At 46.9% G+C, this 57,671-nt stretch carries 52 protein-coding genes and 1 pseudogene (1 of these 53 cut by a window edge); 34 read left to right on the forward strand and 19 right to left on the reverse strand.

Annotated features, from left to right (window positions below):
- Positions 1 to 320 (reverse strand): annotated as a pseudogene (locus tag L865_RS0102945) (multiheme c-type cytochrome); the annotation flags it as partial.
- An 846-nt stretch (positions 321 to 1,166) separates the two neighbouring features.
- Here L865_RS0102945 and menD point away from each other — a divergent pair.
- The 4 genes from menD to menE are packed head-to-tail and all read left to right on the forward strand — an operon-like array spanning position 1,167 to position 6,134.
- Entirely contained in the window at positions 1,167 to 2,867 is a 1,701-nt protein-coding gene (menD, locus tag L865_RS0102950) for a 2-succinyl-5-enolpyruvyl-6-hydroxy-3-cyclohexene-1-carboxylic-acid synthase (protein WP_028771862.1), read from the forward strand.
- Entirely contained in the window at positions 2,867 to 3,643 is a 777-nt protein-coding gene (gene menH / locus L865_RS0102955) for a 2-succinyl-6-hydroxy-2,4-cyclohexadiene-1-carboxylate synthase (RefSeq protein WP_028771863.1), read from the forward strand. The genes menD and menH overlap by 1 nt, the downstream gene beginning before the upstream one ends.
- Complete coding sequence (menC, locus tag L865_RS0102960; protein ID WP_028771864.1) at positions 3,643 to 4,677, forward strand: o-succinylbenzoate synthase; 1,035 nt, start codon at positions 3,643 to 3,645, stop codon at positions 4,675 to 4,677. Before menH ends, menC begins: the two co-directional genes overlap by 1 nt.
- Before the next feature lie 2 nt (positions 4,678 to 4,679).
- The gene (gene menE, locus L865_RS0102965; protein ID WP_028771865.1) at positions 4,680 to 6,134 is read left to right on the forward strand and encodes an o-succinylbenzoate--CoA ligase; all 1,455 of its coding nucleotides are present in this window, start codon (positions 4,680 to 4,682) and stop codon (positions 6,132 to 6,134) included.
- Between the two features lie 61 nt (positions 6,135 to 6,195).
- Here menE and rpoH read toward each other — a convergent pair whose 3' ends face one another.
- From rpoH to ftsY, 4 genes are all read right to left on the reverse strand, one after another.
- Entirely contained in the window at positions 6,196 to 7,053 is an 858-nt protein-coding gene (gene rpoH / locus L865_RS0102970) for an RNA polymerase sigma factor RpoH (protein ID WP_028771866.1), read from the reverse strand.
- 229 nt (positions 7,054 to 7,282) lie between these two features.
- Positions 7,283 to 8,248 (reverse strand): permease-like cell division protein FtsX, encoded by a 966-nt coding sequence (ftsX, locus tag L865_RS0102975; RefSeq protein WP_028771867.1) that lies wholly within the window; start codon positions 8,246 to 8,248, stop codon positions 7,283 to 7,285.
- A gap of 12 nt (positions 8,249 to 8,260) precedes the next feature.
- The gene (ftsE, locus tag L865_RS0102980; protein WP_028771868.1) at positions 8,261 to 8,953 is read right to left on the reverse strand and encodes a cell division ATP-binding protein FtsE; all 693 of its coding nucleotides are present in this window, start codon (positions 8,951 to 8,953) and stop codon (positions 8,261 to 8,263) included.
- 93 nt (positions 8,954 to 9,046) lie between these two features.
- Positions 9,047 to 10,645 carry a signal recognition particle-docking protein FtsY gene (ftsY, locus tag L865_RS0102985; protein WP_028771869.1) on the reverse strand — a complete coding sequence of 533 codons (1,599 nt, stop codon included), beginning with the start codon at positions 10,643 to 10,645 and terminating at the stop codon, positions 9,047 to 9,049.
- A 271-nt stretch (positions 10,646 to 10,916) separates the two neighbouring features.
- Here ftsY and rsmD point away from each other — a divergent pair, with 271 nt between their 5' ends.
- Positions 10,917 to 11,498: a 16S rRNA (guanine(966)-N(2))-methyltransferase RsmD gene (rsmD, locus tag L865_RS0102990; RefSeq protein ID WP_028771870.1), complete on the forward strand. Its 582-nt coding sequence runs from the start codon at positions 10,917 to 10,919 to the stop codon at positions 11,496 to 11,498.
- A 102-nt stretch (positions 11,499 to 11,600) separates the two neighbouring features.
- Positions 11,601 to 11,882, forward strand: coding sequence for a DUF1145 domain-containing protein (locus L865_RS0102995; protein WP_028771871.1), 282 nt, complete (start codon positions 11,601 to 11,603; stop codon positions 11,880 to 11,882).
- A gap of 1 nt (position 11,883) precedes the next feature.
- Here L865_RS0102995 and L865_RS0103000 read toward each other — a convergent pair whose 3' ends face one another.
- Together L865_RS0103000 and L865_RS0103005 are read right to left on the reverse strand one after the other, a co-directional pair.
- The gene (locus L865_RS0103000; RefSeq protein ID WP_028771872.1) at positions 11,884 to 12,351 is read right to left on the reverse strand and encodes a GNAT family N-acetyltransferase; all 468 of its coding nucleotides are present in this window, start codon (positions 12,349 to 12,351) and stop codon (positions 11,884 to 11,886) included.
- A gap of 167 nt (positions 12,352 to 12,518) precedes the next feature.
- Positions 12,519 to 13,082 (reverse strand): NapC/NirT family cytochrome c, encoded by a 564-nt coding sequence (locus L865_RS0103005; protein WP_028771873.1) that lies wholly within the window; start codon positions 13,080 to 13,082, stop codon positions 12,519 to 12,521.
- A gap of 387 nt (positions 13,083 to 13,469) precedes the next feature.
- On the opposite strand from L865_RS0103005, the gene L865_RS0103010 reads away from it, so the two are divergent.
- The 7 genes from L865_RS0103010 (at position 13,470) to L865_RS23005 (ending at position 21,776) form a co-directional block, all read left to right on the forward strand.
- The gene (locus L865_RS0103010) at positions 13,470 to 13,898 is read left to right on the forward strand and encodes a hypothetical protein (protein WP_157577411.1); all 429 of its coding nucleotides are present in this window, start codon (positions 13,470 to 13,472) and stop codon (positions 13,896 to 13,898) included.
- Positions 13,899 to 14,007: 109 nt separating this feature from the next.
- Positions 14,008 to 14,436, forward strand: coding sequence for a DUF2057 family protein (locus tag L865_RS0103015; RefSeq protein ID WP_028771875.1), 429 nt, complete (start codon positions 14,008 to 14,010; stop codon positions 14,434 to 14,436).
- Positions 14,437 to 14,549: 113 nt separating this feature from the next.
- Entirely contained in the window at positions 14,550 to 14,960 is a 411-nt protein-coding gene (locus tag L865_RS0103020; RefSeq protein WP_028771876.1) for a hypothetical protein, read from the forward strand.
- Between the two features lie 245 nt (positions 14,961 to 15,205).
- The gene (locus L865_RS0103025; protein WP_028771877.1) at positions 15,206 to 15,679 is read left to right on the forward strand and encodes a heavy metal-binding domain-containing protein; all 474 of its coding nucleotides are present in this window, start codon (positions 15,206 to 15,208) and stop codon (positions 15,677 to 15,679) included.
- Between the two features lie 24 nt (positions 15,680 to 15,703).
- A complete protein-coding gene (locus L865_RS23000) occupies positions 15,704 to 17,557 on the forward strand; it encodes an efflux RND transporter periplasmic adaptor subunit (protein WP_084632456.1) in 1,854 nt (617 codons plus the stop codon).
- A gap of 12 nt (positions 17,558 to 17,569) precedes the next feature.
- A complete protein-coding gene (locus L865_RS0103035) occupies positions 17,570 to 20,704 on the forward strand; it encodes an efflux RND transporter permease subunit (RefSeq protein ID WP_028771878.1) in 3,135 nt (1,044 codons plus the stop codon).
- 82 nt (positions 20,705 to 20,786) lie between these two features.
- A complete protein-coding gene (locus L865_RS23005; RefSeq protein ID WP_051484414.1) occupies positions 20,787 to 21,776 on the forward strand; it encodes a ribonuclease T2 family protein in 990 nt (329 codons plus the stop codon).
- On the opposite strand, the gene L865_RS0103045 is transcribed toward L865_RS23005, so the two are convergent.
- Positions 21,777 to 22,565, reverse strand: a complete 789-nt coding sequence (locus L865_RS0103045; protein WP_028771879.1) for a VOC family protein — start codon at positions 22,563 to 22,565, stop codon at positions 21,777 to 21,779. It lies immediately after the preceding gene.
- 320 nt (positions 22,566 to 22,885) lie between these two features.
- On the opposite strand from L865_RS0103045, the gene L865_RS0103050 reads away from it, so the two are divergent.
- Positions 22,886 to 24,079: a GGDEF domain-containing protein gene (locus L865_RS0103050; RefSeq protein ID WP_028771880.1), complete on the forward strand. Its 1,194-nt coding sequence runs from the start codon at positions 22,886 to 22,888 to the stop codon at positions 24,077 to 24,079.
- 41 nt (positions 24,080 to 24,120) lie between these two features.
- Here the strand turns inward: L865_RS0103050 and L865_RS0103055 are convergent, their stop codons facing one another.
- Complete coding sequence (locus tag L865_RS0103055; RefSeq protein WP_028771881.1) at positions 24,121 to 25,344, reverse strand: HlyD family secretion protein; 1,224 nt, start codon at positions 25,342 to 25,344, stop codon at positions 24,121 to 24,123.
- A gap of 3 nt (positions 25,345 to 25,347) precedes the next feature.
- Positions 25,348 to 25,674, reverse strand: coding sequence for a hypothetical protein (locus L865_RS0103060; RefSeq protein WP_028771882.1), 327 nt, complete (start codon positions 25,672 to 25,674; stop codon positions 25,348 to 25,350).
- Between the two features lie 136 nt (positions 25,675 to 25,810).
- Between L865_RS0103060 and L865_RS0103065 the strand changes: the two genes are divergently transcribed.
- Entirely contained in the window at positions 25,811 to 26,830 is a 1,020-nt protein-coding gene (locus tag L865_RS0103065) for an AraC family transcriptional regulator (protein ID WP_028771883.1), read from the forward strand.
- Between the two features lie 23 nt (positions 26,831 to 26,853).
- On the opposite strand, the gene mtr is transcribed toward L865_RS0103065, so the two are convergent.
- Both mtr and plsB read right to left on the reverse strand, forming a co-directional pair.
- Positions 26,854 to 28,110: a tryptophan permease gene (mtr, locus tag L865_RS0103070; protein ID WP_028771884.1), complete on the reverse strand. Its 1,257-nt coding sequence runs from the start codon at positions 28,108 to 28,110 to the stop codon at positions 26,854 to 26,856.
- Between the two features lie 5 nt (positions 28,111 to 28,115).
- Entirely contained in the window at positions 28,116 to 30,530 is a 2,415-nt protein-coding gene (gene plsB / locus L865_RS0103075; protein WP_028771885.1) for a glycerol-3-phosphate 1-O-acyltransferase PlsB, read from the reverse strand.
- A gap of 265 nt (positions 30,531 to 30,795) precedes the next feature.
- Between plsB and lexA the strand changes: the two genes are divergently transcribed.
- From lexA to L865_RS0103105, 6 genes are all read left to right on the forward strand, one after another.
- Positions 30,796 to 31,413, forward strand: a complete 618-nt coding sequence (gene lexA, locus L865_RS0103080) for a transcriptional repressor LexA (RefSeq protein ID WP_028771886.1) — start codon at positions 30,796 to 30,798, stop codon at positions 31,411 to 31,413.
- Positions 31,410 to 31,904, forward strand: a complete 495-nt coding sequence (locus L865_RS0103085) for a cell division inhibitor SulA (RefSeq protein WP_028771887.1) — start codon at positions 31,410 to 31,412, stop codon at positions 31,902 to 31,904. Before lexA ends, L865_RS0103085 begins: the two co-directional genes overlap by 4 nt.
- Before the next feature lie 416 nt (positions 31,905 to 32,320).
- Positions 32,321 to 33,871 (forward strand): cytochrome c oxidase subunit II, encoded by a 1,551-nt coding sequence (gene coxB / locus L865_RS0103090; protein WP_028771888.1) that lies wholly within the window; start codon positions 32,321 to 32,323, stop codon positions 33,869 to 33,871.
- 9 nt (positions 33,872 to 33,880) lie between these two features.
- Positions 33,881 to 35,485 carry a cytochrome c oxidase subunit I gene (gene ctaD, locus L865_RS0103095; RefSeq protein WP_028771889.1) on the forward strand — a complete coding sequence of 535 codons (1,605 nt, stop codon included), beginning with the start codon at positions 33,881 to 33,883 and terminating at the stop codon, positions 35,483 to 35,485.
- Positions 35,486 to 35,487: 2 nt separating this feature from the next.
- Positions 35,488 to 36,057, forward strand: coding sequence for a cytochrome c oxidase assembly protein (locus L865_RS0103100; protein ID WP_028771890.1), 570 nt, complete (start codon positions 35,488 to 35,490; stop codon positions 36,055 to 36,057).
- A complete protein-coding gene (locus L865_RS0103105; protein ID WP_028771891.1) occupies positions 36,054 to 36,929 on the forward strand; it encodes a cytochrome c oxidase subunit 3 in 876 nt (291 codons plus the stop codon). Before L865_RS0103100 ends, L865_RS0103105 begins: the two co-directional genes overlap by 4 nt.
- A gap of 20 nt (positions 36,930 to 36,949) precedes the next feature.
- Here L865_RS0103105 and L865_RS0103110 read toward each other — a convergent pair whose 3' ends face one another.
- A complete protein-coding gene (locus tag L865_RS0103110; RefSeq protein WP_028771892.1) occupies positions 36,950 to 37,168 on the reverse strand; it encodes a DUF2909 family protein in 219 nt (72 codons plus the stop codon).
- Here L865_RS0103110 and L865_RS0103115 point away from each other — a divergent pair.
- The 5 genes from L865_RS0103115 (at position 37,146) to L865_RS0103135 (ending at position 41,173) form a co-directional block, all read left to right on the forward strand.
- Positions 37,146 to 37,895 carry an SURF1 family protein gene (locus tag L865_RS0103115; RefSeq protein WP_245608379.1) on the forward strand — a complete coding sequence of 250 codons (750 nt, stop codon included), beginning with the start codon at positions 37,146 to 37,148 and terminating at the stop codon, positions 37,893 to 37,895. The two genes, L865_RS0103110 and L865_RS0103115, sit on opposite strands and share 23 nt — an antisense overlap.
- Positions 37,896 to 38,081: 186 nt before the next feature.
- On the forward strand, positions 38,082 to 38,630 hold the full coding sequence (locus tag L865_RS0103120; RefSeq protein ID WP_028771894.1) for a hypothetical protein: 549 nt from the start codon (positions 38,082 to 38,084) through the stop codon (positions 38,628 to 38,630).
- Entirely contained in the window at positions 38,630 to 39,613 is a 984-nt protein-coding gene (locus L865_RS0103125) for a COX15/CtaA family protein (protein ID WP_028771895.1), read from the forward strand. The genes L865_RS0103120 and L865_RS0103125 overlap by 1 nt, the downstream gene beginning before the upstream one ends.
- A gap of 12 nt (positions 39,614 to 39,625) precedes the next feature.
- On the forward strand, positions 39,626 to 40,537 hold the full coding sequence (cyoE, locus tag L865_RS0103130) for a heme o synthase (protein ID WP_028771896.1): 912 nt from the start codon (positions 39,626 to 39,628) through the stop codon (positions 40,535 to 40,537).
- A 3-nt stretch (positions 40,538 to 40,540) separates the two neighbouring features.
- Entirely contained in the window at positions 40,541 to 41,173 is a 633-nt protein-coding gene (locus L865_RS0103135) for an SCO family protein (protein WP_028771897.1), read from the forward strand.
- 72 nt (positions 41,174 to 41,245) lie between these two features.
- Here L865_RS0103135 and L865_RS0103140 read toward each other — a convergent pair whose 3' ends face one another.
- Complete coding sequence (locus L865_RS0103140; protein ID WP_028771898.1) at positions 41,246 to 42,292, reverse strand: polysaccharide deacetylase family protein; 1,047 nt, start codon at positions 42,290 to 42,292, stop codon at positions 41,246 to 41,248.
- 21 nt (positions 42,293 to 42,313) lie between these two features.
- On the opposite strand from L865_RS0103140, the gene L865_RS0103145 reads away from it, so the two are divergent.
- Positions 42,314 to 43,660, forward strand: coding sequence for an MATE family efflux transporter (locus tag L865_RS0103145; protein ID WP_028771899.1), 1,347 nt, complete (start codon positions 42,314 to 42,316; stop codon positions 43,658 to 43,660).
- An 87-nt stretch (positions 43,661 to 43,747) separates the two neighbouring features.
- Here L865_RS0103145 and nfuA read toward each other — a convergent pair whose 3' ends face one another.
- Entirely contained in the window at positions 43,748 to 44,323 is a 576-nt protein-coding gene (gene nfuA, locus L865_RS0103150; protein ID WP_028771900.1) for a Fe-S biogenesis protein NfuA, read from the reverse strand.
- Between the two features lie 279 nt (positions 44,324 to 44,602).
- Here nfuA and L865_RS0103155 point away from each other — a divergent pair, with 279 nt between their 5' ends.
- Positions 44,603 to 47,053, forward strand: a complete 2,451-nt coding sequence (locus L865_RS0103155; protein ID WP_342666122.1) for a M14 family zinc carboxypeptidase — start codon at positions 44,603 to 44,605, stop codon at positions 47,051 to 47,053.
- Positions 47,054 to 47,070: 17 nt separating this feature from the next.
- On the opposite strand, the gene L865_RS0103160 is transcribed toward L865_RS0103155, so the two are convergent.
- Positions 47,071 to 47,814, reverse strand: a complete 744-nt coding sequence (locus L865_RS0103160; protein WP_028771902.1) for an amidophosphoribosyltransferase — start codon at positions 47,812 to 47,814, stop codon at positions 47,071 to 47,073.
- Positions 47,815 to 47,852: 38 nt separating this feature from the next.
- Here L865_RS0103160 and bioH point away from each other — a divergent pair, with 38 nt between their 5' ends.
- Positions 47,853 to 48,626: a pimeloyl-ACP methyl ester esterase BioH gene (bioH, locus tag L865_RS0103165; RefSeq protein WP_028771903.1), complete on the forward strand. Its 774-nt coding sequence runs from the start codon at positions 47,853 to 47,855 to the stop codon at positions 48,624 to 48,626.
- Between the two features lie 60 nt (positions 48,627 to 48,686).
- Entirely contained in the window at positions 48,687 to 49,175 is a 489-nt protein-coding gene (locus tag L865_RS0103170) for a hypothetical protein (RefSeq protein WP_028771904.1), read from the forward strand.
- A 73-nt stretch (positions 49,176 to 49,248) separates the two neighbouring features.
- On the opposite strand, the gene L865_RS0103175 is transcribed toward L865_RS0103170, so the two are convergent.
- On the reverse strand, positions 49,249 to 51,576 hold the full coding sequence (locus L865_RS0103175) for a Tex family protein (RefSeq protein ID WP_028771905.1): 2,328 nt from the start codon (positions 51,574 to 51,576) through the stop codon (positions 49,249 to 49,251).
- Positions 51,577 to 51,776: 200 nt separating this feature from the next.
- Positions 51,777 to 52,253, reverse strand: a complete 477-nt coding sequence (gene greB / locus L865_RS0103180; protein WP_028771906.1) for a transcription elongation factor GreB — start codon at positions 52,251 to 52,253, stop codon at positions 51,777 to 51,779.
- 791 nt (positions 52,254 to 53,044) lie between these two features.
- On the opposite strand from greB, the gene L865_RS0103185 reads away from it, so the two are divergent.
- Positions 53,045 to 54,166 carry an MFS transporter gene (locus L865_RS0103185; protein WP_028771907.1) on the forward strand — a complete coding sequence of 374 codons (1,122 nt, stop codon included), beginning with the start codon at positions 53,045 to 53,047 and terminating at the stop codon, positions 54,164 to 54,166.
- A 27-nt stretch (positions 54,167 to 54,193) separates the two neighbouring features.
- On the opposite strand, the gene L865_RS0103190 is transcribed toward L865_RS0103185, so the two are convergent.
- Positions 54,194 to 54,880 (reverse strand): hypothetical protein, encoded by a 687-nt coding sequence (locus L865_RS0103190; protein ID WP_028771908.1) that lies wholly within the window; start codon positions 54,878 to 54,880, stop codon positions 54,194 to 54,196.
- A 109-nt stretch (positions 54,881 to 54,989) separates the two neighbouring features.
- On the opposite strand from L865_RS0103190, the gene L865_RS0103195 reads away from it, so the two are divergent.
- From L865_RS0103195 to L865_RS23010, 3 genes are all read left to right on the forward strand, one after another.
- The gene (locus L865_RS0103195) at positions 54,990 to 55,862 is read left to right on the forward strand and encodes a LysR family transcriptional regulator (RefSeq protein ID WP_028771909.1); all 873 of its coding nucleotides are present in this window, start codon (positions 54,990 to 54,992) and stop codon (positions 55,860 to 55,862) included.
- Between the two features lie 150 nt (positions 55,863 to 56,012).
- Entirely contained in the window at positions 56,013 to 57,143 is a 1,131-nt protein-coding gene (locus L865_RS0103200; protein WP_169732686.1) for an efflux RND transporter periplasmic adaptor subunit, read from the forward strand.
- Positions 57,144 to 57,147: 4 nt separating this feature from the next.
- A protein-coding gene (locus tag L865_RS23010) for an efflux RND transporter permease subunit (protein ID WP_051484416.1) crosses the window boundary here: on the forward strand, positions 57,148 to 57,671 show its 5' end (the start). Its footprint extends 2,608 nt past the window's final position; 524 of the gene's 3,132 nt are visible here — the first part of the coding sequence; its start codon is at positions 57,148 to 57,150; the stop codon falls past the right edge of the window.

Genomic DNA, 57,671 nt, shown 5'->3' on the forward strand with positions numbered 1-57,671 from the left:
GGCTCCTTGCCGCCTTTGTTATGATTGCCTTGCGGGCCATGACAGGCTTCGCATTGCAGGCCAGCCATCGGCGATTCACTGCTGTTACCTTGACCGTGTACCCCATCAAAAATCGCCATCACTTGGTCACTTTTGCGGTGACACATCAAACACGAGTCTGCGCCTTTAGGTGAGTACTCACCTGCGGCAAATTTCTCCACCAAGGTAGCTTCTAATTGATCACTGCTGAGGTCGTCCCATGGGGTAGCTTGGGCGCTAGATATCAATCCCAAACTGAGGAGGGTGCTTAATACGGCTATATAACATCGATACCATTTCATAAATACACCTTAAATGTATATAGATTGCATGTTTAATAAGGGGAGTCGTTTGCTTTAATAAAGTGATATGAAAATCGTAAAATATGACCGCAACACTCAGTTCATGCGAAATGCAACAAGTGAATTAGATCAACATTAAAAACCCGACACTAAAACATCGAAAAAGCAAAATAACTCGAGAGCAATGCTAATGTATTTATCAAGGGAATTTCAGATTGTTAAAATGCAAATTAAGCAAATGTCTTGCGGTACAAAAAAACTAAATAAAAGTGATAGGCAGCACATGATGATTGATAATGATTAGCATTAGCGCTCAACTGACGAAGAACAACAAATAGCAATAAAACATAACCTTACGCATAGCATTAGTTTTTCTTATGCCAGCATTGGTTAATTCTGCTATATACAATTGTTAAAATAAAATTATTTAAGCGCTTAATAATATAAGATCGAGTTCATGTTTATCGAAGAATTTTACATGCTGAAATATATTAATAATGCCAAGTTTAGAAACTTCAACATTAGATATAATTACAGTAACAGAGTTAATATTGGGCAATTTTAAATTATTGGCCAATTCAGACTTATAGGTATAATTTAAATACACCTTTAACAATGGATAACTAAGGCAGAAAGCTAACTTTTAATGTCGATAAAATCGACAACAACAAATAGATTGTATTCTATGTGGTCATAGTAAAAACTGCTTTGATTAACCAAATCCTCATTGCTACAGCAACGGTCGCTAACGTCCCTTATCCACTCGCACAGTAAAAACACGCTTAGGCATACTCCTAGAGCCAAAATCACGTTAAACTTACTAGGTCAATAAGTTAGGTAAATACTATGCAGATCAATAAGACCGCTGAGCTCAACCTATTGTGGGGCACGCTAATTTTAGAAGAGTTGGCTCGTTTGGGCGCCAAACATGTATGCCTTGCACCCGGCTCACGTTCAACGCCGCTCACGCTCGCGGCAGCGAAACAAACCAAACTAAAACAACACCTGCATTTTGATGAGCGCGGTTTGGGCTTCTTAGCACTCGGTTTGGCGAAAGCCAGCAAAGCACCAGTTGCGATTATCACCACCTCAGGTACTGCGGTGGCTAACCTTTATCCGGCTATTGTTGAGGCCTGGCTCACTAAAGTGCCTTTGATTGTCCTTTCAGGAGATAGGCCTCCAGAGCTAATTAATTGCGGTGCCAATCAAGCAATCAATCAAACAGGAATTTTTGCCGACTATGCAGTGCAGCTCAACCTCCCCACCGCAGAGTTAAGTATCGCCCCGCAAGTATTATTGACCAGTGTAGACAATGCGCTCGCGAGCACATCAGGACCTGTACATATTAACTGTATGTATCGAGAGCCGTTGTATCCGAGTCAAATGAGCAATGACTTCACTGACTACCTTGCCAGTTTAGGCAATTGGCAACATGGTCATGCGCCCTACAGTCAATATGTCACGCAGCCAACACAAGCCACTCCTGCCAATGATATGCTAGCGCGATTTGTTCACGCTAAAGGCGTGATTGTGGCTGGCACCTTAGCGCCGGAAAGTGACCCTGAACAATTGGTCTTGCTGGCGCAAAAACTGGGGTGGCCGATTGTGGCCGATGCCCAATCACAACTGCGGCAGCATCCAGCAGTGATCGGTCACATTGATCAATTACTGCACCAGCCCAAAGCGACCGCACTGCTGCGCCAAGCAGAAAAAGTATTGGTTTTCGGTGGTCGTTTACTGTCTAAACGCCTAATGAGCTTTATTGATGAGCAGAAATGGAAAGAATACTGGCAAGTATTACCTCATCAACAACGTTTAGATCCGCACCATAATACCAAGCAAGTTTGGCTATCTGAGTTAGCCCATTTCTGCCAACTGCCTTGGCCACGTTCATCACAAGCTCAGTGGGCGCTTAGTCTTACCCAGCTCAATCAAACTATGGAGCAGTTATTTGAGCAACAGATCGATCACGGTGAGCTTGGTGAAGCAGCGGTAGTACGTCATATCAGTCAGCACTGTGAACAACTATTTATTGGCAATAGTTTACCCGTGCGGCTGTATGATATGTTTGCGCCGATAAGTCCGGCTTGGCCCAAGGTATACACCAACCGTGGCGCCAGCGGTATTGACGGTTTGCTGGCAACAGCCTGTGGTATTAGTCAGCACCAAGATCAGGCCACTACACTGATTATTGGTGATATTTCACAGCTACACGACCTCAACTCATTGGCGATTGCTAAGCAATGCCAGGGCCCCTTCATTGTGGTAATACTCAACAATGACGGCGGCAATATCTTTAATTTGCTGCCCGTTCCGGACGAAAAGCTGCGCAGTGACTACTACCGCTTAGCCCACGGGCTAGAGTTTGGCTATGCGGCAGCCATGTTTGGTTTGCCCTACAACCAAGTCGATGACATTGACACCTTCAAAGCGGTATATCGCGAAGCCAGTTGCTATCAAGGCACCTCCGTCATTGAAGTCAGCGTCAGCCAACATCAGGCCAGTGAGCAAATTGCCCGCCTTGCTAGCTGGATAAAACAACACTAATGGCAGCTCATATAAACTGCTTTGGCCAACGCCAACAGCCCGCCCTTGTCATGTTGCATGGTTTTCTGGGTAGTCAGCTGGACTGGCAAGCAACAGTGGCGGCGTTAAGCGAGCAGTTTTACTGTATTTGTATCGACCTGCCTGGTCATGGTCATCACCCACCACGCAACATTGATAGCTTTGATGATGTGGTCAGCGCCCTTTTGGCTGATTTACACGCACTCGGGGTTAGCCAGTTTCATTTACTTGGTTATTCACTCGGAGGCCGCATCGCTTTGGACATTGCCAAGCGCGCACCGCAGCAGATCTTAAGTTTACATTTAGAGTCGTGTCATCCAGGGTTAATTCACCAGCAGGATAGACAGGCACGAGCGCAATCAGATGCATTATGGGCGCAAAAACTCGCCACCCTGCCGATAGCTGAATTTCTACAGCTTTGGTATCAACAGGGCGTGTTTGCCGAGCTCAGTGAGCAACAACGTCGCGACTTAGTGACTCGCCGCAGCGCGAATAACCCAAATGCACTAGCACAAATGTATCGCGCCACCTCATTAGCTAATCAACAAGATTTAATGGCTGTTGTTGACTTAATTATCGGAACTAGCCATTTCTATGTGGGCGATCAAGATGCTAAGTTTCTTGCCCTAGGGCAACGCTGGCAGCAGCAAACCCAACTGCACATGCACATAATTAATGCGGCGGGCCACAATGCCCACCTTGCCCAGCCAACCTTGTTTAACCAAACATTGTTAGCTCAGTTACTTAAGGACGCCTGATGACTTCTCTGACGCTGCACCTAGCTCGCTATCATGTGCCATTGTCGCGCGACTTACCTGTTGCTGCACAACGTATCAACGAGCGCCACGGCTTAGTTTTAGCCGCAGATTATCAACAGCAGCGCCACTATGTCGAAATTGCACCGTTATCAGGTGTCGATATTGATGGCCAGCCAATAAAGGACTTTAGCCAAGAAAACCTCACCGAGGTGGAACAGCAGCTGCTGCATCTGTTGCCGCAACTGGCCGAACAAGGTGTCGAAGGGCTACAATCCGCTGCGGCAGCAACTAAGTTGCCTTCGTTAGCCTATGGGTTAAGTATGCTGCATGCTAAGCTCACTAATCAGTTACCCAAAGCCCGACAAACACCCATTGCTATCCCACTGCTTTACCAAGCCAATGATGAATCGCTTACTGCGCTGCAAGAGAGAGTTCGCCAGCTCCCAGATGACATCACTCGTGTAAAAGTTAAAGTGGCTCAAATGGCAATGACAGATGAAATCACCATGATTCATGGCATTTTGGCCGTCAGACCCGATCTGCGCTTACGACTCGATGCCAATCAAGGCTTTGCTCTTAACGATGCCATCGATTTCATCGCCTGCTTACCGCTAGCCGCAATTGAATATATTGAAGAACCTTGCGCCTGCATCGAAGATAATATTGCCCTATACCAAGCGGTCGATGTGCCGTTTGCACTCGATGAAACCCTCAATAGTGCTGATTACCAATTTGCCGCCTTAAACGGACTAGCTGCTGTTGTCATTAAACCTATGTTACTTGGGGATATTACAGCAATACAGCAATGGACCTCTGTGGCCTATGAACATGGCGTCAACGTCATCCTCAGCTCCAGTTTAGAATCAAGCCTCGGAATAGACATGCTCAAAGATTTAAGCGTGCAATTAAGCCCAGACCAAGCCCCGGGCATCGATACTTTGGCGCCATTTAGCCAAGATATTATTATCGCCACTGGCAACAAACCCTGTTTAGGCTTTGAAGAGCTCACCCCTTTGGCAAGTACAGGCGCTTAAAGATGAGCTGCGCAATATCGCCACTGCATCAAGCTGCAAAGCGATGGCCACACCAAGTTGCAGTGCAATATTGGGATGCGGCTAGCGCGAGCTATCAACCGATAAGTTATCAGCAATTAAGCCAACAAGTGCTCAGTGTCGCGCAGCAATTGAGTCAGCAAGGGTTAACGCTAAATAGCCGCCTCATGGTGACAGATGACAACTCCCTAGAACAAATCATCTTGTATTGGGCCTGTGTTGAGATAGGCGTACTGTTTTGCCCTATTTCGGCCAAGTTCCCAGCACAACAAGTCACTGACTTAGCCAACATATATCACTATCAATATTGCTGGACCAGTCTGAAGTATCAGTCACTGCGGCCTAAAAATAGCACTGCAGTCGACATCGACTTATCTGCCGACAACGGTTCAGCGGCCAACGACGCTGGCCAGTTTGACTGGCAACGTGGTAGCAATGTGATCCTAACCTCTGGTTCAAGCGGCACGCCTAAAGGTGTGGTGCACTGCATGGATAATCATGTCGCCAGTGCGCGTGGCTCGGCGCAGCTCATTGACCTGAGTATCGGCGATGCTTGGCTGCTGTCATTGCCGCTGTTTCATATCGGTGGGCTAGCGATTGTGAATCGCTGCGCCGTAGCGGGAGCGGCTGTAGTGTTGCCGATCCCGACAGCCAGCCTCGCCGAGCAGCTACAAGCGGTTTCCCTATCGCATTTGTCATTGGTGGCCGCGCAGCTCATTAAGTTATTAGCCGACAATCCACAACAGGTTAAATCGCTAAAAGCGCTGCCACTCGGTGGCGGAGCGGTAGCAACAAGCTTAACCCAGCAATTAAAACAACTAGGCTGTAGCGCCTATACCAGTTACGGTATGACAGAGATGAGCTCGCAAATTACCACTGGCGATGCCAACCTTCACGGCAGTGGTGAGCTACTGAGCTATCGGCAACTCAAACTGGTTGAGCAACGCATTTACGTGAAAGGTGAAACCCTGTTTAAAGGCTATCTGTATCCGCAAGGCAATGCTGAAGGTCACCAAGGCTGGTACTGCCCTGTCGATACCGAAGGTTGGTTTGATACCCAAGACCGTGGCGAGTGGCTTAATAATGGCCAACTGCATATTTTAGGTCGGAGCGACAATATGTTTATCTGTGGTGGCGAGAACATTCAACCTGAAGAGATTGAACAGGCGCTATGTTGTCACCCATTGATTGATGACGCCATTGTCTATCCAATTGAAGATGACCGATTTGGCTGGTTACCAGCCGCCATAGTAAAAGGCCCCATTGCAGCCTCAGGTATTGAGCAATCTCAATTGGATCAATTTCTGCAAGCCAAAATAGCCCGCTTTAAGCGCCCACGACATTACTCGCCTTGGCCTAATGTGCCGCAAACAGGGTTAAAGATATCGCGTAAAGCGATAATCGCTGCCGTATTAGCCTCACCACCAGCAGCCAAATAGCAAAAAACCTGCCAGTGGCAGGTTTTTTAGATTCAGTACTTAGGCGCAAAATATAGCTTAATTAGGCTTCCATTCGCCCTTTCAGCTTATTCATGGCATTTTTTTCAAGTTGCCTGATACGCTCAGCAGACACTTGATAGGTTTCAGCCAATTCTTGCAATGTGGTCTTTTCATCATTTAACCAGCGAGCTTGCAAAATATGTTGGCTACGCTCATCTAATGTCTTAATCGCAGACAATAATCGCGCTTGGTTATTGGCTTCTAGGTTATCGTTTTCAACCTGAGCAGCAAGATCTGATGAATGGTCTTCCAAGTAATGCATGGGAGCATAGTCTTGGTCGTCATCATTGTCACTGGCTAAATCAAATGCTGGATCTTGGGCCGCCATGCGCGACTCCATCTCAGTCACATCAGACTTAGATACGCCTAAGCTTTCAGCAACCATACCCACTTCAGCATCACTAAACCAACCTAGACGCTTTTTCGCCTTACGAAGGTTAAAGAACAATTTACGCTGGGCTTTAGTGGTAGCCACCTTAACAATACGCCAGTTTTTCAATACGTATTCGTGAATTTCAGCTTTAATCCAGTGCACAGCAAATGAAACCAAACGCACCCCAACATCTGGGTCAAAGCGTTTAACAGCTTTCATCAAGCCGATATTACCTTCTTGGATTAAATCCGCCTGCGGCAGACCATATCCCGAATAACCTTTCGCCACATGAACGACAAACCGTAAGTGAGACATAATCAACTGCTTCGCAGCCTGCAGGTCACCGGTCTCTTGCAAACGTTTTGCAAGCTCATACTCCTGCTCCGCCTCCAACATAGTGATGTTGTGAGCAGAATGGATATACGCCTCTAAGCTGCTAGAGCTTTGGGGTACCATCAGTGCCATTGATTGCGTTTGACTTGTCATTAACGCTCCTACTTTCATTTTACTACTGGGTTAAACTTAGCTTAGTCACATGAAGTGTTGATGACACCCATGCTGTGTGGCTCAAAATAATCATTTCAATGGAGCCAAGCTGATGAACTATCGGCGATCTCATCGGTGATGTCAACCGTCGGCGATATCACAAATTAGATTTTGCGCAATTTAATAGACTTTGCAAATGAAAAATAGTTCATCTAAGGGCAAATTAACCCTACGAAGGCTCGATGGCTCTAAGGTGTTGGCGGACCGAAAGGTAGGAGCCCAACCAACCTAAAAACGATGCTAAAGCAACCAATTGCCCAAGCTCGGTAAAGGTTAATGCCTGCATTTGCAACTGGCTACCATATAAGCCAAGTAATTCAGCCAATGCCCCATCGAGGTACCACACAAGTAGATTAATAATCATCCAAGCCAATATGCCGCCAATCACGCCATACCAAATACCTGTGTATAAAAAAGGACGCTGAATAAACGCTTCAGTGGCGCCCACCAGCTTCATGACCTCAATCTCAGTGCGGCGATTCATGATAGCTAAACGAATGGTATTCCCAATCACCAGCACCACTGCGAGCACCAACAATGCCGCAATGGCCAACACCGTGCGCTCTAATAGCTTAACAACCGCTTGCAATCTTTCCAGCCACTCAATATCTAAGCGACCAAAACTCACTTCAGCTTCTTGCTCAAGCTTGCCCAGCAGCTGTCTAGCACCAGCCGGACTGGAATATTTCAAACTCGGCGTCACAGTCACGACTGCCGGCAATGGGTTTTCATCTAGGTAAGCCAATGCCTCACCAAACCCAGATAAGCTTTGGAACTCTTCCAGTGCTTGATCACGGTTGATGTAGTTAACGTCACTGACTTCTGGATAGGTTTCGATTCGGGTGATTAAACTCTGGATAGTTCGCTCACTGCGGCCTTCATTAATAAACAGCGAAATCTCTGCCGCGCTGTTCCACGAAGCCGTCACTGTCTCGGCATTTTTTACCAACACTTGCAGTGCAGCAGGCAAACTGAGACTCACCCCTAGCACTGCCATGGTCATTAACGACGACAACGGGTTACGCCATAACTCACCCATGCTCGCCATGGCATGTTGAATATGGCGAATAAAGAACATCACTATTCGCCCAGATAGGGGGAGCTTGCTGCGGTTTAGTTGAGGCTGCTGAGTCATAAACTATTTACCTCACTGTGCCGGCACGTTGACGTGACTGCTGAGCTCTTCTCCACCCAGCACCCGTCCCTGTTTTAGGGTTAACGTGCGGTACTTCATTCGCGCTATCAGCCCTAAATCATGGGTGGCAATCAACACTGTGGTACCCGCGTCGTTAAAGGTTTCGAACAAGCGGAGAATGTCCATCGATAACTTAGGATCTAAGTTACCGGTAGGCTCATCGGCTAATAGCAATGGTGGCTTATTCACAATCGCTCGGGCAATCCCCACCCGCTGCTGTTCACCACCAGATAGCATGATTGGGTTGTGGCGTTCTTTGCCATACAAGCCCACCATATCCAATGACGCCAGCACCCGCTTTTTAATTTCGTTATGGGAAAAACCTTCGATAACCAGCGGTAAGGCCACGTTATCAAACACGCTGCGATCCATGAGCAGATGGTGGTTCTGGAAAATCATGCCAATATCACGGCGTAGAAAGGGCACATCACTGCGTTTAATTTTGGCAATGTCATGACCATTAATCGATACGCGACCCGCATTGGCACGTTCAATCACAGTGATCAATTTGAGCAAGGTACTTTTACCCGCACCAGAATGGCCGGTTAAAAACGCCATTTCACCACGCTGTAAATGAAAACTCACGTCTGAGAGCGCTTTTTGTCCACCGGGATAGACTTTGCTTACTTGCTCAAATCGAATCATGATTACCCAATATTATAGATTTTGTATTATGTCGCTCCTGCAACTTAACGTGAACGACCTAGCTTTGCAAAAAACAACCTAAATCTTATCACCTTAGGCAGACTTGTCTTCTTCTGCTTGGCTAAATAACGCATCAACAAAATCTTTGGCATTAAAGGTGCGTAAATCGTCAATTTGCTCGCCAACACCAATGTGACGGATTGGAATACCAAATTTATCGGCAATCGCAAAAATCACCCCGCCCTTCGCCGTACCATCTAGTTTACTTATGGTAATACCGGTCACGCCCACCGCTTCTTTGAACAACTGCGCTTGGCTAATGGCATTTTGACCTGTGCTTGCATCTAAGGTCAGCATGACTTCATGGGGGGCCGACTCATCTTGTTTCTTCATCACCCGCACCACTTTCTTAAGCTCATCCATTAAGTGGGCTTTATTTTGCAGGCGACCGGCGGTATCGGCGATCAAGATATCAATATTCCGAGCTCTAGCCGCTTGCAGTGCATCAAACAATACCGAGGCACTGTCTGCACCAGTATGCTGGGCGACAACAGGGATATCATTACGCTGACCCCATACTTGCAGTTGCTCTACCGCTGCAGCACGGAAAGTATCCCCTGCCGCTAACATCACCGACTTACCTTGTGATTGATATTGCTTAGCCAACTTACCAATGGTGGTGGTTTTACCCACGCCATTGACACCCACCATCAAGATCACAAATGGGCCGTCTTTATTTTCAGGCACCAATGGCACATCAACCGGTGCTAGAGTATTTTGCATCTCTTCACGCATCAGCTCATACAGTGCTTCACCGTCTTTTAGCTGTTTGCGGCTGGCTTGCTCGGTCAAGCTATCAATGAGTTTGGTTGTGGTTTCAACCCCAACATCGGCGATCAGTAACTGCTCTTCGAGCTCCTCAAAAAGGTCGTCATCGATCTTTTTGCCTTTAAATAGACCAATAAAGCCGCTACCAATGTTTTCACTGGTACGCTTCAAACCACGCTTAAGGCGCGCAAAAAAGCCTTCTTTACTAGGTTTAGCCTGTGGCTCTGGCTGTACTTGTGCCGCCTGTTCAGCGTCAAGGCGCTCTTGCTCAAGACGCTCCGCTTCTGCTTGTTCTTCCGCTAGACGAGCCTGTTCAGCTTGCTCGGCAGCAACACGTTCAGCTTCGACACGTTCCTGTTCAAGGCGCTCTTGTTCAAGACGTTCGGCCTCCGCTCGCTCAGCGGCTAAACGCGCTTGTTCTGCCTGCTCAGCAGCAAGACGTTCAGCTTCAACACGTGCTTGCTCAACACGTTCCTGTTCAAGGCGTTCGGCCTCTGCTCGCTCAGCCGCTAAACGCGCTTGTTCTGCCTGCTCAGCAGCAACACGTTCAGCTTCAACACGTGCTTGCTCAACACGCTCCTGTTCAAGGCGTTCGGCCTCTGCTCGCTCAGCCGCTAAACGCGCTTGTTCTGCCTGCTCGGCAGCGACACGTTCAGCTTCAACACGTGCTTGCTCAATACGCTCCTGTTCAAGGCGTTCGGTTTCTGCTTGCTCTGCCTGCTGGGCAGCAACACCTTCTACTTCAGCTGGATTATCTGCTGATTGGTCAGCTTCTACTGGTGTGGTGCTCTCAGCCTCTGCTGCCTTAACTTCCTCTTTCGACTTATCTTTGCGAAACCAGGAAAAAAAACCTTTTTTTGCCATGTGTAATACCAGTACTCAACTAACTGACTTGAAAAATGCTCTCCCACGGGAAATGAAGTGGGCACTTATGTGGGGGGCATTATACCCAATCGTCACAAAAATTAACCTGTCACAGCGAGGAAAATGCCATAAAACTGCTCGCCGCACATCAATAACACACAGCGGTTCACTATTTGCTGTGGCTTTGGGGTAAAATAGCGAGCTAAATTTAGCAAAACAGTCTAGCACTTTCAGTAGCCGGACAACATCTAAGCAATGGCGGTGTACATCTATGGCAAAAAACCGACCTTCGAGCGGACAAGTACGGATCATTTCAGGACAGTGGCGTTCGCGACGACTCCCCATCCATGATTTAGAGGGCTTGCGCCCAACGACAGACCGTGTTCGAGAAACCTTGTTTAATTGGTTAGCTGGCGACGTAACTGGCGCCCGCGTGTTGGATTGCTATGGTGGCAGTGGCGCGTTATTTTTCGAGTCACTATCGCGCTATGCTAAGTTTGCTAAAGTTATTGAACTACAAAAAAGTGCCGCTAAGCAGTTACAAGATAATTTAACCACCCTTAAATGTGATGCCGCTATGGCTGAGGTTATACAAGGCGACACCCTTAAAGTACTTGAGCAGCCGCCGGAACAAGGATTTGATATCGTTTATATCGACCCACCCTTTCGCAAAGGCTTAGCAGAGCAAACCATAGATCGACTGCGTCAACATCAATGGCTCAATAACAACGCACAAATCTATGTTGAAACTGAAAGTGAACTGCAATCACTTGAGGTACCCAGCGATTGGGTGATGCTGAAAGAAAAGCAAGCCGGCCAGGTGATATATCGCTTATATCAATACCAAGCGTAACAATATAAACCCCATGGTAGATGATGTTGCCCCTGACATAGTGATTTAACTTAATGGCGGCTAACAGTGCAATTATTACAATGCAGTAGATAGATAGGCTATATGAAATTGGTAATCATGATCGGTAAAATGTTGACCTTAGGGGCATGGCTATTAATGGCCATTAATCTCATTCAGCCTTTTGAAGGGGAGATCGGCACCATATTAAACATTTTGCTGGCAGCCACCGCATTGATGCACCTGTTTCAGGTAGCCATTTTTCATAGCCTTTTTAAGTCCTACTTAACTCTCAAAGCCGCTGACTATCTGCAGGTTTTTGCTTTTGGCGCATTTGCTTTAATTGGCTACCGCCAGAAAGTGCTCAGTAGCGATAAACACAACTGATCTACAGCGAGCCAGTTATTTTCCGGGTCATAAATACGCTATGGGGATCCAATTGGTAATCCCCAAAAGGCCCACACTCCTCAAAACCAAATTTCCGATATAAATTTCTCGCAGGAATGAAAAAGTCCATACTGCCGGTTTCTAAACTTAAGCGCTGGTAACCCCGGCTCGCCGCTTGTCGCAATAGATGTTTCAACAAGGTCACCGCCACTTTTTGTTTGCGAAAAGCATTTGCGGTGCGCATAGACTTAATCTCGGCATGTTGCGGCGTTAATTGCTTTATTGCTGCGCAGCCAGCAAGTTGGTCACCTTGCCACAGGGTCCAAAATGTCACCGAAGCATGATTGAGCTCACTCACATCTAATGCATGCGCACTTTCAATGGGTGAAGTCGCATGCATATCTTGTAAATGCGCTTCCAATAGCGCTATCACTTGGGGGTGAGTTAAGTCCCCCACGGAAATACGCACCAAAATTGAACCCTCACTGGTTAGTCTATCCAAACAACTTCCTACCAATATAACCTAATCAGTTTCATGGCTGTTGTCGACTAGAGATAGTCACAAGCGGACACAAAAAAGCCCCAACATAGTTGAGGCTTTATGACAGCGTATTGCTATTTTATCTCAGTTGGCGATTAGCCTTTTGGATAAACGTGAGCAACACCTTTGTGGCAGTCTACACAAGTTTTACGATCCGCAGGTTCTTTTTGGAAGTTGCGCTCGTGCATTCTCTTAGCCATTTTCTTCATTGACTCAGGCTGGTTCTCGTAGATACGAGTGTGACAGTGAGTACAGTTAGCAGAGTCATTGCCCTTGAAGTACTTAAGCGCTAGGTCTGCTTGCTCTTTACGGTTTTCGTCTAACCACTCTTGAGTGTTGAAACCGTCAATCGTTAGGTAACCATATAGATCTTTCGATACGATGATCTTCTTAACTAGGTACTTAACTGGGTTGTGAGGTAAGTGACAATCTTGACATTGAACAGTCACACCTGCGCGTCCACCACCGTGAGCCGAAGCCAGTACTTCATCCTTCAAAGAATGGTTACTGTGGCAAGACATACAGAACTCATCTGTACTGGTTGCGTGTAAAGTTTGTTGTGTAGCGAAATAGCCCACAACACCCACTACAATACCAACCACCAAAAGGGCTAATATTGAGTATTTCGCGCTCGGTTTAAATAGTGCACGCCAGTTCATCACTCTTCTCCAAAACTATGATTATTTTATATTCTTACAGCACTTCATCTCTATGGTTAGATTATAAACCCATTAACCAATTTTAATCTGGGTTTAATAGCGCAAAATGAGAGCTAGCTCTAACTCTAATTTCCAAAAGCGAGAAAAACGTATTGCTCAAAACGTACTTTCGCTAAACCTAAAGCTAATGCATAGACCTATTTTCTGCAAGGTTTAGTGCTTAAACAAATGAATTTTCTAGAATTTCATGTTTTTTGATTTGTATAAATACTTAATAAGCTAAGAAAAACGGGCAAATCTGCGAAGAAATTTCCGATCTTTATGAAACTAAATTCGAGTATTAGCGGTCTATTTTGTCAACACACTCACAGTTAAACCTGATTGCAGATGATGAAACAGCAACTGATACGGGGACTCTTAATTATCGCACTGGTTGGGCAGGCACTGCTCACACCAGCAATGGCGATGCCGAGTTTCCTGCACGCTGCTTCTCATCAACACACTGAATTAGCTGAGCCGCTATCTAATGATGTTTGGTCACCACAAGATGGCGTTACTGAGCTATCACTGACCAATAGCAAGCACTGTGACACACCCAATGCTCACGCCAATGTTCCACAAATAGATTGTGATGCATTATGTGAAATGCTCAGTAGTGGCAATTGTTTAACTCACTGTGCTAGCGCCAGCGCTATGTTACTGCATAATCCCATGAGCCTTGCTCAGCCAAGCAGTCATTATCCGCTAGTGCTATATATTTGGTATGCCGAGACGGCATTTTTAGCCCCCATTCATCGACCACCGATAACCGTTTAGCCCCTATCACTTATTTATCTATCGACAAATTAAATGATTGCTTCAGCCACTGACAGCGATATTGGATCGCTACACCCTGAAGCCAGCTAACACGATTTTGGAGCTTATTATGAATACCTTACTAAAAACTGCACTTATCACTGGTTTATTTGCAACATTGAATGCTAATGCGACTACACTCGCGTTTCCTGACACCATTAAAGTTACCGGCGTCAACGGTGAACATAATGGCCACAGCCAAATGGTTGACCTACAACAAGGGCAGCAACTTATCGAGATTCAATATCACGATATTTTTGCCGCCAATGCCGACGATTCTGGCGCTTGGGTGAAATCAGATCCGTTATATCTGTTGGTTAAGTTTGCCGATGAAGGCGATTACCAACTGGAGTTGCCGCAGATATACTCTGAAGATGACGCCTACGACTTCCTCGAGCAACCTATGTTAACCTTGCGTAACGCCCAAGGCCAAGGTGAGCAGGTCACACTCATGACCCATCACCAACTTATGGCACAACTGTTGTTTGCCAAGCAGTAATCACACACTAAATGTGCACAAAAAGCTGCGTTGATTAATCAAAACGTGAATTAAATCAACGCAGCAAGATTGCTTCGTGATAAACTTGAACCATCTTATTAGTTGGAATCAATATGTTTACTGCTATTCGACGCCATTTTCTCGTCACCATGACTTTGTTTGCCCTTGTGGGTCAAACTTTGTTGTCTAATGGTTTCGCGATGATAAACGTTGCCCATGCCAGTGAAGATATGCCCGCTATGCAGATGATGGAACAAGCCGATTGTCACAGCAACAATGCCGTTGACCAAAGCCACTGTTGTGACCAAATGCAGTCAGCGGCTCAACAGCAATCAAATTGTTGTGAAGGCGAAGGGTTTTGCCAAGGAGACTGTAATCACTGCCTAGTGATATCAGTTGCTGGTACCTTGTTAACGATAGAATCTTGGCCAGGTTTTGTCGGTTCACAAATCGCGACGGCCACTCAAATGCCTCATTTCCACTCTATTTCATTACCGAGAAATTTACGCCCTCCAATTGCCTAAACTGCAACTTGGTTCAACCCAGTAATGGGAAATTTCTTAGTAAAAAATGTCTATATCAATCACAATTGATGTGAGTTAGTTTACACCGAGTGTATGCCTATCGGCCCCTATGCTTAGTGCTGCGATGACGCAGAAAAATGCTACTACTGATATTAATTGCGGTTATTTATATTAGCCTGAATTTGTCTTACCAGATGCTTTTTTGGTAAACACAGCAAAGGCCATCATCATGATGGAGTGAGTAAATGAAAACCATAATCAGCTTAGTCGTATCAGCTTTTCTTGTTTTGGCTATGGCGCCACAGGTATCCGCGCATGCACACGGACATCACAGCGAACAAAACCAAAGCCACCACTGCCCAATGCATCCAGAAGTGCAAGGCGCTAAGGGCGACTCTTGCCCTAAATGTGGTATGGATCTAACCGCCAAGAAAGTTGCTGCTGATAGCCAACACCCTAACTGCCCACACGCCAAAAAAGAGCAGTGTAAAAACTGCCCTCATGGTCAACACGCGCAAGCCAAAAAGTGCCCTCATTCTGAGAATGCAGAGCATAAGTGCCAAAACTGCCCAGCTAAAGGACAGCATCACGCACAAGCCCAATATGATTGCCCGATGCATCCTGAAGTCACAGGTAAAAAAGGCGACACTTGCCCTAAATGTGGTATGAACCTCGAACCCGTAAAATCTGCTAGTGCTCAACCGCACAAGCATCATTAAGTAACTAAGTGGAGTTGAGGCATTATGAGTTTATTGAATTTAAGTCGTCCGCTAGTAACCTATCTAGTCGGGCTGACACTGTTTTTTACCCCACACATGTCGATGGCTAATGGCCACCAGCATGAGCAACATCAACACCAGCAAGCACAATCGGCACCTAGCGATGCGCACTACTATTGCCCAATGCACCCAGAGGTCACCGGTGATAAAGATGACCGCTGTCCCAAGTGCAATATGTTTTTAATTAGCGATCAAGCTGATTCCCCGCAAACTGACACACATCATCACAGCGATGAGGCTAAGTATTACTGCCCAATGCACCCAGAAGTCACCGGTGATAAAAATGACCGCTGCCCTAAGTGCAATATGTTTTTAGTTAGTGATCAAGCTGATACCGCACAAGCTGACACACATCATCACAGCGATGAGGCCAAGTATTACTGCCCAATGCACCCAGAAGTCACCGGTGATAAAAATGACCGCTGCCCCAAATGCAATATGTTTTTAGTTAGCGATCAAGCTGATACCGCACAAGCTGATACGCATCATCACAGCAATGAGGCTAAGTACTACTGCCCAATGCACCCAGACGTCACCAGCCATGAAGCGGGCCGCTGCCCAAAGTGCAATATGTTTTTAGTCAGCAAAGAAGAGGAAGAAGAAACTGATGCTCAGCCGCAATCAGTATTGGATCAGCCTAAACCCACCCTCGTTGCCAGCAATGACAATAGCAGCAATATTAAATACGTGTGCCCCATGCACCCCCATGTTATTTCAGATGAACCGGGCAGCTGCCCAATCTGCGGCATGGATTTAGAGCAAGTCTCTACCAGCGGCCAAGCCGGAGAAGAAGTGGTCGTCGGCGTCAACGGTGGTATGCAGCAAGCTTTGGGCATGCGCAGTGAAACCGTTGAACGCGGCACGCTATGGAAGCTAGTCAAAACCATAGGTACTGTAGAGTACAACGAAAATGCCATTGGTCATGTCCATACGCGCGTAACGGGTTGGATTGAAACCTTGCATGTCCACAATGTGGGCCAGCGGGTGAAGAAAGGCGAGTTGCTGTATGAGCTTTACTCACCCGAGCTCATCAACGCCCAAGATGATTACATGCAGGCCAAGGACTACTTAAAGCAAGATAAAAACCGCGGCAATGTACTACTGAGAAAAGCACGCCAACGTTTGGAATTATTGGGCGTGAATGACGCCACCATTAAACAACTAGAACGCACTGGCGAAACCATCTACCGGGTACCTTTTTATGCCGACCAAGATGGATTTGTTAGTCAGCTCACCGTGCGCCATGGCATGTATGTGCAACCTGGCGACACCTTAATCGAGATTGTCGATCTAAGCAGCGTGTGGGTTATTGCTGATGTATTTGAGAATGAACAGAGCTGGTTAGAGCAAGGTCGCCCTGTGGAGGTCACCTCTTCAGCGCAAGGATTGTTCGATCTCGAGTCAAGCATCGACTATATCTATCCTGAACTCGACCCTGTCACCCGAGCCATGCGCGTGCGAATCAAATTGGATAACCCCAATAAAATGCTCAAACCTGGTACCTTGGTTGACGTCAAGCTGTTCGGTGGTCCCAGCCGCGGAGTGTTATCTGTTCCCACAGAAGCGCTTATTCTGACCGGTCGTGAAAACCGTGTGGTCGTACAGCGCGATGACACTCGTTTTGCCTCGGTACCAGTTAAAGTTGGCATTATCACCCAGGGCCATGCCGAGATCATTGAAGGGCTAAATGAAGGCGATAAAGTCATTGTGTCTGGACAGTTCTTGCTTGACTCTGAAGCCAGTATTCAAGGCACATTACAACGCTTGAGCGGCAGTAATAGTCAGGCACCTGAGTCTGACCCTCATGCACATCATTAATCGGAGTTCGCTATGTTAGAAAAAATTATTAGCGCTTCGATTAAACAGCGTGCCATGGTGCTATTGCTGACCTTTGTCGTTGCACTTATTGGGTATCAGGCAGTGCGGATGACACCGCTTGATGCCCTTCCCGACTTGTCAGATGTACAAGTGATCGTCAAAACCTCTTACCCGGGCCAAGCCCCGCAACTGGTTGAAGATCAAATCACTTATCCGTTATCAACCGCCATGCTAGCCGTACCAGGAGCAAAAACCGTACGCGGCTTTTCTATGTTTGGGGATTCATACGTTTATATTATTTTTGAAGACGGCACCGACATATATTGGGCACGATCACGGGTATTGGAGTATTTATCACAAACCCAGGCCCAGCTACCAGAAAACGTCACCCCGACACTCGGTCCCGATGCCTCCGGAGTCGGCTGGGTGTTCCAATATGCCTTAGTTGATCGCAAAGGCCAGCATGACTTAGCCCAACTTAGATCCTTACAGGACTGGTTTTTAAAGTTAGAGCTGCAAAGTGTCTCAGGGGTATCTGAAATTGCCACCATAGGCGGCATGGAGCAGTCATACCAGATCATTGTCGACCCGCATAAACTCGCGCTATATCAAATTGATTTGATGACCGTGAAAAATGCCTTGGACAACTCTAATAGCTCTACGGGGGGCTCGGTCATTGAGATGGCCGAAGCTGAGTATATGATCACCTCATCGGGCTACCGCCAAACCTTGGCTGACTTTGAAGAGATCCCGCTCGGCATCGTGTCTGATTCTGGCATTCCAGTACTGATGAAAGATGTGGCGCAATTACGTACCGGTCCAGCTGCAAGACGCGGTATTGCTGAGCTGGACGGTCAAGGTGAAGTGGTTGGCGGAATTGTGGTCATGCGCTATGGCGAGAATGCCTTAGCGACGATCAACAATGTGAAAGCTAAGCTCAAAGAAGTAGAAAATGGTCTGCCAGACGGAGTCGAGCTGGTGATTACCTATGACAGATCTGAGCTCATCCTTAACTCAGTCGACAACCTCAAGCAAAAAGTGATTGAAGAAATGCTCGTGGTTGGCTTCATCTGCCTCATTTTCCTACTGCATGCCCGCTCTACATTGGTGGCGATAATCTCACTACCGATATCCATCTTAATCAGCTTTATTGTCATGAACATGATTGGGGTGAATGCCAACATCATGAGTTTAGGCGGCATCGCCATTGCCATTGGCGCCGTTGTAGATGCCGCCATCGTGATGGTGGAAAACGTGCATAAGCACTTAGAGCATTATCGCGCCCAACATAACGGCCAAGCCCCCACGGGCGATGCCCATTGGGATTTGGTGCGTAAAGCGTCAATAGAGGTGGGACCGGCACTGTTTTTCAGCTTGCTGATCATTACCTTGAGTTTTGTACCGGTATTTGCGTTAGAGGCACAAGAGGGACGGTTATTCCACCCACTCGCCTACACCAAAACTTTCGCGATGGCGGCATCGGCCATTTTGGCCATCACCTTAATCCCAGTGCTATTAGGTTATTTTGTTCGCGGTAAGATCCCCGACGAGAACAAGAACCCTATCAGTCGCGTGCTGATTGCCATTTATGAGCCCACACTTCGACTGGTACTACGTTTTCCCAAAGTGACACTATTGCTGGCTCTGATGGCGTTGGCCAGTGCTCTCTACCCTATGAGTAAAATGGGCAGTGAGTTTATGCCAGAGCTAGAAGAGGGTGATCTGCTATACATGCCCACTACCTTGCCTAGCGTTAGCTCCGGTAAAGCGGCGGAAATATTGCAGCAAACCGACAGGCTCATTAAAACAATTCCTGAAGTGAAACGGGTGTTTGGTAAAGTGGGCCGCGCGATGACCGCAACCGATCCGGCGCCGCTGACGATGCTGGAAACCACCATCATGCTCAATCCAAGAGAAACTTGGCGTGAAGGCATGACTTTAGAAGGCATCATTGCTGAGCTACAAAAAACGGTACGCGTACCCGGCATGACCAATGCTTGGGTCCAGCCGATTAAGACCCGTATCGATATGCTTTCTACCGGCGTTCGTACCCCTGTTGGCATCAAGATTTCCGGTGCCGATATTGACGAGCTGCAACGTATTGGTACTGAAATAGAAGCTGTAGTCAGTCAGTTACCGGGCACCATGTCAGCCTTCGCCCAGCGCACCAGTGGTGGACGCTATATCGACATCGACCCTAACTTGAAGAATGCTGCTCGCTACGGCATGACCTTAAAGGACATTCAAGATGTCGTGCAAATGGCCATTGGCGGTATGCAAGTGGGTCAATCAATACAAGGGCAAGAGCGCTACCCAATCAATATTCGCTATCCACGTGAACTGCGAGACAGTATTGAAAAGCTGCGCGATCTACCGGTACTGACTAAAACAGGTAAGTATGTCCCTCTGGGTAATCTCGCCACCATAGAAGTCAGTGACGGTGCGCCTATGTTGGCCAGTGAAAATGGCCGCTTAATCAGTTGGGTATTTGTCGATTTAAAAGATATCTCAATTGGTGAGTACATCACAATGGCGCGTGCTGCGTTAGATGAACAAGTCAATCTTCCCGCACGATACAGCTACAGTTTTGCCGGACAATATGAATATATGCAGCGAGTCGAAGCAAAAATGCAGCTGGTTATTCCCCTCATGGTGGCAGTGATTTTCATGCTGCTGATGATGACGTTTAACTCGTTTGTACAGGCGAGTGTGATTATGCTCAGCTTGCCGTTTTCTTTAGTCGGCAGTGCCTGGTTGTTATATGCGCTGGACTTTAACTTTTCGGTGGCTGTCTCGGTGGGAATGATCGCACTGGCTGGGGTCGCGGCTGAATTTGGTGTGGTCATGCAAGTGTACCTCAACAATGCCATTAAAGACCGACAACTAGCGGGCAACTACCGTCAACAGCGAGACTTAGTTGAAGCCCTAGTCCATGGTGCCGTGATGCGGATTCGCCCGAAAGCCATGACCGTCGCCACCATTTTCTTCGGCTTGCTACCGATCATGTGGGGCACAGGCACGGGTAACGAAGTGATGCAGAAAATCGCTGCACCTATGGTGGGCGGCATGATAACCGCGCCATTGTTGTCTTTGTTTGTATTACCGGCAATCTACTTACTGATTTATAAACGCAAACTCGCCGCTTAGTCACATTACCGAGCACGGCCTTTGCCGTGCTCGGTATTTTCTATGCTAAGTTAAGCAATCCTAGAGTTAACGATTCATTATTATGCTCAATAGTTACCGCTTGCTACTCACGCTATTGCTCTTTTGCTTATCAACCCTATCGGCTTTTGGCGCAAACATCAGTATCACCGCTAGCTGCCCATTGTACCAATCGAAAAACAAGCAAACTAATCCAGACAACCGGCAAGCGATTGTAGGTAGTCGCTACGCGGTAAAGCAAACATTAGGCCCGCAAGAAGCCCCCACATGGGTGCGAGTCGACACAAAGCAGCAACCACACCCATTGCGCTGGATTGCGGCTAATTGCACCGATATTGCAGGCAACACACCGGTATCTGCTGTAAAAACCAACAATAATACGGCGCAATGTCAAATAGCCAAGCAATATGACAGCCATGTGCTCGCGCTAAGCTGGCAACCCGGCTTTTGTCAGACCCGTGGCAGTCAGCGCACCGAATGCCAGCAGAGCAACAATCAGCAACTCAGTGCTAAACAATTTAGCTTGCATGGCTTATGGCCTAACCGCCAAGGATGCGATATCAGTTATGGCTACTGTGGAGAGGTAACTAAGCAACCTGCGCAGTTTTGCAACTACCCTAAAATCGATTTAAGCCAGCATACCCGCGAGCAACTGCATCAAATCATGCCCAGTGCGGCATACGGTACTTGTCTGCAACGTCATGAATGGTGGAAACATGGCACGTGTCGAGATAGTAGTGCGCAGCAATATTATCAGCTGGCTATTGAGTTAACCCAGCAGGTCAATCAATCCACATTAGTGCAAGAATTTGTGCAGGCCAATCGAGGCAAAACGGTGTCGCGCAGTCAGTTTAATCGGGCGTTAGATACAAGCTTCGGCCAAGGCAGTTATCGTCATGTCAGTTTGCAATGCCGCCAAGGCCAACTGGTGGAGATCCAGTTGCAGCTGCCAAAACAGATCAGTGGCGGAGCAATTTCGCAATTGCTGCGCCAAGGTAGCCATGCCCGCAAAGGCTCTTGCGGGCAACGCTTTATGCTATCGCAATACCCGTAGCTACGAGGCCGCTTGTGGACTAAGTGTGATGGCCGAAAATACCCCACCTTGAGGGTCGTTGATCACTGAGAACCCACCGACAGTTTCGATGTCGGTTGGGGGAACACACACTTGGCCACCTAACTCCGTGGCTTTGGCCACCGCCGCATCACAGTTTTCCACCATAAAATAACTCATCCAATGGGCAGGAATATCACCCCACTCCTCGGTCATCTCCATCATGCCGCCTTGTGGGCCTGCCGCGGTAGTCCACTCGGTGTAATCCATGCCGGCCATTTTTGAAACACGAGTTTGCCAGCCAAGCACTTTGGTATAAAAAGCGTTGGCTTGAGCACTGTCGCGGCAAGCTAATTCAACCCAGCACAAGGTATTAACCTCATCCTTACGCGCCGAACCAATATGTTGCTTGGCTTGCCAAAGTGAAAAGTGCGCCCCTTCCGGGTCTTGGCACAGCGCCATGCTACCAGCATCGCCAACATCATGAGGCCCCATCACTATCTTGCCTCCCTGCTGCTCGACCACGTTAGCGCTAGATTGAACATCATCTACCGCAAAATAAACTCCCCAGTGCGTTGGCGTTCCCTGCTCAGACATTTCAGGTGGCATTTGATACATGGCACCAATATCATCGCCATCAATGGTGAACATGGTATAAACCCCTTCAGGGATCGGCATATCATTAAGGCCCCAATCAAATAGTGCCGCATAAAAGTGCCTTGCTGAAGCCGCATCAGTACTGGCCAATTCAATCCAGCAAGGTTGCCCCGGTTGGTAACTCGATATTTTCATCTGCGTGTCCTTGTCTAACCAACGGTGATAACAACTAGTTAAGCTGGTTTTGGTCACTCTGTCTAATGCTGCTAGATAAATTTAATTGCCTTAGTCGTCAACGATTACCTGCTATTGATTGCAGCCTTAGGTAGTGGCCAACGCTGAGATAACATAGACTTATTAACCACAATCACGTACAAATATTATTATCGACTTCATTTGATGTTCTCAGTGTCGATCTACTAATAAAAACCTACCGCATAAATGCGCAACAGCGGTTGATATGTTGAAGTAGGAAACGGTATTTACGCAAAATAGTTGTTTAGTTGGGAGTAATCTTGGTCTCATTTTTTCATGGATGTCGCTACGCAGGTGTGCCAGTGCTTATCACCTTGTGTGCCATTGTCGCGCTGCACTTTTCCCAGCAAAATTGGCAGTCTTGGCAATCGAGTATCGATTATGCCCCCTATTGGTTACTGACCATTACCAGCCTATTAGCCATTCAGTTTAACCGTAGCCGCTTGGCTTATATCGCCGGTTTATTATTGCTGTACTACAGTGTGGTCAATCAACAGTGGTTAACCGATAACACCTTAGCCTTGTACCAAGATGTGTGGGCCGTCGCCATTGGGTTAGTGATTGGCGTGCTATTACTTACTAAAGATAGAGGGCTGTTATCCCCCCACAGTCTATTAAGAGGCGCCGCGATTATTGTGTGCTTTGGATTAGCCTATCTTTGGCTGCGTGGACTGGATGACATTAATCTGTTTGTGCAACAAAAACTGGGGATTACACTGGATCCTATGGTGCAGATATACGCACCCATAGGGCTCGTTGCACTCATCGTCATCGCCCGTACAGTTTGGCAGGCTAATCTAGTCAACAGCGCCATCAGTATCACCTTTGGTTTGTGGCTCATGCATACACTGCAGCCACAACTATTGCCGCTCAGTGTGCTGCTGTGCGTTGTCGCCGTGGCCTATTTGTTAGCTATTTTGATTGATTCCTACTTTCTTGCCTACCGAGATGAGCTAACAGGGTTACCATCACGACGCGCACTGTATAACTTGGTCCTGTCGTTGGGTAGAACCTACAGTGTTGCTATGGTTGATATTGACCATTTCAAGAAATTCAACGATACCTACGGCCACGATGTCGGCGACCAAGTATTGAAATTAGTGGCCGCCAAACTGGCCAAAGTAACCGGTAACGGTAAGGTTTTCCGATATGGTGGTGAAGAGTTCACCATTGTTTTCCCAAGAAAAAATACCGACGAAACCCTAGATCACCTACAAGGAGTCCGTGAGGCGATTGAGCAATACCAAATTGTGTTGCGCGATGAAAAGCGCAAGCAACAAACCAAGCAAACACGTGGTAAAGCCAATAGTAAAAACCAGCAAACGGTTAGCGTTACGGTATCCATTGGTGTCGCAGAGCACCTAAAAGGACAAACATTTGATCAATGTATGAAAGTGGCTGATGAAGCCTTGTACCGGGCTAAGAAAAAAGGCCGAAATCAGGTTTGCCAATAAAAAAGCCAAGCATCGGCTTGGCTTTTTTACCATCTGCATTCCTACAACGAATAGAAATAGTAGATCTGCGATTTCATCCTGATCACGATACCGCGAATCACATCCAAGAATGACAAGAAGGCAATCGGCTTTTCACCTGATACCCATGCCAGTCCAACCGAGCCAACAGGAATGTCATAGCCCGGTGCATCATGCAGTTTTAGACGGACAAAATGGTGCTTATTATTGACGTTGCGCACCGTAGTTTGGCGAACATTATCATCTAGCGCCAACAGCCTACCTTGGGACTCCCCAGTCGCTTCCACTATGCCTTCGACTTCTGCGCTAAAAATTTTGCCCGGAAATACCGCGGAAGTATATTCAGCCAGTTGCCCGACTTTAACGTTGCGAATAGCTTGGTGGTTAACGCGCATCAAAACGTACTTTTCATTGGTGTACATCTGTAATCGCGGCACTAGGCCTATCAGTTGCCCCTCGCGCATAATAAAGTTAGTCACAAAGCCATCGGTAGGTGCAAATACTTTGGTATGGTCTAAATTCCATTGTGCTTGAGCCACATTTTCAATTTCACCGGCCAATTCTGCACTGCGGGTTTTCACCGTCAACTCCGATTTCTCAATGTCCAAATGGCTTTTATGAAGCGCCAACTCAGCTTGCTCAGATTCAGAGGTATAGGTATCGACACGTGCACTCGCAATATCGACCGCATTGATTTGCTCGTCAAATTGACTCTGGGAAATAGTGTCTTTGACTTTGTCATTCTGCTCAACATATCTGGCTAAGGTTTTTTGCTTCCAGATAAGATCTTTTTTGGCCGCATTCAATTGATTGAATTTCATATCAATGTCAGACAGGGCAGTTTGACGTTGCTTCTCGGCTAACTTCACATCCTCTTTGGCCACCGATAACATCACTTCTGCGGCTTGCAGCTGTACCTGTGCCTTATTCAACGCAATTTGGAAAGGCTCATCATCTAGCTCGTAAATCAATTGTCCAGCATCAATTTGCTGATTGGGACTGATATGAATCGCTTCTACTTGCCCCTTAATCTGAGTTGAAGCGGGCCTCAACTGGATATGGGGTGACTGTACAACAGAGCCACCAGAGACATCCATTGGCGCATAATTAAGTAATCCAACCCACACAAACAACAGCCAGCTGCCGCCACCGACATAGGCAAAAGACTTGCTGTATTTATTCCACGGCATGCCCACCATACGCAGAATGTAGATAAACAGGGCCCAAACCGCTAATCCCTCTAACATAGTCTACCCTCTGTCGTTAGCAATGTTATCGCTACTGTGTGGTTGGCGCCATATATCACGTACCTTGATCAAGGCCTTTTCTGCATCTACAAATGCCACGATAACGGCCAGCACCCACACCCAATGCCAGACAAAGCCTATCCAAGTGAGCGCAGTGATCAAGCCTATCTGCTGATGTTGCTTTTTATGTGCTTGGTTAATCGGTAGCTCATGAATTTTCCAAAAACCAAACGCTAACGCTGCAATAGTTGCCACCATAAACACAGTACTGATCACATGCAGAGTCGTATCCACCCCACTATCAACAAATGGCATTGCCATTAAACTCATCTTCCCCACCCTTTTCATCTCAAAATGGCGGCCATTTTTGACAAATACCGGCAAGGCAACAATATTGACAGTCTATTTATATCAATTTCGTGCTAAATTTGACTAAATTGGAACCCTTACTAGCTAAAGTGAGATGATGAAATCTGATATCGCTTTTATTCGCATGAACTACGTCAACATTGTCTTAAGCGCCGCGTTTGAGCAATTTCAGCTTGAACCTAACGATCTCGGTATCCCAAATGCTCTGTACAAGGATCCGATGGCGTTAGTGCCAATGGGGGACTACTTGGCGTGGTTAGAACAACTCAGCGTACAATGTGGCGAAAACTACTTAGGTGACATTGCCAAGTCTCTTAACTTGAGCGAAATGAATATGCCCGCTGACTGGTTCATGTCAGCGCCCGACTTTGCTATCAGTTTACGACGAATTAATTATGGCATCACTGCGTTTCAATCTGGCGCAAGTTACTACGTTATTCAGTCGGGACGAATTATCAAATGGTGCTATAACACCCGCTATGCTAAAGGGCTGCAGCGCAGTTACGACTCTTTGCGAGTCGCACTTATGCTAGTCAATACGATGCGGCACTATTTGGGCGCTGATTTTAGTCCGCATAAAGTGCACTTGAGTGGCCCAGCCATGAGCCATCTGCAGCTAGAAAAACTGTTTAATTGCCCAGTGGTGTACAACACTAAGCAAACAGAGATATGGGCTGACAACACGGTTTTGTTGCAATCTAAACAGATGCAAGGCTTACACGACCCCACCTTACAAATGCCATTGTCACTGTTTGAAAAATACATCAACATGCCACAGCCTGACGATGTGCCCAAAATTCTCTATGAATTGGTCAATTTCAGTCGCTATTACGGTTTGCCGAGTATTACCGATGTCGCCGGTAAGTTAGGGCTATCAAAGCAGCAACTACAGCGGCGCCTGCAAGAAAAGGGCTTTAGTTTTATTTACCTAAGAGGCTATGTGCTCAGCAATCAAGCGGTGAAATATATGTTGGAAGGTAAACAAATTGAAGAGATTAGCCAATTGCTTGGCTATGGCAATAAGCAAAGTTTCACCAAGGCCTTTAAAACATTCCGTTTGTGCACGCCACAGCAATACTTACAGCGCCTTCAAGGTCAACAACACCCCGCAGATTAAACTGCGGGGCAGGCATTAAGCCACTAGCCATACACAGGCAGCAAGTCCGCCATGGCAAGCAGATGACAAGCTCCGGTGATGACGCCAAAGGCAATCACAATCACAATCACCGCAGTGCCACCGGGAACACGATAGCTATCACTATTAGCAAACATTTTCCGCGACTTGTGAGCCATTAAAGCTGGCACGATTGCCGCCCAAACTGTTGCAGCTAATGCTGCGAAACCAATCGCAATAAGGAAGCCATTAGGGAATAACAAACCAAGTACTGTAGGCGGTAAGAAAGTCACCGCAGCGGTTTTTAGACGACCTAGTCTTGATTCATCAAAACCAAAGAGATCCGCTAAGTAATCAAACAAACCTAGGGTTACCCCTAAAAATGATGATGCCACTGCTAAATTAGCGAACAGGGTCAGCATTGTTGTCAACCAATCACTGGACATCACATCTGACAATGCAGCCACAAGTACGCCCATATTGCCGCCTTGGGCAATCACATCAATAAATTCGACTCGGGAAATATTGCCCATGGTGGCCACGAGCCAACAGAAATAGATCACAAAGGCGATACTGGTACCAATCAAAATCGCTTTAATAATGGTATTGGCATCTTTGCCGTAATACTTAACCAAGCTCGGCACGTTACCATGATAACCAAAACTGACTAGTCCAAATGGCAGTGCGGCCAGTAAATAAGGCAGGTAAGTCGCTTCACCATCGGGTTCAAATAGCTTGGCAGGCTCAGCGCCCATCAGCAAGTTACCTACGGCCAAGAAAAAGGTGATCACCATACCACCCAGCATGATGGTGGTAATACGGTCGACAGCTTTGGTGCTAATAAACACCACAAATGCTAGGCCTAACGCAAACACTAACCCAGCAATACCTTGTGGCAGCGCAATACCCAGTGCTTGTAGGCTGTGATTAACAATAGAGCCGCCACCGCTGATATAAGCATACGCTAAAATGTACAGTACAAAGGCGATAGATAACCCGTTAACAATGCGCCAAAAATTTCCTAAGGTATCTTTAGTAAGGGTGTCGAAACTCGCGCCTGGTTCAAAATGCAAATTGGTTTCGAGTAACAGCAGCCCCGACACCAACATGCAAAACCACACCAGTACCATCATCAATAACGAGTAACTGAACCACATTCCGGCACCCACAACAGGCAGAGAGAACATCCCTGCACCGACTGCTGTACCGGCAATAATCATTGCCCCACCTAAAATAGATTTACCTGCTACCTTATGCTTGGCAGCATTCATATGATTTGCCATTTGGCTTATTGCTCCGCAGCGACGCTGTCTACAATAGTCTGTCTCACGGAGGCACGAAGCAAGCCATTAGTGCGTGTGCGGATCCGTTGGATATCAGACTGATTTTTATCAGATAGGTAACCCAAATCCTTTAGCTTCACACTAAGAGTCCCATACAGTTTTTTGTCATAAAATTCTGGTGCAGTAATACCATGTAGCGCGCCTAAGCGTTGTGCTAATGTGTGGCTTTCACGCTCTAAATCAGAACGTTCAATCTGCGGTTTGGTCGCCAATAAATTGAAGATAATCGCATAGCGTTGCAAGGTTTCGCTCACGGTATTGCTAAGCAATAACATTTGATTAATTGCGTCAGCTTCAACCACCAGCTCACCAGATTCGCGCACAAGCCCTTGCTCAATAAATAGATCTAGCACCTGGTTAACGTATTGGGCTACATCTTCAATACCCATAAACAGTTCGGCTTGCAGCAGTGGATAGAGATCTTCAACAGTGGCGATCACTTCATCACGTTGACAATGCTTAACGCGAGTTACGCAGCTGGCAATCAACGACGGAATAATCAATAAGTGGATAATGTTATTGCGATAGTAGGTCATCGCAATCGCGATACTGTCATCAATGGAGATGATATCCCCTAGCGGATCACTATCGAGCTTGAGTTTTTTCAGCTCTAATCCCTGTTGCACCAACTTGCTGCCATCACCTTCAACCACTGACGCATACTCGGTATAAGGCAGTGATTTAAGTAGGGTTAGATACAGGTCTAGTTGTTGCTCTAATTGGCTGCGCTGTAGCGCATGCTGCTCTGCGGCCAGTAAGGTTAAACTGGTTAATGTGACCGAGCTGACAGCGGCGGCATCGTTGATATTAGTCATCACCTGATTGGCCAATGTATTGACCACAGGTGTTAGCCAGCTTGGCTTTTGCTCTGGATCTTTAGCAATCTCTTCACGCCATTCTGGCGCTTGCTCATTGAGGAAACTGTGCAGTGTGATTGGCTGGCCGAAGTTAACATAGCCTTGGCCAAAATTACCCAATTTACGAATAGCACCAAATACTTGCCAAACTGATTCTTTCTTTTTCTTCTTACCACTAAGCTCTTTATGATAAGTCGCCACTTCCATGACATGATCATAACCAAGGTAAACCGGCACTAAGGTTACCGGACGCTCTACTCCGCGCAGTACACTGTTAACCGTCATCGCAATCATACCGGTTTTCGGCGCTAGCAAGCGACCAGTGCGCGAACGTCCACCTTCGGTAAAGTATTCAACCGAATAGCCTTTAGTGAACAATTGGTCGAGATACTCTCTAAATACCGCGGTATAAAGCTTGTTACCACGGAAACTACGACGGATAAAAAACGCCCCGCCACGGCGGAACATGGGACCCGCAGGCCAGAAATTCAAATTAATTCCGGCAGCAATATGCGGCGGTACCATGCCTTGATAATAGAGAATATAAGACAGCAGTAGATAATCCATGTGGCTACGATGACAAGGCACATAAATAATCTCATGGCCATCGTGGTGCAACTGACGGATCTGCTCGGCGCCTTTAATATTGATGCCTTTGTAAAGCTTGTTCCACAACCAAGTAAGAAAACGCTCAGCAATACGCACCAGACTATCTGAGTAATCAGCGGCAATCTCGTCTAAGTACTCCATCGCTTTAGCGCGTGCTTCTGTTTCAGAGATCTTCTTATTATTGGCTTCTTCAACGATGGCCTTTTTAAGCGACTCAGACTTAAGCAGCGCATGGAACAACGCTTGACGGTTAGGCAGTACAGGACCCGTCATCACCTTACGCTGTCTATGGAAGTGAACCCGAGCCACCCGCGACAGTTTTTGGGCGATGCGTTTATCCGTTCCATGCTCATCAGCCATATGGCGTAGCGACAGCGCATTAGAAAATTGCACAAAGTTGTGGCGACCAAGAAACAGAATCATCAAACATTTACGCAGCCAGGTGGGGTTTTGACGCTCTAACACTGCCGCACGCATGGTGTCATCTTCTTTGCCTGGGGTACGGCCCCAATACAAGCTTACTGGCACCAGTTGAACATCTAGCTCTGGCCGACGTTTATGTGCGCCCAATAGGCGCATAAAAGTGCTTAAATAAGGCGAGTTGCTGGCGCGCTTGCCCAAAAGCGGCTTAGCGCCTTCAAGACAGACAACTCGTGGTGTCTGTTCACCATCGACCTGCAGCGGTTCATAGGGGCTGGGCAAACCAAAATTAGCGGTAATTTCACTCAGCGCGGCAATATCGCTGACGGATTCAGTTTTCATCACATAAACCACCGGCCTACTTGGATCTAAATTAAGATCAGCAAATGGATCATGAGGCACAACGATAGTGTGCACTAACTTTTTTTGAATCCAGCGCAGTGATTTGCGCCAAATAGAGTCTTGTTTGGACATGAGTTTATTATTTTTGAGTCTCGTTGTTAGCCCCATAGAATATCAGAAAAACTCATCAGGTCGCTATTAACCATGCACATTATTAATCTGCCGACCACAATACTGCTAGCTGCCCAGCACAATTACAGCGTACAGTGATAACGGTTCAATTCAGCCTATCGCCAAGTCCCTGCTGCAATAGATAAAATTAATCACTGGTTAATACTTGCACTACTTACAATACTGTATATACTGACAGGTACTGTATGGAAAAACAGGTTTAACTATGAGACCGCTAACCCCGAGACAATCTGAGATATTAGATCTCATCAAAAATAATATTGCTGATACTGGCATGCCACCTACCCGTGCAGAAATTGCTAAAAGGTTGGGTTTTAAGAGTGCCAATGCTGCCGAAGAGCATCTGAAAGCGCTAGCCAAAAAAGGCTGTATTGAAATTATTCCTGGCACGTCTCGCGGTATTCGCCTCACCCAAGAAGATGATGAGTCTGAATCTGGCTTACCCTTGATTGGTCAAGTTGCCGCAGGTGAGCCAATACTCGCCCAAGAACATGTTGAGCAGCACTATCAAGTGGATCCAGCCATGTTTAGACCCGCCGCTGATTTCTTACTGCGAGTACGTGGTGACAGTATGAAAAATATCGGCATTTTAGAAGGCGATCTATTGGCGGTTCATAAAATGGCTCAGGCCCGTAACGGTCAAGTCGTGGTTGCTAGAGTAGAAGACGATGTCACCGTTAAACGCTTCGAAAAAGTCGGTAGCACGGTATTCCTGCATGCAGAAAATGAAGAGTACGCCCCAATTGAAGTCGACTTAAACTACCAATCACTGACCATTGAAGGCTTGGCGGTAGGTGTGATTAGAAATGGAGACTGGCAATGAACAACTTGATTGGAAGCAGCCCACGCCACCCAGGGCTATGGCAAGATGAAACCAAACTCAGTAAAGGGGTGTCACGCATGCCCAGCCACACCCAAGGTGTGCAAGAGCTGCAAACCCTGACACCTGAACTCGCACGACTCAGTCAGCAAGGCCAGTGGATTGTATTAATTAGTCCACCCAATATTGGCTATAAGCAGATGTTGGCTCAAGCTGGCGTACGCATGGATCGCATTTTGTTGGTACATGCTAAAGACGAGATAGAAACGCTATGGGCAATGGAAAAAGCACTAACCAGTGGCACCTCTAGCGCAGTAATATGTTGGGCGCCTATGCTAGATAGCCGCGACAATCGCCGCCTAGAATTAGTTGCAAAAAGTGCCACAGCCTTAGGCGTGGTAATTGAAAGCGGCAGTGACCACATTGCTGCTCAGCTACCCTCAGTGGCGGATGTTCACGTTAATCAAGGTTCGTTATTTAGCGCGTTTCATTAGTCCCTATAAGACTGTTTTTCCCATCTAAGCCTCCCTTCGGGAGGCTTTTTTGTTGCTGTTTTTTTTAATAAAAGTTAAAAGTTTGATCTTGATCAAAAATTCAACAGGCAGTAAGTTAGAACAAGATAACAACGATTATTTGTTATATCCGAGCGATTTAGTCGTCACTTTTCCTCTCGTCAATTTGGCTTATGCAGTGAGCTCCGTGCGAGAAAAGAGTAGAAATTGGACTGATATATTCAGCCGTAAGTGCATAGAGTGGTAGCCAACTGGCAAATAACAACACCGCGCTAAACCACCAACGCACTTTGAAGTCATCGTTGCTTTTTTGGGAACCGAAGAGTTTGCATAGAGCAGAGACTTACTGTGTGGCTCTTCTTTGTAGTTGCCTTCGCAATTGACAGAGGAGAAGTCTAGTGAAGCAAGTGTTGTATTATTTGCTGGCGTTGCTGTTTACGCCCCCCATTTTCGCCGCCGATATGCCCCTAAATATGACAAAAGGGGTAACGGACATCAGTAATAAAGTGTTCAGTCTACATATGACGATCCTTTATATCTGTTGTGCTATCGGTGTGGTCGTGTTCGGCGTAATGATCTACTCGATCATCAATCACCGCCGCTCTAAAGGCGCCGTCGCCGCCAACTTTCATGAAAGTACCAAGGTTGAAATCGCATGGACAGTGATTCCTTTTGTTATCCTAATTTTAATGGCTATTCCTGCCACTAAAACACTGATTGCAATGGAAGATACTAGTGATGCCGATATCACCATTAAAGTGACGGGCTCACAGTGGAAATGGCACTACAGCTACTTTGATCATGACATTGAATTCTTCAGTGTGCTTTCAACCCCTAGAGATCAAATTGAGGGTGACGCGACAAAGAGTGAAACTTACCTACTTGAAGTCGACAAACCTTTAGTTATCCCCACCAATAGAAAAGTCCGTTTCTTAATGACATCCGATGATGTTATTCACTCATGGTGGGTACCTGCATTTGCAGTAAAGAAAGATGCTAACCCAGGCTTTATCAATGAAGCATGGACGCGGGTCGACGAACCCGGTACTTACCGTGGTCAATGTGCTGAATTGTGCGGCAAAGACCATGGCTTCATGCCTATTGTGGTTGAGGTGTTATCGGAAGCAGATTTTGACGCATGGATAGTGGCGCAAAAGCAACTCGCTGCCGATGCTGAAGCCGCTGCGCAAGCCGCGTTAACTAGCACATTGAGCATGGACGAGCTAATGGCTAGAGGTGAGCAAGTTTATCTAGCTAATTGTGCAGCTTGCCACCAGCCTAATGGTGCGGGCCTTCCTGGGGTATTCCCATCACTGATTGGCAGTCCATTGATTGTTGGTCCAGTGGGTGAACATATCGATATCGTACTCCATGGTAAAGCCGGCACTGCCATGCAGGCATTTGCTAAGCAGCTAACTGCAACCGAAATTGCAGCCGTAGTGACTTACGAGCGAAACGCTTGGGGCAACAACTCTGGCGATAGTGTTCAGGCAGCAGATGTTAACGGTGGAGGCGCAGACTCTGGCGCCAGTAGCAGTGATGCTGCGGTTCCCGTGACCTTGCCAGCCACTTTGCCTGAGGCTGCCACACAAGTTGAAGCTGTCGTTACCGAAACCGCAGAAGTTGTACTCGATGACCTGACAATGGATGAGCTAATGACGTTAGGCGAGCAAGTCTACATGACGAGCTGCGTTGCCTGTCACCAGCCCACCGGTATGGGTCTTCCAGGTGCATTCCCATCATTGGTTCAAAGCCCAATTATTAAGGGACCCGTTAGCGATCACCTTGAGATGGTGATTAATGGTAAGCCCGGTACTGCAATGCAGGCCTTCGGTGGTTTACTCAGCCCGCAAGAACTCGCCGCAGTGATTACCTATGAGCGTAACGCCTGGGGTAACAATTCTGGTGATGCTGTGCAGGCATCTGACGTTGATGGTCACGGAAAGTAGGGGAATCAAATGAGCACAATTACACAAGACGCACCGGCCGCTCACGACGATCACCATGATGACCATCATCATGGTGCGCCAAAGGGCTTAATGCGCTGGGTACTAACCACCAACCATAAAGACATTGGTACTTTATATTTGTGGTTTAGTTTTATTATGTTTTTAACTGGCGGCGCCATGGCGATGGTGATCCGTGCAGAACTGTTCCAACCAGGGTTGCAGTTAGTGGACCCTAATTTTTTCAACCAAATGACCACGGTCCACGGGTTGATAATGGTGTTTGGGGCAGTCATGCCCGCCTTTACTGGATTAGCAAACTGGCTGATTCCAATGATGATTGGTGCGCCTGATATGGCGCTGCCACGCATGAATAACTGGAGCTTTTGGATTCTGCCTTTTGCATTTGCGATTCTATTAAGCTCACTGTTTATGGAAGGTGGCGGCCCTAACTTCGGTTGGACCTTCTACGCCCCGTTGTCGACCACTTACAGTCCAGATAGCACAGCACTGTTCGTATTCTCGGTACACATTATGGGTATCAGCTCCATCATGGGTGCGATCAACGTCGTGGTGACTATTGTCAACATGCGTGCCCCGGGTATGACGTGGATGAAGCTACCGCTGTTTGTATGGACATGGCTCATCACTGCCTTCTTGCTCATTGCCGTCATGCCGGTACTGGCAGGAACGGTCACAATGGTCTTGACCGACAAGTACTTTGGCACCAGCTTCTTTGATGCTGCCGGCGGTGGCGATCCGGTAATGTTCCAACATATTTTCTGGTTCTTCGGGCACCCCGAAGTGTACATCATGATCTTACCGTCCTTCGGTATTATCTCAGCGATTGTGCCGGCCTTTAGTCGTAAACCCCTGTTTGGATATTCCTCAATGGTGTACGCCACGGCCAGTATTGCAATATTGTCATTTCTGGTGTGGGCGCATCATATGTTTACCACGGGGATGCCGGTGTTTGCCGAACTCTTCTTTATGTACTGTACCATGTTAATTGCGGTGCCCACTGGGGTGAAGGTGTTCAACTGGGTTGCGACAATGTGGCGCGGTTCGTTAACGTTCGAAACCCCTATGTTGTTTGCCGTGGCCTTTATTATTTTGTTCACCATTGGCGGCTTCTCAGGGTTGATGCTGGCTATTACGCCGGTTGATTTCCAATATCACGATACCTATTTCGTCGTGGCGCACTTCCACTATGTGTTGGTGACTGGGGCCATCTTCTCCATTATGGCAGCCGCCTATTATTGGCTACCCAAATGGACCGGTAATATGTATGACGAGAAGTTAGGCAAGATCCACTTTTGGTGCTCAACGATTTCAGTCAACGTGCTGTTTTTCCCCATGCACTTTTTGGGCTTAGCCGGTATGCCACGTCGTATTCCCGACTATGCTATTCAGTTTGCTGACGTAAACCAAATAGTCTCGATTGGTGGATTTGCATTTGGATTATCGCAGCTGATTTTCCTTGCGGTAGTGATCAAGTGTATCCGCGGCGGTGAAAAAGCGGCAGCCAAACCTTGGGATGGAGCAGAAGGACTTGAATGGACTATCGCCAGTCCTGCGCCCTATCACTCATTTACCACACCACCAGAGGTGAAGTAGCCATGAGCCAAACTCAAGCAAAGTCCAACCGTAAGCTCATCATGATGTTGATTGCTGGTGCAATTGGTATGTTTGGTTTTGGCTTTGCTTTAGTGCCGCTTTATGACGTTTTGTGCGAACAACTAGGCATTAACGGTAAAACCCAAAGTACCGCTGCTCAATACACACCTATCGCTGTAGATGAGTCACGAACCATTACCGTGGAGTTTATGGCACAAATCCAAAGTGATTTGCCATGGGAATTCACGCCAGAGGTAAGACGTATGAAAGTGCACCCTGGCGAGTTAGTGCGTACTCACTACACCGCACAAAACATGTCAAACGCCAGTATTGTTGGCCAAGCTATCCCCTCAGTATCACCCGGACAAGGGGCTGCCTACTTCAACAAAACCGAGTGTTTCTGCTTTAATCAGCAGGCCTTGGCTGGCAAACAAGACGCTGCATTACCGCTTATATTCTATGTAGATCCCGATCTACCAGAGTCCATCACCACGCTGACTCTGTCATATACTCTCTACAACATCACCGACAAAGGCTATGTCGCGCGTGTTGAGCAAGGAGCTGAACAATGAATGCAAAACATGAACACTATTACGTCCCCGCCCAAAGCGCCTGGCCGATTATCGGCGCCATAGGGTTATTTCTGATCGCGGTGGGTGCCGGTAGTTACGTCACTCAACTCGAAACCGAGCAAACCAGCGGTGGGTATATTCTTACTGCTGGTATCGCCGTCATTATTTACATGATTTTTGGCTGGTTTCGTACTGTAATCAACGAATCAATGTCGGGCTTATACAGCCAACAAATGGACCGCTCGTTTCGTCAAGGTATGAGCTGGTTTATCTTCTCTGAGGTAATGTTCTTTGTCGCCTTCTTTGGCGCCTTGCTATATGCCCGAATGATTGCAGTACCTTGGTTAGGTGGCGCGTCAAACAATGCCATGACCCATGAGGTACTGTGGCCAACGTTTGAAGCTGTGTGGCCCTTAATTAAAACACCTGACGGTACCACCACTGAGGCAATGCCTTGGACAGGTCTGCCTCTTTATAACACCCTTATCTTGTTGGCCTCATCGGTCACTTTACACTTCGCACATGTCAGCCTAGAAAAATCCAAACGCCAAGCACTAACAGCTTGGTTAGCGATCACCATTTTACTGGGTATCGGCTTCCTATTTTTGCAGGTAGAAGAGTACATTCATGCGTACCAAGAGATGGGGCTAACGCTGGCTTCCGGGGTATACGGTAACACTTTCTTCTTGTTAACCGGCTTTCATGGCATGCACGTGACCTTAGGTACTGTATTTCTGCTGGTGCTGTTTTTTAGGGTATTAAAAGGTCACTTTACCCCCGAAAACCATTTTGCTTTTCAGGCAGGTAGTTGGTATTGGCATTTTGTCGATGTGGTATGGCTGTGTTTATTTGTGTTCGTTTATGTACTTTAAACAACAATAAACACTATCCCTTAGTAAGGTCTGGGATTGGGTGCTATCACGCCTAATCCCATGGCCGCTAACAACAGCACCACCACCAACGCAGAAAATATCACTCGGCGACCAAGAAACTGACTCATTGGCACTTGCTTGTCGCCTTTAACCATCACAAATAGCGCACGGCCCAAATTAAATAAAATGAACAGTAGTAGCAGTACCAGTAGTAACTTGAACAATAGTGATGGCGTCATTCGCTCTCCTTGGCGTGTTGTGCTGCGTTCAAAAACCTTAGTGGTTATTGTTACTTTGATACTGTTTACGATATTGGTCAAGCTAGGATTTTGGCAGCTAGATCGCGCAGAGCAAAAACAAACGCTCGGGGCCGCGCTAGCAGAGCGCCAGCAAGCCAGTCCACTAAATTTTAGCCAGTTAATGGCGCTGTCCACACAACAAGCCGTTACTGGTTTTAATGCCAACATCAGCGTTAAACCAACGCCAATTGGGCTGATTTTACTCGACAACCAAGTCTATCAATCCAAAGTTGGCTACCTTGCATATCAGGTTGTGCGGCCCGTGGCCAGTGACCAGTTAATGCTGATTGAGTTAGGTTTTATTGCGGCAGGGTTCGATCGACAACAACTGCCTCAGGTGAAGTTTTTAGCCACTGAGCAGCAAATTAGCGGGCGGGTTTATCAAAAATCCATTAATCCTGTTAGCTCGCAATTGCAAGCTGAAACCGGTTGGCCTATGCGCATACAAAACCTCAATCTCACGCAGTTGAGCGCACACTTATCTCAACCGATAGCCCCATTTGTGGTGCAGGCAAATAACATCGAGCACAACCCATTGCCTCAGCCATGGCAGCCCATTCCGATGGCCGCTAAAAAGCACATCGGTTATGCACTGCAGTGGTTTTCATTGGCTTTAGCCCTGATTATTTTAAGCAGTTATCTTTTGATATCTAAAAGAAAACGTTAGAAAACATCGTTGGCATGTTGCGTAACGATAAATGAGCGAGTAGGTTAGAAGTTAAGCAAAAGAAAGAAACAATAAACAATAATAAACTTGTCTCCTAGCCGTCTCGGGAGTGACTATTCAGCAAGCCATTGCTTGGTATTTTTGATGCCAGCGCACGGCTTAGGATAACTAACGAGAGGAGATGGAATGAACTCCCCAACAAAAACGAACGGCGCTAAATCCTTAATCATATTATTGCTGGTATTTGTTATGCCAGTGGCCGTCGCTAAGCTTGTCTTAGCCTTTGACCTCTACCAAGGCGGAGCCACTAACAAAGGCGAGTTGCTAAGCAATGACATCAGCTATCAAAGCTTAGCCATCACCAACCCCTCACCTGCCCACTGGCAGTTGATGTACTTAGTCCCTAGTGATTGTGCTCAACAATGCCAAAACCGCCTCTATATTCTCAAACAAAGCCATACGGCGATGGGTCGTGAACAAGAGCGCATTCAACCTGTGGTGTTAGTTAACCAACACAGTGATACGCGCCATCTTGGTCAATACGATTTTAATGTTGTTGATATTGGCGCGCAAAACCCCAGTGTACTTGAGCAGCAAGCCGTTGTGGTAGTCGACCCATTAGGATCGTTTGTGATGCGCTACCCCAGTGTGAGCGACAAAGAGCAGCAGATCATGCAAGGCAAGTCTATGGTTGCCGACCTACGCAAGTTACTGAAATTGTCGAGGGTTGGCTAATGCGTTTGCAGTTAGTGTTAAAAATCACATTAGTGTTCACCCTGTGCGTGATATTGATGGGCGCTTATACCCGCTTATCCGACGCTGGCCTTGGGTGCCCCGACTGGCCCGGTTGCTATGGCATGCTGAAGGTTCCTAGCCAAACTCATGAGCTGTCGGCTGCACAATCTGCCTTTCCTGGACATACGATAGAGCCAACCAAAGCCTGGCTAGAGATGATTCACCGATACATCGCCGGTGCTCTGGGCTTATTTGTGCTGTACATCTTGTACCTGTGCTTGCGCCAACAGGATGCCCCCAAGAAACTGCCCACTTTTATTGCGCTGTTGATTCTATTTCAAGCCGCATTAGGTATGTGGACTGTCACCATGAAGCTGATGCCAATCGTTGTGATGGCCCACCTCATTGGCGGCTTTAGTTTAATCTCACTACTGTTGCTGCTGTACCTGCGTACCGGACAGATCCGCATTCCCGGAGGGGACCCGCATATTCGCAAATTGGCCCCGTTCGCCATGGCTTGTTTAGGGGTATTAGTAGTGCAAATCATGTTAGGAGGCTGGACCTCATCAAACTACGCCGCACTGTCTTGCACTGTGCTGCCGATATGTGAAGGGGATTGGTATAACAAGCTCGATTTCATTAGCGCTTTCAACCCGTTTCAGGGGCAACATGATACCTATGAATTTGGTGTACTCGATTACGGTTCACGGATGACCATCCATGTGACCCACCGTATTGGCGCAGTGATCACCGCAGCAATGCTGATCATTTTGGCGGTCAAACTACTTAAACATTCGCAATCGGCCCTGCTTAAACGCAGCGCTTGGATACTACTGACATTACTTGCACTGCAAATTGGGCTTGGCATCAGCAATGTGGTGTTGCATTTACCACTTGGCATCGCCGTTTCCCATAACGGTGGCGCAGCCTTACTGCTGTTAGCCATGGTATTCATCAACTACGCCATTTGGCGCAAAGCTTAGCGAGGTTCCATTATGGCAGTCACACAACAATCAACGTCACTTGCACAATCACAACCACAAACATTGCAGTGGCGCGCTTATTTAGAGATGACCAAACCCAAGGTGGTAGCACTGATGCTGCTGACCGTACTCGTGGGCATGTGCCTAGCCGTACCCGGCGCCGTTCCAGTTGTCCCTATGATCGCAGGGTTAGTCGGTATCGGCATGATGGCTGGCGCCGCTGCTGCCTATAACCATATGATAGATAGACGTATCGATGGTTTGATGGCACGCACTTACAATCGACCGCTGCCAAAGGGCCGCGTGTCGATCTATAAGGCACTCACCTTTGCCACCAGCATGGCACTGGGCGGCTTTGTTCTGCTTTATGCGGTAGTCAATCCGCTAACCGCTTGGTTAACCTTTGCCAGCTTGATTGGCTATGCCGTTATCTATACGGCTTATCTTAAGCGAGCCACTCCGCAAAATATCGTGGTCGGTGGGCTAGCGGGGGCAATGCCGCCGCTGTTAGGCTGGACATCCATCACCGGAGAGTTTCATGGCCACGCGCTGTTGTTGGTGATCATCATTTTTGCTTGGACACCCCCGCACTTTTGGGCGTTAGCCATCCACCGTAAAGCTGAATATGCCAAGGTTGATGTACCGATGTTACCGGTCACCCATGGCGTAGAGTTCACTAAGACCTGTATCTTGCTTTATACCGTTTTGTTAGCCGTAGCCTGCTTGTATCCGGTGTTGGTGGGAATGTGCGGCCCGCTGTATTTGGTAGGGTCAACCTTGCTCAGCTGTGGCTTTATTTATAAAGCATGGCAACTTAAGTACCGAGACAAACCTGGACTGGCGATGGACGTGTTTAAATTTTCCATCTATCACTTAATGATTTTGTTCTTAATCCTATTAGTTGACCACTATTTATGGACCTAATTTATGCCTAAACTACTTTGGATTGTTGTTGCGGTGGTGATTATGACCGCCGGTAGTTTAACCGCTGTGCGTTTAAGTGAGCCAAAAGCCTTGCAGTTACAAACCAGTTTTGTGCTGCCACAAGCGCGACCTGTTGCACCGTTTAAGATGCAAGATCAATATGGTAACGCCTTCACCGAACACCAATTGCTGGGTAAGTGGAGCTTAGTCTTTATTGGCTACACCTCATGCCCTGACGTGTGCCCGACGACAATGGGTAAACTGTCTGCGGTGTACCCAAAATTGAAACAACAGATGGACATTCAAGTGATATTCTTATCCGCCGATCCTGAGCGCGACACTCAGGCTCGGTTACTGGACTACATGAACTTCTTTAATCCAGAGTTTATTGCCATTACCGGTGAGCATAAGCAGTTACACCCACTAAGCCGTGATTTAGGCTTTGTCTATGCCATGGTTGGGGACGGTGAGGATTATCAAGTCGACCATAGTGCATCGATGACATTAATTTCGCCACAGGGGCTTAAGGTTGCGACAATTAAACCTAAGTCGTTAAAACTTGGTCAAATCCCGCAGATTGCCAACGCCGCGCTCGTGAGCGATGTGGTGGCAATTGTTGACAACCAACGGGGTTAATAGGCAGCTAAGCACTTTGACGGTGCAAGTTTATGCAGCCTGCTATTAGGTATGGCAGGCTAGCTGTTAGGCCTACTCTTTTATCCAGCTACCATCATCTTTCGGTCGTACCCAAGCTTGGGAGAACCAGTAGTAGCGGCCGCTAGATTTGCTCGGTACGGTACAATTGTAACGCGAGCGCCCCGGCGGCAAGTCTAACCCTGCACGGATAGTAAATTGGTTTTCACTGATCCACAGTGGCTTTTTTTCACCTTGACCTTGCACGAAACACATTAACTGGTGTGGATAGATATCGTCCATATCTAACGTGACTGTCAACTCAGGACGCCACTGGCCATCACTAAGCTCAGGGTTAGTTAGGTTTAACGCGGTTACCGGCATATTTAAACTGTGCAGTTTCACTTTCAAGCTCGATAGGTCTGCATAGACGCCTGCTACTGGAAAGCGTGGAATCGCCGTCATCGAGGTATATTTGCCAACCGCGCCACTTTGCTGGCCTAAGCCAACATAGCCTTGTTCTGTTAACCACTGCTCTATCTCGGTGTTGTACTCACCATAGGGATAAGCCAGCATTTTGTAATTATGGCCAATGTGCTTAGCAATGGCAGCTTCGGTATCTAAAATACTCTTTGCTATGCGCGCTAGCCACTTCTCATCACTCTCATCAGCTTGCTTACGAATAAGGTGCTCATGGGCCCAGCTATGATTGGCTATTTCAGCGCCTTCATCGGCCAACTGTCGCAAGCGTTGCCAACTCATCATTTCACTGTACTGCTTCTCTATTGGCTCAATAGCCACAAAGATGGTGTATGGGAAGCCGTATTCCTTTAAGATGAGATGCGCGGTGTCGGCAATATTGTTATAGCCATCATCAAAGGTGATCACCACAGTTTTGTCTGCTAATGGCTCACCCGCTTTTACTGCCGCCAATACTTCTGAAAGCGGTCTAACAACAAATTGATTCTGCTTTAAATAATCCATCTGTTCGCGGAACTGTTCCGGCGTTACACTGGTAATTGCCGGCGTATCGGTCGCCACATGATGGTATTGTAAGATCACCGCCGCGTGAGATGAGAAACTAACCATCGCGATCAGCGAAATGATCAAGCGTTTAAACATACTGTATACCCCAGAGAGTCTATGTCGCCGCTAGCACTACTATTCGACAAACAAAAAAATAAGCAATTGTTGGCACTCGCTTTGCCAATGATTTTGTCCAATATCACTGTGCCGCTATTGGGTCTAGTCGATACCGCCGTCATTGGTCACCTAAGCAATGCTTATTATTTAGGCGGAGTGGCAGTCGGGTCAACGATTATTACCCTAATCCTATGGATTCTCGGCTTTTTACGCATGGCAACCACCGGGCTAGTTGCCCAAGCTTACGGCGCCAATGATACCCAGCAGCAATATCGTTTACTGTTACAAGCGGCAAGTTTAGCACTCATTTTAGGATTGTTCGCTATTGCGCTGCAGTATCCCATCATGAATACCGCTATGGCCTTGTCAGATACCAGTGCGGCGGTAGAGCAATATTGCCGGGAATATTTCCACATTCGTATTTGGTCGACGCCTTTTGCGTTACTTAACTTAGTCCTACTCGGCTGGCTGCTAGGCCGGCAACAGCCCCGCGCTGCTATGTGGCAATTAATTATCGCCAATAGTGTCAACATTATTCTCGATGTAGCATTTGTCATCGGTTTAGACATGGGCGTCAAGGGCGCAGCTTGGGCGTCGGTATTTGCAGATCTAGCCGGTCTTTGCGTGGCCGCCACTATGGTTTATCGTCAGCTGGGCAAAATGGGCGGTTGGCGCTTCAGTGATACGGTAAAACAACTCTCTTTTGCCAGCTATCGACAGCTACTGAGCCTGAACGCCGACATTTTTGTGCGCAGTTTATGTTTACAATCCACTTTTGCATTTATGACCTTTTATGGCGCAGGTTTAGGAGACAATACCGTGGCCGCCAATGCGGTGCTATTAAACCTGTTACTGCTGATCTCTTATGCCCTTGATGGTGTCGCCTATTATGCTGAAGCTGAAGTCGGCAGAGCGTTTGGCGAGCGCAATCGCCGCCGATTACAACAGTCGGTCACTTTGGCATTAATGTGGTCGGCCATTGCGTCGGTCGGATTTTGTCTGTTATTTGCCCTCGCGGGCAGCCAGATTATCGCGCTACTGACCAGCATAGATGCGGTCCGAGAGGTAGCCAATACCTATCTGATTTGGGTGGTATTTTTACCCTTACTGGCGTTTGGATCTTACTTATTTGACGGTGTGTATATTGGTGCGGCCCAAGGCAAGGTAATGCGCAACAGCATGCTGATTTCTACTTTTTGTGTATTTTTCCCCACTTGGTATACCTTACAAGCGAGTAGCAACCATGCATTATGGGCGGCAATGAGTCTGTTTATGCTCAGCCGCAGCGTGCTATTAGCTGTGCATTACTATGGCCGTCTACGCCACAGTCAACTGGTGACGGGCTAACCTTCCGCGCCATTGAGCCACAAAAAAAGCGAGCAGATAAATCAGCTCGCTTTTTCAATGCTAAGGTGGTGATGCCACCGCTAACATTTACTGATAAGAGTGGTCACCGTGTTGATGCTCAGTCACATCTTTCACGCCAGATAGTTCGCCAGGGAACATATCTAATAGTTGCTTTTCAATGCCATCTTTCAAGGTCACATCGACCATTGAACAACCGTTACAACCACCACCAAACTGTAAAATGGCTACACCATCTTCAATATCAACCAGCATGATGTTACCGCCATGGCTAGCAAGCTGCGGATTGATTTCAGATTGAATAACATACTCAATACGCTCTTTCAGTGGTGCATCGCTGCTCACTTTACGCATTTTCGCATTAGGGGCTTTAAGGGTCAGTTGCGAACCAAGTTGGTCGGTAACGAAATCGATAGACGCATCTTCTAAGAAAGGCGCACTCTTTTCATCAACCATGGCATTAAAACCATTAAACTCTAGTTCCATATCATCCGCTTCAGCAGCATCTGGTGGGCAGTAAGAAACGCCACACTCAGCAGATGGGGTGCCAGGGCTGATAACAAAAACGCGAATATGAGTTCCTTCAGGCTGGTCAGCAAGTAGCTTTACAAAATGTGCCTGAGCTGCATCGGAAATGGTGATCATTAAGACATGCTCCGTCAGGTTAAACCCGAGTGTTTTAGTAAGAATTAGCGGTATGATACTCCTACTGTGCAAAGCTTTGTAGTCTTGATTACATTTTGTGAAGCTTTTTTGTGAAAGAAAACGGCATTTTTGTCACGACTAAGCTATAGTAACCCAGCAAATTAAATAATAATTTAACTAGAAAATACAATGATAAAGATTCGTTCTGCCTTGCAAAAGTCGCTGCTTTTTATTTGTTATTGCTGCCTTTCCCTACCAGTACAGGCAGACCCAAAAAAGGTGAACTCTATCGCAAATTCAGCGGTGGTTTCGCCTGCAGAATTCTTGGGTTATGAACTCGGCGAGTGGCATCTACGTCATGACCAATTACAGTTTTACTTACAGACTTTGGCACAGCAGAGTCCGCGTATAAGCCTAGAACAAACCGGTCGCAGTCACGAATATCGACCACAGCTGACAGCGGTGGTGACTTCTGCAGCCAACCAGCGCAATTTAGACAACATATTACAGCAACGACAACAGGCCAAATCCGGCGAGCAACAACAAGGACCATTGGTCATTTGGCTCGCTTACTCGATTCATGGTGATGAAGCCAGTGGCGCCCATGCGGCATTATTGCTGCTACACCAGCTAGCGATTGCCAACGATGCTTGGACGCAAAAGTTACTGGATGAAGCCGTAGTGTTAATTACCCCGAGTCAAAATCCGGATGGTCTTGACCGATTTGCCACTTGGACCAACAACTACACTGGCGTAACGAAAGTCAGCGATCCTGCACACAATGAACACAAGCAAGCTTGGCCAGCAGGTCGGCGCAATCACTACTTTGCCGATCTAAACCGCGATTGGCTGTTCTTACGTCACCCAGAATCCCAAGGCCGAGTAGCACTGTTTCATAAATGGCAGCCCCACTATGTGGGCGACTTTCACGAAATGGGTCACAATCAAAGCTATTTCTTTCAGCCGGGCGTACCGGATCGCACTCACCCGCTCACACCTATAGAAAATCAGCAGCTCACTGAACAACTGGCCGACTTTCATCGCCAAGCATTGGATGAGCGCAAACAAGGGTACTTTAGCAAACAACTATTTGATGATTTTTACTATGGCAAAGGATCAACCTACCCTGATATTAATGGCGCCATAGGCGTACTGTTTGAACAGGCCAGTGCCCGTGGCCAAGTGCAAGACTCGGTCAATGGTAAGGTACACTTTGCAGAAGCCATAGCCAATCAATTGGCCACCTCCCACTCCAGTCTCAAAGGTGCACTTGCATTAAAAGCGCAGTTACTTGAATACCAGCAGTTGTTTTATGGGCGCAAAGACAAACACCCACCAGCAGGGAAAGAAGCAGGCATATTGATATCAGCCTCAGGTGATACTCAGCGCCGTGACGACCTCGCGTCGACCTTAGCACAACATCAAATCGCCTTTTATTACCTGCCTAAGTCGATATCTCAAAGCAATATCGACTTCGCACCCAATGATGCGTTGTTTATTCCAATTAATCAGCCACAAAAGAGCTTGTTATTGGCCATGTTCGATGAACGCACTGAATATGAGAATGCCACTTTTTATGACGTGTCGACCTGGAACTTTGCCTTAGCGTATAACTTAAAAATCAAGCGCAATGTCAACCTGAATATCGACACGTTAAATACTGAGCCCGCCACATTTCAGCAAGCTCAATGGCCAAGCAGTTCTGTTGCCCTGCTCGTTGATTGGCAACAAGGTAATGCCGCGCCTTTGCTGCAGCAATTATTGTCACAAAACATTCTGGTCAAATTTGCCGCCAAGCCTTTCGCGATTAAAGCGCCAACCAAGGCTAAGCAATATGTTGCTGGTAGCTTAATGATCCCGCTCAAGCAAACCGACCACTCCGCTGAAACCATCAAACAGCAGGTGCGCGAGCTGGCCAACGCCTTGCAATTGCAAGTCGATGCCACCACAACCAGCGCCGCCCGTTCAGGCATTGATCTTGGCAGCCCGGATTTCCACAGTATCAAGCCAATAAAACCTATGATTGTGACCGGATACGGAACCGACCCTGAAGAGGTCGGTCAGCTGTGGTACTACCTAGACCAAGTACTTGGCGTGCCGCTGACTCAAGTTAGCAGCCCTCGCCTCGCTAAACTGGACTTGCAGCCCTATAGCCACATTTTTTTGGCCGATGGCAACTACGATAACCTCGATGAAAAATATGCCCGTAAACTCAGTCAGTTTATGAGTCGTGGTGGGGTGATTGTGGCGCAAAAAGGCGCACTAGCTTGGCTATCGAAAGGCAATCTCCTTAAAGCCGATATCCGTAACAAACGCTACTTTCAACAGCTATTTGACCAGGATAATTTAAGTTTTGCCGAAAAGTCACAACTCAAAGCCAAACAATCAATAGGCGGTGCTATTGTCGGGTTACAACTCGATAGTAGCCATCCGATTAATTTCGGTTTGGGACAAACAAACCTACCAGTTTTGAAAAATAAGGCCTTTGGCTTTAGCCCTTCCAGTAAAGCTTTCCAAAACGCGGCACGCTATCAAGCACAGCCGTTAATTGACGGTTTTTTAGCGCCTGAATACCAACATGCTTTAGCCAACACGCCCGCCATTGTCGTCGAGCCGCACGGCAAAGGGGCATTAGTGGCACTTGCTGACAACTTAGTGTTTAGAAATATTTGGCTCGGTTCGCAGCGCACCTATGCCAATGCCTTGTATTTCATTCCCAAACTTCACTAAGCACTCATAGTTACAAATTAGTCCGACAGTTGCGGGGCTTCTGCTCGGGCTAAGCACCAAACCTGCACATGCACCCCTTGTTTGGCCAATAACCCGGCTATGGCATGAACAGTGGTGCCTGTGGTCACCACATCATCTACTAAGGCAATACGCTGATACGCAAATGGCTGCGCAACACTAAATGCATTAGTGAGATTTGCGCGGCGTTGTTTGCCAGACAGTCCCGCTTGAGCTGGAGTATCAAGTATGCGTTTAATACAGGTATGATCGATCGGAAGTTCAAGAGCTTTAGCTAAGCGCTGCGCAATAAGAAAGGCTTGATTAAAGCCACGCTGACGCAGCCTATTTGGATGCAATGGCACTGGGACTATCACTTGTGGCATACGAATCCAGTCCTGCTCATTGGCGTACAAGATTCGTTGACTAAGCTGGGCGGACAAGGCGGGCAGGATCGCTAATTGAGTGTGGTATTTGATTGCCGCAACCCATACGCCTAAACCATCATAGTAGCGACACGCTGCCACCACGCTTAGCGGTTGGATCACCTGACAAGCACCGCAGTACTTCGCCCGTATTTGTAAAACTTTACCACATCCTAAGCAAGTATCAGCTTGGTAAATACTGGCGGTAAAACACTGCTTGCACACACCTTGTGCGCCATGCTCTACCTGCTGATGGCACATTAAACAGCTATTGGGTAAACTAGCCGCCACAATTGACGGTAACTTAGCCAACCATTTCAACCATACTTTTGCTACCATGCGCTAATCCATAAGCCATGTAATATGAGGTTTTCGAAGTGAATTCATCCCTGAACATCCATACTATAGGCCATGGACAACCCATTGTCATGTTGCACGGCTGGGGCATGAACAATGCAGTTTTCACCCCCTTACATTCGCAGCTGCAAGATTACTGTGTGCACTATGTAGATCTGCCTGGCTTTGGCCATAGTCCAGCCATTGACGGCTGTTTTGAGCAATGGGTTGAGCACTTAGTTAACCATACCCCGTCAGGCGCGATTTGGGCTGGTTGGTCATTAGGTGGGTTATTGGCAACTCAAGCGGCGATCAGTCATCCACAACACATTTCAGCCTTGGCGACTATCGCTTCCTCTCCTTGCTTTATGGCACAAGAGAGTGACAATTGGCCGGGAATACCTGCGGCGATACTGGCTCAGTTTGGCGATCAATTAGGCCAAGATTTACCCAAAACTATTGAGCGATTTTTGGCAATTCAAGCGATGGGCTGTGCCACAGCCAAAGAAGACATTAAGCGATTACGTGATTTAGTGTTGGCTAAGCCTTTACCCAATCAATTAGCGTTACAGCAAAGCCTAGCCATGCTACAAGAGATTGATTTGCGATCTCAGTTACCGCAAATTACCCAGCCATGGCTGAGGGTATGGGGACGGTTAGATGGACTGGTTCCTCGCCGAGTGCCACCACGTATGCCTGCGCATCCGCACCCACATCAAGATTTGATGCTGGCCAAGGCTTCCCATGCGCCATTTTTCTCTCATACCGAAGAATTCAGCGACGGTTTTATGAACTGGTTATCAACTTTAGCGTAATCGACTTTAACTCTTTAGTTATTTTGGTTATTATTTAACCATGACTGTAGGAGTTCAATAATGTTAGTGGTAACCAACTATCCCCAAGTACCGATTGCGACGACCAACGCCGCAACCGATGCTGCGCGCGTGGATAGTCAACAGCGACCACCTATTGTCCCACCACAGGAAGCGACGAAAGGCCACGAAGAACGCGCATTTAACCCACAAAATGAACGCGCGGCCGAGCAAGCTAAAGTTAATGAAAAACTGCAAGGCAAACAGCAAGGCTCAGGTCAGCAGCAACAAGAAGGTAAGCAACAGCAAGAGCAAAAACCCGCTGCGTTACCAAGCATATTAAAGGCTGCACTGCGAGGGAAACCGGCATTACAACGCCGAGATATTCGCGCTCAACAACAAACGCCCCAACCGAAGAGCAACAACAATGTCTCCAAACTGTTAGTTAATCAATCGCAGGAGTTTTACCAAGCTGTGGCCCATCATGTGAGTCAATTTTATCAGCAACAAACTCAGCCTAAGCCAGAGCCCGCACTGTCCTCTTCGGTTTAAAATCGCGCCAAGCAAAACCCATAAAAAAACGCCAGATAATCTATCCGGCGTTTTTTATTATTGTTAGCTAGAACTATTTTTTCAACTTGGCAAAGGCATCAGCAAAGGCGTTACCCATTGCGGCATTAGCCGGTTGTTTGGGATTATGCCTTGGCTTATGCTGCTTTTGCTGACTGCTGCCTTTAGCCGAATTTGACTTGGGTTTAGCTGCAGGTTTCGCAGAAGCTTGCTCGTCCAATCGCATCGTTAAGCCAATACGTTTACGCTCAACATCCACTTCCATGACTTTGACCTTCACCACATCACCGGCTTTGACCACCGTATGTGGATCGCTGACAAATTTGTCTGTCAGTGATGAGATATGCACGAGACCATCTTGATGCACACCCACATCGACAAAGGCACCAAAGTTGGTCACATTGGTCACCACGCCTTCAAGCAACATATTGGGCTTTAAATCATTGATCTGGTTTACGCCCTCTTTAAACGTCGCCGTTTTAAATTCACCACGGGGATCTCGACCCGGTTTATCCAGTTCAGCCAAAATATCGGTCACCGTTGGCAGACCGAAACTGTCATTAATAAAGGCTTTGGCATCAATATTCTTAAGCAGTTCACTGTTACCAATTAGCTGTTCAACGGGCAGTTGATGCTGCTCGGCAATGGTTTCTACGAGTGCATAGGCCTCTGGGTGAACCGCTGAACTGTCCAGTGGATTGGTGCCGCCACTAATACGTAAAAAACCAGCTGCTTGTTCATAGGCTTTTGGTCCTAAACGCGCCACTTTTAGCAACTGTTTGCGTTGGCTAAACTCACCATTGCTATCACGATAATCAACAATATTACGGGCTAGAGTTTTGTTTAGACCAGCAACTTGGGCCAGCAAAGGTGCTGAGGCCATATTGAGATCCACACCCACACCGTTCACACAATCTTCCACCACCGCTTCAAGCGACTGGGATAACTGGCTCTGACTCACATCATGCTGATATTGACCCACGCCAATGGATTTAGGCTCGATTTTAACCAGTTCTGCTAGCGGATCTTGCAAACGACGTGCAATAGAGACTGCACCACGAATAGACACATCTAATTGCGGAAATTCTTGTGCCGCTAGTTCAGATGCAGAGTACACCGAAGCACCGGCTTCGCTGACCATAATCTTAGTTAGCTGCGGCATATCAGCTTTCATAGCCGCAATGACTTCCGCCGCCAACTTATCGGTTTCGCGCGATGCCGTGCCATTACCAATGGCGATCAGCTCAACCTTATGCATTTTAATTAAGTTGCTTAGGGTGCGAATCGACTTATCCCATAGGTTTTGTGGTGCATGGGGAAATATCGTTGAATGCGCCACCAGCTTGCCAGTTTGATTAACAATGGCAATTTTCACCCCGGTACGTAGACCTGGATCTAAACCTAAGGTGGTTTTGGCCCCCGCCGGTGCCGCCATTAGCAAGTCACCTAAATTGCGCGCAAAGACATTGATCGCTTCGCCTTCAGCTTGCTCGCGTAGCGATGCAATGAATTCAGTTTCCATCTGCAAGCCAATCTTGACTCGCCATGTGGCAGTAATCACCGTTTTAAGCCAACTGTCCACCGCACTATCAGTCAAATTCAGTTGCAGGTGCTCAGCAATAATCACTTCACAATAACTGGCCGATTTCGCCTCACTTGCGGGATCAGCATTCATTTTTAGAGACAGCGCACCTTCATTGCGACCACGTAACATTGCTAGTGCACGATGCGAAGGCACCTTACTAAATGGCTCACTGTACTCAAAATAGTCTCTAAATTTACTGCCAGCCTTTTCTTGGCCTGCCACTAAGTTGCTTTCCAACACCGCATTTTGCTTTAAATGACGACGAATTTTATTAATTAAGTCAGCGTCTTCTGCAAACCGTTCCATCAGAATAAAGCGCGCACCATCAAGGACTGCTTTAACATCATCAAAGCCTGCTTCACTGTTAATAAATGCTTGAGCTTGACTGTCTAACTCATTACCACGCTCAGCAAACAAGCGATTGGCTAATGGCTCAAGCCCAGCTTCAATAGCTATTTGCCCTTTAGTGCGACGTTTAGGCTTAAACGGCAAGTAAAGATCTTCAAGACGGGTTTTACTATCTGCGCTGCTAATGGCCTGTCGCAGGCTATCGTTAAGTTTACCTTGGGCTTCAATGCTAGAGAGTATCACTGCACGGCGATCATTGAGTTCACGTAAATAGCCTAAGCGGCTATTGAGGGTACGCAACTGAGTATCATCTAAGCCACCTGTCACTTCTTTACGATAACGGGCAACAAAAGGTACTGTGGCACCTTCATCTAATAATGTAACTGTGGCAGTCACTTGCTGCTCACGGACATTCAATTCTTCAGCGATAATACGAGCGATGTTTTGCATAGAGAGCTTAGAGCCTAGATAGGAATTTGTTTAATGCCGCCAAAGATACCACAGCCTTGGGGCAAGGTGTATTGTAAAACAGTATAGCTTGCGCCATATCGATTTAAGCTGCTTTAACGCAGCCAAGCGTGATGAGAACGGCCATTAACTGTCGCCGCTTACACCATCGCGGTTTTGCATTGTGGTTAACAAATGACGACTTAGAATGCTTGATACTGAATTTTGTTCACATACCACTCTTTGGTTCCAGCCGGCGTTTTAACGAGCACTTCATCATCAACTTGCTTACCAATTAACGCCCGTGCCATGGGTGAATCAATGGTAATGTAACCTTGCTTAGTATCTAACTCATCTTTACCAACAATTCGATACTGCACTATCTCACCCGCTTCGTTTTCCAGCTCGACCCAGGCGCCAAAATAAACCTTACCTTCTTGCTGCGGTGAATAGTCAACAATCTTGAGATCTTCAACTCGCTTGACCAAATAGCGAACACGGCTGTCTATTTGGCGTAACAAACGCTTATTGTAGGTGTAGTCAGCATTCTCTGAACGATCACCCTGCGCTGCGGCTTCTTGCACCTTTTTAGTGATTTCTGGGCGGTACTCTTTCCATAAATACTTCAACTCGCGATCAAGGGCTTGCCAGCCTTCACGGGTTATGAGCATTGCTTTCATGTTGAACTTCCAAATACTGTGCAATAACGGAGAATTAGCTAGATTTTAGCGCTAGCGCAGCAATATTGCTATGCGTGCTAGCTCGCAGCTCATGGGCGTATCTCTTATTGGTTAAACTATTCGATAGTTAAATAGAAACTAACTCAGCGATTGTGCGATGCCATGACAAGATAGCCAAGTCGACGTAAGCGGCATGAAAATCAAAACTTGCCTTACGACTCCCTTAGGGTGCCTTTGTCTAACGCTCTCGGACAATGGCACCCTTTTCTTTTAGCACCTGTAAACCTGTTTCCAACTGTTTTATAAAAAAATAGCTGCGCTTCACAGCCAGTACAACAGGCCTTTGTCGTCTCTCGATGTATTCGATTTAACTATACTTATTAACGTTTAAAATTAACAAAACATCGAGATAATAGCACTTCATCATTATCCTGTAGCTCACCGAATGTGATGCTGTTGCACGCCAAGGACGGCGGCTTTTTTTCTGCAGGATGATGAATCCAGGGTTAGCAGCCTTAACGAATTAACGGCAACAAGTTAGCACCAACAACAATACACAGAGATGAGCCAACAACATGAACAGTATACTTAATGAGAAACACTTTAAGCGTAAATGCCTACTGGCACTGATATTACTTGAGTGTATGCGCTATAGCGGCCTAATGAGTTACACGCTAGTGCTAGGCTAATCTTGAGCCGAAGAATTAGCGCAATAACCTCAACGAGATTCTATTTACTTGCCCTAAAATACTGGTTAACCTAGCAAATAACTCAGTTATTTAGAGGTTAATTTGCAACGCTCACAACAGCGTCTTCCCCCGTGGTTTATTGCGGCACTAAAAATGACCGTGGTGTCGAGTATTTTTTTACTCATGCCCAGCTATTTAAATGCAATTTCACACCAGTTTAATGCATCCGTTTATTCACTCACTTACTTAGCCTCCATCGAACTTAGCGGTTTTGCTGTCGCGTCATTATTTTCTTTTATTATCACCCAAAAAAAGCACATCAATATTAACGAGCGATGGGCTTGTGCTGGCTTATTTTTAGCTCACTTGCTTAGCGCATTTTGCCATGACATCAATCTGTTTATTGCCGTACGGATTCTCGCCGGTGTTTGCGCCGGTTTAGTGCTGGTGAAAAGTTATGAAACCTTAGCGGCGCAGCCCAACCCAGATAATGCTTTTGGCAAAGCCATTGCCATGCAGATGCTGTATAGCGCCGTTTTGTTTGTCATATTGCCGCCAATTCTGGCTCAATTTGGCGTACATGCTTTTTTCTTTGTGCTAGCACTATTGAGTCTGGTTATCGCGCTACTGCCACAATTACAAGTGCAGGTGTCCAGCAATGATAGCCAAGCACCGCAATCAAATCATGCGATGTTCTATGCTTTAAGTGCCATGTTCATGCTAATCCTCACCCACTCAGGCGCTTGGTCACTACTGGGAGTCGTTGCCAGTAAACTTGAGATAACTCCGCAGTCTCAAGGCAATATTTTGGCAACGGGTACCCTGTTTAGCTTAGTGGGCGCAGTGCTAGCCAGCTACTTAGCCTACAGCCAATTTAAAAAGTGGATTATTGTGATAGCGGTGGCCACTCAAGGTGCCTGTATCGCAACCATTTTTTTGGCAACTACCCCATGGAGTTACTTTGCGGCAGTGAGCCTATTTATGCTGCTGTGGAATTTACTGGTGCCACTTTATATGGGCACCATTGCCAGTATTGATAAGGATGGGTCAGTTATTCGCTTAGCGGTCGCTTCGCAAACCTTTGGCGCAGCGATTGGCCCCTATATCTTACTGCAAGGTTGGGCGCTGTCGGAATTATTGGTGTTTCTCAGTTTGACCTTATTACTAGTGTTACCGCTATTGCCTGCTTCGCAGTCGTGGCGCCGATCAAAAAAGCCGCAATAAATGCGGCTTTTATTATCGACAATCGGCTTAGAAGTAGTAGTTTGCTTGTATCCAAGTTACCGTATCTTCAGGCATATTAAAGCCATGTTTGTTTTTGACTTCGCCGGTGTATTCAACCTTGGCGCCCACAGACACATTGTCTAACAACATGAATCCCCCGCCCACTTCCACTTGGTTAGTGAAAGTTTTGTCTTTAAAGTGGTATGTGGTTTTAGGGTTGACGTATAACCAGTGGCCAGCATCAAAACCATACATCGCATAGACACCAGCTTGGGCTAGGCCACTGCGATCGTACTTATCTTTTTCTCCAATGCGTTTGTTCTGGGTGCCACCAGCACTAAGCATAGGGAAAATAGAGATGTTGTCGGTCACCTGAAACTTATAGATAAGTCCACCCAGTACCGTTTGGTTGTTCTCATCGCCAATCACGTCGACAGAGTAGCCTAAGCCGTCCGTCACATGGAAATAACGCCCGCGGCCACTTAAGTCGCCACTTTTGTTATTGCGGCTAATATCCAGTTGGAAAATATTTGAGCCCAGCCCCATCATACCGTTAAGTTGAGTGACATCTTTGCTGGCGCTGACCCCAACGGTGGTGAAACTTGCGGTAGGATCGCCATAGTTAACCTCTTCTTTGGCCGCTTCTTCATTCGCAAACGCACTAGTTGCTGTTAATAACGAGATAAGTGCTACGCTAGTAAGTGATTTTTTCATAATTTGTGCCCTCTAAATAAACTAAATGTCTTGTTGGTGTGGCTAAATTATGCCAATTGATGTTTAATACTTAAAAGTAATAACTATCGACATATCGAATAGGTGAACCATGCTTAACTTAGAACAGCTCAATGCATTTGTGGCCGCGGCGGAAAAAGGCTCCTTCTCTGCAGCCGCTCGGCACATAGGGAAAAGTCAAAGCTCTGTGAGTATTGGCGTTAACAATCTTGAACTCGATTTAGGATTAACACTGTTTGACCGCAGTACTAAATACCCGACGTTGACAGCACAAGGCGAACGCCTTTATCAACAAGCTAAAGTACTTATTCGCCAAGCAGAGCGAATGGAGAGTTATGCTGAAGGTGTGATTGAGGAAGTAGAAGATGAGCTGATTATCGGCCTTGATCCTTTAGTGCCACTTTATAGTATTGATGCAGCGCTGGAAAAATTAGCCAGGCAATACCCCCATACACAAATTAAGCTCGTTAAACAAAACTCCACCGATCTAGCGCAAGCCATTTTGGATAAGCAGGTGCATATTGGTATCACTTTGCCGCTAGAAGCTGTGCCAGAGCATCTCGACTTTATCTCCTTCTATCAGTTGGAGTGGGTATGCGTATGCAGTCCTGACTCACAATTTGCTGATATGGATGTTGTTGATACCGAAACTCTGATCAGCGAACGGCAAATCGTTTGCACCAGTATGATAGAAAATAGTGTCTTAGCAGCCATGAGCAAGATGTCACAGCAAATTTGGCAAGCCTATGACCAAGATGATTTAATCCGCCTTGTTGAGCAAGATCTAGGCTGGGCATTTGTGCCAAAACAGCTGTTAGTGGAGAAAATGGCCCTAGGTACCATTGTCCAGTTTGTGCCTGACTATCAACGCACTCCTATGATTAATGCCGCTGAAATCACTTGGCGCTCCAATGTGCAACATGGGCCCGTGGCCAAATTTTTGATTGCTCAGCTCAGTGAGTAGCCCTTGCTAAGTTTGCTGGTCGCTCAACGCTAACTGGGCGACCATTGAACCTGTCACCTATTCGATTTAACTATAATAAGTAACTGTGGATAACCTCTAGGCAAATATAAGATGGCGCCAATATCTTTATTGCCACTCTTAGGGGTTATTATGCGAACGTCAGCCAAACTCGTCGCCATTGCTACTGTTAGCTTATTAAGCGCCTGCTCAGATGAGCCCGCCACACCACAAGTTAACAGCAGCATCGCTGTGACCACTCACCACCTTACTTTGCAAGACACTCATATTTCCGAGCAGTTCATCGGCAAAACCCAAGCCGTTGATGAAGTGGATATCCTGCCGAAGGTATCGGGATATATTTATAAACAACACGTTAAAGATGGTGCCTTGGTCGCCAAAGGTGATCTGTTGTTTGAAATAGACCCAGAGCCTTTTCAAATAGAAGTGCAAAAAGCCAAAGCCGTTGTGGCGCAAAAACAAGCACAATTGGCATTGCATAAAAAGAAATTAGAAAAAGCCAATAAGCTCAGGCAACAACAAGCACTAAGCGCAATTGAGCTTGACCAAATCATTGCAGCACACCAAGTGGCGAGTGCTGAAGCCCTAGCGGCTCAAGCCAGCCTAAAGAAAACACGCTTAGATTTAAAAGACACGCGTATCGTTGCGCCATTTGATGGCTATATCAGTGATAGCAATGTGAGCCCCGGCGCATTAGTTGGGCCAAATAGCCAAGCGCTGACGCATTTGGTTAGCTACCGCAAAATGTACGTCAACATTCAGTTGGATGAGAAAGAGTATCTCAACGACTTACAAAAAAAGCTCCAAGCTGGCGCGGCTATCAACCCGCCCAATATCAAGTTGCAGCTCGCTAACGGTACCCCTTATAAACACCGAGGTAGCATCGACTTTATCGATAATCAGGTCGATACCGATAATGGTACGGTACGCTTTCGCATCAATTTCCCAAACCCCGATGGCTTATTACTACCAGGCCAATTTGTCACCGTCACATCAGCCCAAAGCGTGCCGACACCTAAACTTGTGCTGCCCCAAAGCGCTGTACAAGAAGACCAAGGCGGCCGTTATGTCTTCGTGGTTAATAGTGACCAAGCAGTTGATAAAAAATACCTTACCCTCGGGCAAAGACTCAAGCAGGACTGGATTGTAGAAGCGGGTTTAACCTCAGGTAGCCAAGTCATTATTGGCGGCATCAGTTCAATAAGACCAGGCATGCAGGTTACCGTTAAAAATGATGCTCAATTAACTATGGTTAAGGAGTAGACTCATGGCCGATTTCTTTATTAACCGCCCCAAATTTGCCATTGTGTTATCGGTGGTGATGACATTAGCGGGTATGCTTACCCTAATGAAAATGCCGGTATCACAATTCCCTAATATTGTGCCGCCATCAATCGAGATCTTTGCCCTTTATCCCGGCGCAGATCACAACACAATCCGTAATACTGTCGCCACAGTAATTGAGCAAGAAGTTAACGGCGTTGAAGACATGATCTACATTGAATCAAAGTCTAACAACGACAATACCTATCTTGCTTATGTCACCTTTGCTATTGGCACCGACCCAGACAAAGCACAAACGTTAGTGCAAAACCGGGTAAACAAAGCCATGGCCAAGCTGCCTGATGAAGTTAAGCGCCAGGGCGTCACCGTCGAAAAGGTTGCCAACTCAATCTTAATGACGGTCAACCCCTACTCACCGAATCACAGTCTAGATAATCTATTTTTGTCTAACTACAGCTCACTTAATATTAAAGATGCGCTGTTACGTGTTAAGGGTGTCGGCAAGGT

It is taken from the genome of Shewanella waksmanii ATCC BAA-643 (assembly GCF_000518805.1).
Taxonomy (GTDB): Bacteria; Pseudomonadota; Gammaproteobacteria; order Enterobacterales; family Shewanellaceae; genus Shewanella; species Shewanella waksmanii.

Excerpts from the sequence above, each read along its gene's own strand:
- greB (WP_028771906.1), bottom strand. The coding sequence starts at position 52,253 with ATGAAAGCAATGCTCATAACCCGTGAAGGCTGGCAAGCCCTTGATCGC.
- L865_RS0103035 (WP_028771878.1), top strand. The coding sequence starts at position 17,570 with ATGTTAGAAAAAATTATTAGCGCTTCGATTAAACAGCGTGCCATGGTG.
- ftsY (WP_028771869.1), bottom strand. The coding sequence starts at position 10,645 with ATGGCAAAAAAAGGTTTTTTTTCCTGGTTTCGCAAAGATAAGTCGAAA.
- L865_RS0103045 (WP_028771879.1), bottom strand. The coding sequence starts at position 22,565 with ATGAAAATATCGAGTTACCAACCGGGGCAACCTTGCTGGATTGAATTG.
- L865_RS0103100 (WP_028771890.1), top strand. The coding sequence starts at position 35,488 with ATGAGCCAAACTCAAGCAAAGTCCAACCGTAAGCTCATCATGATGTTG.
- ftsX (WP_028771867.1), bottom strand. The coding sequence starts at position 8,248 with ATGACTCAGCAGCCTCAACTAAACCGCAGCAAGCTCCCCCTATCTGGG.
- L865_RS0103195 (WP_028771909.1), top strand. The coding sequence starts at position 54,990 with ATGCTTAACTTAGAACAGCTCAATGCATTTGTGGCCGCGGCGGAAAAA.
- L865_RS0103160 (WP_028771902.1), bottom strand. The coding sequence starts at position 47,814 with ATGGTAGCAAAAGTATGGTTGAAATGGTTGGCTAAGTTACCGTCAATT.
- L865_RS0103025 (WP_028771877.1), top strand. The coding sequence starts at position 15,206 with ATGAAAACCATAATCAGCTTAGTCGTATCAGCTTTTCTTGTTTTGGCT.
- L865_RS23005 (WP_051484414.1), top strand. The coding sequence starts at position 20,787 with ATGCTCAATAGTTACCGCTTGCTACTCACGCTATTGCTCTTTTGCTTA.
- L865_RS0103120 (WP_028771894.1), top strand. The coding sequence starts at position 38,082 with ATGAACTCCCCAACAAAAACGAACGGCGCTAAATCCTTAATCATATTA.
- L865_RS0103190 (WP_028771908.1), bottom strand. The coding sequence starts at position 54,880 with ATGAAAAAATCACTTACTAGCGTAGCACTTATCTCGTTATTAACAGCA.
- L865_RS0103015 (WP_028771875.1), top strand. The coding sequence starts at position 14,008 with ATGAATACCTTACTAAAAACTGCACTTATCACTGGTTTATTTGCAACA.
- L865_RS0103005 (WP_028771873.1), bottom strand. The coding sequence starts at position 13,082 with ATGAACTGGCGTGCACTATTTAAACCGAGCGCGAAATACTCAATATTA.
- L865_RS0103060 (WP_028771882.1), bottom strand. The coding sequence starts at position 25,674 with ATGAGTTTAATGGCAATGCCATTTGTTGATAGTGGGGTGGATACGACT.
- L865_RS0103055 (WP_028771881.1), bottom strand. The coding sequence starts at position 25,344 with ATGTTAGAGGGATTAGCGGTTTGGGCCCTGTTTATCTACATTCTGCGT.
- L865_RS0103200 (WP_169732686.1), top strand. The coding sequence starts at position 56,013 with ATGCGAACGTCAGCCAAACTCGTCGCCATTGCTACTGTTAGCTTATTA.
- L865_RS0103110 (WP_028771892.1), bottom strand. The coding sequence starts at position 37,168 with ATGACGCCATCACTATTGTTCAAGTTACTACTGGTACTGCTACTACTG.
- plsB (WP_028771885.1), bottom strand. The coding sequence starts at position 30,530 with ATGTCCAAACAAGACTCTATTTGGCGCAAATCACTGCGCTGGATTCAA.
- ftsE (WP_028771868.1), bottom strand. The coding sequence starts at position 8,953 with ATGATTCGATTTGAGCAAGTAAGCAAAGTCTATCCCGGTGGACAAAAA.
- L865_RS0103105 (WP_028771891.1), top strand. The coding sequence starts at position 36,054 with ATGAATGCAAAACATGAACACTATTACGTCCCCGCCCAAAGCGCCTGG.
- mtr (WP_028771884.1), bottom strand. The coding sequence starts at position 28,110 with ATGGCAAATCATATGAATGCTGCCAAGCATAAGGTAGCAGGTAAATCT.
- menE (WP_028771865.1), top strand. The coding sequence starts at position 4,680 with ATGAGCTGCGCAATATCGCCACTGCATCAAGCTGCAAAGCGATGGCCA.
- menD (WP_028771862.1), top strand. The coding sequence starts at position 1,167 with ATGCAGATCAATAAGACCGCTGAGCTCAACCTATTGTGGGGCACGCTA.
- L865_RS0103020 (WP_028771876.1), top strand. The coding sequence starts at position 14,550 with ATGTTTACTGCTATTCGACGCCATTTTCTCGTCACCATGACTTTGTTT.
- L865_RS0103140 (WP_028771898.1), bottom strand. The coding sequence starts at position 42,292 with ATGTTTAAACGCTTGATCATTTCGCTGATCGCGATGGTTAGTTTCTCA.
- nfuA (WP_028771900.1), bottom strand. The coding sequence starts at position 44,323 with ATGATCACCATTTCCGATGCAGCTCAGGCACATTTTGTAAAGCTACTT.
- L865_RS0103010 (WP_157577411.1), top strand. The coding sequence starts at position 13,470 with ATGATGAAACAGCAACTGATACGGGGACTCTTAATTATCGCACTGGTT.
- L865_RS0103170 (WP_028771904.1), top strand. The coding sequence starts at position 48,687 with ATGTTAGTGGTAACCAACTATCCCCAAGTACCGATTGCGACGACCAAC.
- menH (WP_028771863.1), top strand. The coding sequence starts at position 2,867 with ATGGCAGCTCATATAAACTGCTTTGGCCAACGCCAACAGCCCGCCCTT.
- L865_RS0103145 (WP_028771899.1), top strand. The coding sequence starts at position 42,314 with ATGTCGCCGCTAGCACTACTATTCGACAAACAAAAAAATAAGCAATTG.
- rsmD (WP_028771870.1), top strand. The coding sequence starts at position 10,917 with ATGGCAAAAAACCGACCTTCGAGCGGACAAGTACGGATCATTTCAGGA.
- L865_RS0102995 (WP_028771871.1), top strand. The coding sequence starts at position 11,601 with ATGAAATTGGTAATCATGATCGGTAAAATGTTGACCTTAGGGGCATGG.
- menC (WP_028771864.1), top strand. The coding sequence starts at position 3,643 with ATGACTTCTCTGACGCTGCACCTAGCTCGCTATCATGTGCCATTGTCG.
- L865_RS0103085 (WP_028771887.1), top strand. The coding sequence starts at position 31,410 with ATGAACAACTTGATTGGAAGCAGCCCACGCCACCCAGGGCTATGGCAA.
- ctaD (WP_028771889.1), top strand. The coding sequence starts at position 33,881 with ATGAGCACAATTACACAAGACGCACCGGCCGCTCACGACGATCACCAT.
- rpoH (WP_028771866.1), bottom strand. The coding sequence starts at position 7,053 with ATGACAAGTCAAACGCAATCAATGGCACTGATGGTACCCCAAAGCTCT.
- L865_RS23000 (WP_084632456.1), top strand. The coding sequence starts at position 15,704 with ATGAGTTTATTGAATTTAAGTCGTCCGCTAGTAACCTATCTAGTCGGG.
- lexA (WP_028771886.1), top strand. The coding sequence starts at position 30,796 with ATGAGACCGCTAACCCCGAGACAATCTGAGATATTAGATCTCATCAAA.
- L865_RS0103175 (WP_028771905.1), bottom strand. The coding sequence starts at position 51,576 with ATGCAAAACATCGCTCGTATTATCGCTGAAGAATTGAATGTCCGTGAG.
- L865_RS0103125 (WP_028771895.1), top strand. The coding sequence starts at position 38,630 with ATGCGTTTGCAGTTAGTGTTAAAAATCACATTAGTGTTCACCCTGTGC.
- cyoE (WP_028771896.1), top strand. The coding sequence starts at position 39,626 with ATGGCAGTCACACAACAATCAACGTCACTTGCACAATCACAACCACAA.
- L865_RS0103065 (WP_028771883.1), top strand. The coding sequence starts at position 25,811 with ATGAAATCTGATATCGCTTTTATTCGCATGAACTACGTCAACATTGTC.
- L865_RS0103135 (WP_028771897.1), top strand. The coding sequence starts at position 40,541 with ATGCCTAAACTACTTTGGATTGTTGTTGCGGTGGTGATTATGACCGCC.